The 57671-nt window shown below is 72.9% G+C and carries 40 protein-coding genes (2 of these 40 cut by a window edge); 13 read left to right on the forward strand and 27 right to left on the reverse strand.

Going from position 1 to position 57671, the window contains the following annotated elements:
* On the forward strand, positions 1–322 hold the end of the coding sequence (locus tag AB0927_RS15125; RefSeq protein WP_366668018.1) for a PaaX family transcriptional regulator C-terminal domain-containing protein. The gene continues 497 nt to the left of window position 1, outside the view; 322 of the gene's 819 nt are visible here — the last part of the coding sequence; its start codon lies off the left edge, out of view; its stop codon occupies positions 320–322.
* Positions 323–356: 34 nt separating this feature from the next.
* Here the strand turns inward: AB0927_RS15125 and AB0927_RS15130 are convergent, their stop codons facing one another.
* Entirely contained in the window at positions 357–740 is a 384-nt protein-coding gene (locus AB0927_RS15130; protein WP_366668019.1) for a hypothetical protein, read from the reverse strand.
* Positions 741–873: 133 nt separating this feature from the next.
* Here AB0927_RS15130 and AB0927_RS15135 point away from each other — a divergent pair, with 133 nt between their 5' ends.
* The gene (locus AB0927_RS15135) at positions 874–1443 is read left to right on the forward strand and encodes a GNAT family N-acetyltransferase (protein WP_366668020.1); all 570 of its coding nucleotides are present in this window, start codon (positions 874–876) and stop codon (positions 1441–1443) included.
* Positions 1444–1750: 307 nt separating this feature from the next.
* Here AB0927_RS15135 and AB0927_RS15140 read toward each other — a convergent pair whose 3' ends face one another.
* The 3 genes from AB0927_RS15140 to AB0927_RS15150 form a co-directional block, all read right to left on the reverse strand.
* Positions 1751–1972 carry a hypothetical protein gene (locus tag AB0927_RS15140; RefSeq protein WP_366668021.1) on the reverse strand — a complete coding sequence of 74 codons (222 nt, stop codon included), beginning with the start codon at positions 1970–1972 and terminating at the stop codon, positions 1751–1753.
* Positions 1973–2279: 307 nt separating this feature from the next.
* On the reverse strand, positions 2280–4574 hold the full coding sequence (locus AB0927_RS15145; RefSeq protein WP_366668022.1) for a bifunctional salicylyl-CoA 5-hydroxylase/oxidoreductase: 2295 nt from the start codon (positions 4572–4574) through the stop codon (positions 2280–2282).
* Positions 4575–4580: 6 nt separating this feature from the next.
* Positions 4581–5408 (reverse strand): enoyl-CoA hydratase family protein, encoded by an 828-nt coding sequence (locus AB0927_RS15150; RefSeq protein ID WP_366668023.1) that lies wholly within the window; start codon positions 5406–5408, stop codon positions 4581–4583.
* A gap of 304 nt (positions 5409–5712) precedes the next feature.
* On the opposite strand from AB0927_RS15150, the gene AB0927_RS15155 reads away from it, so the two are divergent.
* The gene (locus AB0927_RS15155) at positions 5713–6165 is read left to right on the forward strand and encodes an ATP-binding protein (RefSeq protein WP_366668024.1); all 453 of its coding nucleotides are present in this window, start codon (positions 5713–5715) and stop codon (positions 6163–6165) included.
* On the opposite strand, the gene AB0927_RS15160 is transcribed toward AB0927_RS15155, so the two are convergent.
* From AB0927_RS15160 to AB0927_RS15170, 3 genes are all read right to left on the reverse strand, one after another.
* The gene (locus tag AB0927_RS15160; protein WP_366668025.1) at positions 6125–7573 is read right to left on the reverse strand and encodes an amino acid permease; all 1449 of its coding nucleotides are present in this window, start codon (positions 7571–7573) and stop codon (positions 6125–6127) included. The two genes, AB0927_RS15155 and AB0927_RS15160, sit on opposite strands and share 41 nt — an antisense overlap.
* 152 nt (positions 7574–7725) lie before the next feature.
* Positions 7726–8733, reverse strand: a complete 1008-nt coding sequence (gene argF / locus AB0927_RS15165; RefSeq protein ID WP_366668026.1) for an ornithine carbamoyltransferase — start codon at positions 8731–8733, stop codon at positions 7726–7728.
* An 87-nt stretch (positions 8734–8820) separates the two neighbouring features.
* On the reverse strand, positions 8821–10044 hold the full coding sequence (locus AB0927_RS15170) for an arginine deiminase (RefSeq protein ID WP_366668027.1): 1224 nt from the start codon (positions 10042–10044) through the stop codon (positions 8821–8823).
* Between the two features lie 270 nt (positions 10045–10314).
* Between AB0927_RS15170 and AB0927_RS15175 the strand changes: the two genes are divergently transcribed.
* Positions 10315–10914, forward strand: a complete 600-nt coding sequence (locus AB0927_RS15175) for a DUF6058 family natural product biosynthesis protein (RefSeq protein WP_366668028.1) — start codon at positions 10315–10317, stop codon at positions 10912–10914.
* A 38-nt stretch (positions 10915–10952) separates the two neighbouring features.
* On the opposite strand, the gene AB0927_RS15180 is transcribed toward AB0927_RS15175, so the two are convergent.
* Together AB0927_RS15180 and AB0927_RS15185 are read right to left on the reverse strand one after the other, a co-directional pair.
* Positions 10953–13493, reverse strand: coding sequence for a polynucleotide kinase-phosphatase (locus AB0927_RS15180; RefSeq protein ID WP_366668029.1), 2541 nt, complete (start codon positions 13491–13493; stop codon positions 10953–10955).
* Positions 13490–14953, reverse strand: a complete 1464-nt coding sequence (locus tag AB0927_RS15185) for a 3' terminal RNA ribose 2'-O-methyltransferase Hen1 (RefSeq protein WP_366668030.1) — start codon at positions 14951–14953, stop codon at positions 13490–13492. The genes AB0927_RS15180 and AB0927_RS15185 overlap by 4 nt, the downstream gene beginning before the upstream one ends.
* Before the next feature lie 103 nt (positions 14954–15056).
* Between AB0927_RS15185 and AB0927_RS15190 the strand changes: the two genes are divergently transcribed.
* Positions 15057–15980: an LLM class F420-dependent oxidoreductase gene (locus tag AB0927_RS15190; protein WP_366668031.1), complete on the forward strand. Its 924-nt coding sequence runs from the start codon at positions 15057–15059 to the stop codon at positions 15978–15980.
* Positions 15981–16064: 84 nt separating this feature from the next.
* On the opposite strand, the gene AB0927_RS15195 is transcribed toward AB0927_RS15190, so the two are convergent.
* From AB0927_RS15195 to AB0927_RS15210, 4 genes are all read right to left on the reverse strand, one after another.
* Complete coding sequence (locus AB0927_RS15195) at positions 16065–16568, reverse strand: DUF6099 family protein (RefSeq protein WP_366668032.1); 504 nt, start codon at positions 16566–16568, stop codon at positions 16065–16067.
* A 188-nt stretch (positions 16569–16756) separates the two neighbouring features.
* On the reverse strand, positions 16757–17104 hold the full coding sequence (locus AB0927_RS15200; protein ID WP_366668033.1) for a nucleotide pyrophosphohydrolase: 348 nt from the start codon (positions 17102–17104) through the stop codon (positions 16757–16759).
* Entirely contained in the window at positions 17101–18288 is a 1188-nt protein-coding gene (locus AB0927_RS15205) for an ATP-binding protein (RefSeq protein WP_366668034.1), read from the reverse strand. Before AB0927_RS15205 ends, AB0927_RS15200 begins: the two co-directional genes overlap by 4 nt.
* 127 nt (positions 18289–18415) lie before the next feature.
* A complete protein-coding gene (locus tag AB0927_RS15210; RefSeq protein ID WP_366668035.1) occupies positions 18416–18793 on the reverse strand; it encodes a cell division protein SepF in 378 nt (125 codons plus the stop codon).
* Positions 18794–19141: 348 nt separating this feature from the next.
* Here AB0927_RS15210 and AB0927_RS15215 point away from each other — a divergent pair, with 348 nt between their 5' ends.
* From AB0927_RS15215 to meaB, 4 genes are all read left to right on the forward strand, one after another.
* Positions 19142–20791 carry a hypothetical protein gene (locus tag AB0927_RS15215; RefSeq protein ID WP_366668036.1) on the forward strand — a complete coding sequence of 550 codons (1650 nt, stop codon included), beginning with the start codon at positions 19142–19144 and terminating at the stop codon, positions 20789–20791.
* 163 nt (positions 20792–20954) lie between these two features.
* Entirely contained in the window at positions 20955–22754 is a 1800-nt protein-coding gene (locus tag AB0927_RS15220; protein ID WP_366668037.1) for a methylmalonyl-CoA mutase family protein, read from the forward strand.
* Entirely contained in the window at positions 22754–24928 is a 2175-nt protein-coding gene (scpA, locus tag AB0927_RS15225; RefSeq protein WP_366668038.1) for a methylmalonyl-CoA mutase, read from the forward strand. Before AB0927_RS15220 ends, scpA begins: the two co-directional genes overlap by 1 nt.
* A gap of 7 nt (positions 24929–24935) precedes the next feature.
* The gene (gene meaB, locus AB0927_RS15230) at positions 24936–25931 is read left to right on the forward strand and encodes a methylmalonyl Co-A mutase-associated GTPase MeaB (protein ID WP_366668039.1); all 996 of its coding nucleotides are present in this window, start codon (positions 24936–24938) and stop codon (positions 25929–25931) included.
* Positions 25932–25935: 4 nt separating this feature from the next.
* Here meaB and AB0927_RS15235 read toward each other — a convergent pair whose 3' ends face one another.
* From AB0927_RS15235 to AB0927_RS15260, 6 genes are all read right to left on the reverse strand, one after another.
* On the reverse strand, positions 25936–26622 hold the full coding sequence (locus AB0927_RS15235) for a GAF and ANTAR domain-containing protein (RefSeq protein ID WP_366668040.1): 687 nt from the start codon (positions 26620–26622) through the stop codon (positions 25936–25938).
* A 102-nt stretch (positions 26623–26724) separates the two neighbouring features.
* On the reverse strand, positions 26725–29166 hold the full coding sequence (locus tag AB0927_RS15240; RefSeq protein ID WP_366668041.1) for an ATP-binding protein: 2442 nt from the start codon (positions 29164–29166) through the stop codon (positions 26725–26727).
* A complete protein-coding gene (locus AB0927_RS15245; protein ID WP_366668042.1) occupies positions 29163–32384 on the reverse strand; it encodes a hypothetical protein in 3222 nt (1073 codons plus the stop codon). The genes AB0927_RS15240 and AB0927_RS15245 overlap by 4 nt, the downstream gene beginning before the upstream one ends.
* Entirely contained in the window at positions 32377–36051 is a 3675-nt protein-coding gene (locus AB0927_RS15250) for an AAA domain-containing protein (RefSeq protein ID WP_366668043.1), read from the reverse strand. The genes AB0927_RS15245 and AB0927_RS15250 overlap by 8 nt, the downstream gene beginning before the upstream one ends.
* Positions 36044–40015 carry a hypothetical protein gene (locus tag AB0927_RS15255; protein ID WP_366668044.1) on the reverse strand — a complete coding sequence of 1324 codons (3972 nt, stop codon included), beginning with the start codon at positions 40013–40015 and terminating at the stop codon, positions 36044–36046. Before AB0927_RS15255 ends, AB0927_RS15250 begins: the two co-directional genes overlap by 8 nt.
* Positions 40016–40019: 4 nt before the next feature.
* Positions 40020–41468 (reverse strand): hypothetical protein, encoded by a 1449-nt coding sequence (locus AB0927_RS15260; RefSeq protein WP_366668045.1) that lies wholly within the window; start codon positions 41466–41468, stop codon positions 40020–40022.
* 392 nt (positions 41469–41860) lie between these two features.
* Between AB0927_RS15260 and AB0927_RS15265 the strand changes: the two genes are divergently transcribed.
* Positions 41861–43201 carry a GAF domain-containing SpoIIE family protein phosphatase gene (locus AB0927_RS15265; protein WP_366668046.1) on the forward strand — a complete coding sequence of 447 codons (1341 nt, stop codon included), beginning with the start codon at positions 41861–41863 and terminating at the stop codon, positions 43199–43201.
* A gap of 265 nt (positions 43202–43466) precedes the next feature.
* Complete coding sequence (locus AB0927_RS15270) at positions 43467–44483, forward strand: MASE1 domain-containing protein (RefSeq protein ID WP_366668047.1); 1017 nt, start codon at positions 43467–43469, stop codon at positions 44481–44483.
* Between the two features lie 59 nt (positions 44484–44542).
* Here the strand turns inward: AB0927_RS15270 and AB0927_RS15275 are convergent, their stop codons facing one another.
* Positions 44543–45484 carry an amidohydrolase family protein gene (locus AB0927_RS15275; RefSeq protein WP_366668048.1) on the reverse strand — a complete coding sequence of 314 codons (942 nt, stop codon included), beginning with the start codon at positions 45482–45484 and terminating at the stop codon, positions 44543–44545.
* Between the two features lie 58 nt (positions 45485–45542).
* Here AB0927_RS15275 and AB0927_RS15280 point away from each other — a divergent pair, with 58 nt between their 5' ends.
* Positions 45543–46055, forward strand: coding sequence for a MarR family transcriptional regulator (locus AB0927_RS15280; protein WP_366668049.1), 513 nt, complete (start codon positions 45543–45545; stop codon positions 46053–46055).
* A gap of 55 nt (positions 46056–46110) precedes the next feature.
* Positions 46111–46881 (forward strand): maleylpyruvate isomerase N-terminal domain-containing protein, encoded by a 771-nt coding sequence (locus tag AB0927_RS15285; RefSeq protein ID WP_366668050.1) that lies wholly within the window; start codon positions 46111–46113, stop codon positions 46879–46881.
* Here AB0927_RS15285 and AB0927_RS15290 read toward each other — a convergent pair.
* From AB0927_RS15290 to AB0927_RS15320, 7 genes are all read right to left on the reverse strand, one after another.
* Positions 46875–47675: a hypothetical protein gene (locus AB0927_RS15290; protein ID WP_366668051.1), complete on the reverse strand. Its 801-nt coding sequence runs from the start codon at positions 47673–47675 to the stop codon at positions 46875–46877. The genes AB0927_RS15285 and AB0927_RS15290 overlap by 7 nt on opposite strands.
* 39 nt (positions 47676–47714) lie before the next feature.
* Complete coding sequence (locus AB0927_RS15295) at positions 47715–48365, reverse strand: HAD family hydrolase (protein WP_366668052.1); 651 nt, start codon at positions 48363–48365, stop codon at positions 47715–47717.
* Positions 48366–48550: 185 nt separating this feature from the next.
* Positions 48551–48742 (reverse strand): hypothetical protein, encoded by a 192-nt coding sequence (locus AB0927_RS15300; protein ID WP_366668053.1) that lies wholly within the window; start codon positions 48740–48742, stop codon positions 48551–48553.
* A 120-nt stretch (positions 48743–48862) separates the two neighbouring features.
* A complete protein-coding gene (locus AB0927_RS15305) occupies positions 48863–49321 on the reverse strand; it encodes a sigma-70 family RNA polymerase sigma factor (protein WP_366668054.1) in 459 nt (152 codons plus the stop codon).
* A gap of 314 nt (positions 49322–49635) precedes the next feature.
* Positions 49636–49785, reverse strand: a complete 150-nt coding sequence (locus AB0927_RS15310) for a hypothetical protein (RefSeq protein ID WP_366668055.1) — start codon at positions 49783–49785, stop codon at positions 49636–49638.
* Positions 49786–50203: 418 nt separating this feature from the next.
* Positions 50204–56242 carry a hypothetical protein gene (locus tag AB0927_RS15315; RefSeq protein ID WP_366668056.1) on the reverse strand — a complete coding sequence of 2013 codons (6039 nt, stop codon included), beginning with the start codon at positions 56240–56242 and terminating at the stop codon, positions 50204–50206.
* Positions 56243–56364: 122 nt separating this feature from the next.
* Positions 56365–57671, reverse strand: partial view of a hypothetical protein gene (locus AB0927_RS15320; protein ID WP_366668057.1) — the 3' portion only. 976 nt of this gene lie beyond the right edge of the window; only the last 1307 of its 2283 coding nucleotides appear in the window; the start codon falls outside the window, past its right edge; the stop codon is at positions 56365–56367.

A 57671-nucleotide genomic window follows, 5' to 3' on the forward strand; every position in this document is an offset into this window, starting at 1 on the left:
CCTGGGCTTCGCACCCACCTCTGAGGCGGTGGCCCGCTGGTGGGACCTCTCGGCGATCGCCAAGGAGCACAGCCGCTTCCTGGACGCCCACGCCCCGCTGCTCCGCGCCTGGGAACGCCGCTCGGACACCCCGCCGGAGGACGCCTACCGCGACTACCTCCTCACCCTGGACTCCTGGCGCCACCTCCCCTACACCGACCCCGGCCTGCCCACCCACCTCCTCCCGGCCGACTGGCCGGGCGTGCGCTCCTCGGAGGTCTTCCGGGCCCTGCACGAGCGCCTGCGGGACGCGGGCGCGGAGTTCGCGCTGACGAGCCCGTGAACTCCCGCGGCCCTGGGCGGCCCCGGCCCGCGCCTCAGATCCGCCCGCCGGTCAGCCGGGTGATCGGACCGTGCGTGCGGCGCGCCGCGCTGCGGCCCGCCAGGTAGGACGTGGCGCCCAACGCCGACAAGCCCGCCCCCACGCCGGCGGCGAGCAGCTTCCGCTGTGCGAGCACCGTCCATGCCGTCCTGGCGACGGCCGCGGCCTGCCCCGAGGCCGCGACGACGGCCCGCCGGCCGGCCTGGACCCGCTCGGCCGCGCCCGCGGCCACCGACGCCACGCCGGCGGACTCCTCGGCCGCCTTGTCCGCCGCCCGCGAGGCGGGAGCGGTCACCTTCGCGGTGACCTGCCGGACCTTGCCGGCCGCGCTCCCCTTGGATACGGACTCCTGATTCGTGCCGCTCTTCGCTTCACTCATGGACTTCGCGTTGCCGCTCGCGCCATCGGCAAACACACCCGGCGCGGAACGGCGCACGCCTTGCCGGGGCCGGACACCGCCGCCGGCGGACCCGGCCTTCGAAACGGCCACGGCACCCGGCAGGATGGATGCCATGCGCTATCGACACGCCGTCGCGGCCGACGCCCCGGCCATGGCCGAACTCGTCGCGGCCAATCACCACGACGCGCTGACGGAGGAGGAGCGTGCGAAGCAGGGCTTCGTGCAGGGGGACCTCGACGCCGGGGCGCTGCGCTCGATGGCCGAGGACGGGAGCCTGCTCGTCGCGGACGACGAGGGGCGCCTGGCCGGCCTGCTCGGCCTGACCTCCCCGGAGAACACACCCAAGCCCCCGCCGGTCCAGGCCCTGCTGGACGCGCGGGACTCGCTGGAGTGGCAGGGACGCCCGCTCCGTGCCACGCCCTTCCTGCTCTACGGGCCCGTGGTGGTCGCCGCCGCCTACCGCGGGAAGGGGGTGGCCCGGGGACTGTTCACCGCGGCGCTCCGGGCGGCCTCGGGACGAGCCGACGTGATGGTCGCCTTCATCGAACTGGCCAACCGGACGTCGTGGAGGGTCCACGTGGACGGTTTCGGCATGGTGCCCCTGGGAGGGTTCACCATCGGTGATCGCGCCTACGGTGTCGTCGGTGCGTCCACCCGGCCCGCGGCGCCGTCCGGCACCTGAGCACACGGCATGGGAGACGGCCCGCGACCGGTTGCCGGAGCCGTCGTCATGCGGGGGACTAGGCCGCCCTGCGGCGCGCCGCGCGGGCGTCCGAGGCGGGCTCCTCGGTGTCCTCCGGCGGCATGCTCTCGTCACCCCCGAAGTCGGGAGCCTGGAACGGGTTGGTCGCCGGAGGCGGCGATACGGCGGCGGAGCAGCGGGGCTGCGCCTCCGGGGCGGAGAACAGCGAGGTCAGGTCGATGGGAGGGCTCTCTTTCGGTACAGGTCCCGGAAGGGGCCTGGTGTGCCGTGACCGGGCACAGCGGTCCTACAGCTTGGTCATCTTGGCGTACGGGCTCAAGATCCGCATCTGCGCCGAGCCGAAGTCCACGAGCGCCGCGACTCCCTCCTCGACGCCGACCACCCGGCCGAGGCCGTACATGTCGTGCGTGACCTGGTCACCCAGGGCGAAGTGCTTGGGGGCCGGCGGGACCGGGGCCTTGAAAGGGCTGGTGGGCAGATGGCGCTTCGGCGCAGCGGGCTTTGTCATAGCTCAGTATGCGCCTTCTTGAATCCCCTTCGCTGTGGCCGTCGGCACAGATCCGGAAGGGCACCACCGCCACACGCCGCTGACCTGCGGTTTCGAGGTGTGGTGCGGCGAAAATGGACCGCGGATCCTCTTCGGAGGCGGCCGTATCCTCCCGGTCCGGGCCCGGACCGTCGGGGACCGGCGGGAGCCGGCCGCCGTGCCGGGCGCCGCGGTGATCCGCGCCAGGGTCGCGGCGGGTTCGGAGACCGTACGGTCCGTCGGCACGCCGTCGCCTCCGCGCGTGGCCCGCGGTTCGGCGACGGGTCCCTCAACTTCCCAGCGACAGACGCGGTTTGGGAGTGTCCGTGCGGCCCGTCCGGGGGCGGCGGCTGCCCGCGCGGTACGGGGCGGGCCAGTGGATGCCGGGGCCCTCGTAGGACTGCTCGGCGGCGGCGTGCAGGGTCCAGTGGGGGTCGTAGAGGTGGGGGCGGGCCAGGGCGCAGAGGTCGGTACGGCCCGCCAGGATCAGGGAGTTGACGTCGTCCCAGGAGGAGATGGCGCCCACGGCGATCACCGGGACGCGGACCTCGTGGCGGATGCGGTCGGCGAAGGGGGTCTGGTAGGAGCGGCCGAAGTCCGGCCGCTCGTCGGAGACGACCTGGCCGGTGGAGACGTCGATCGCGTCGGCGCCGTGGTCGGCGAAGGCGCGGGCGATGTGGACCGCGTCCTCGGCGGTGGTGCCGCCGTCGGCCCAGTCGGTGGCGGAGACGCGGACCGTCATGGGGCGCTCGGCGGGCCACACCGAGCGGATGGCGTCGAAGACCTCCAGCGGGAAGCGCAGGCGCCGCTCCAGTGAGCCGCCGTAGGCGTCCGTGCGGTGGTTGGTGAGGGGAGAGAGGAAGCCGGAGAGGAGGTAGCCGTGGGCGCAGTGGAGTTCGAGGAGGTCGAAGCCGGCGCGGGCGGCGCGCCAGGCGGCCGAGGTGAACTGCTCGCGGATGTCGGTGAGTTGGGCGCGGGAGAGTTCGCGAGGGGTCTGACTGCCCGGCCGGTAGGGGAGCGGGGAGGGAGCCACGATGGGCCAGTTGCCGGTCGGCAGCGGCTCGTCCATGCCCTCCCACATCAGCCTGGTGGAGCCCTTGCGGCCCGAGTGGCCGAGCTGCACCCCGATCGCCGTACCCGGCGCCTGCCGGTGCACGAAGTCGGTGACGCGGCGCCACGCCTCCGCCTGGCGGCCGTTGTAGAGGCCGGCGCAGCCGGGGGTGATGCGGCCCTGCTCGCTCACACACACCATCTCGGTCATGACGAGGGCCGCGCCGCCGAGCGCGCGGGCGCCGAGGTGGACGAGGTGGAAGTCGCCGGGCACGCCGTCGGTGGCCGAGTACATGTCCATCGGGGAGACGACGACGCGGTTGCGCAGGGTCAGGCCGCGCAGGCGGAACGGGGTGAACATCGGGGGCGTGCCGGGCGGGCAGCCGAACTCGCGCTCCACCGACTCGGTGAAGTGGGCGTCGCGCAGCCTGAGGTTGTCGTGGGTGACGCGGCGGCTGCGGGTGAGCAGGTTGAAGGCGAACTGGCGGGGCCGCTGGTCCCGGTACAGATCCAGGTTCTCGAACCATTCCAGGCTCGCCCGCGCGGCCCGCTGGGTCGAGGCGACGACGGGCTTGCGTTCCTCCTCGTACGCGGCCAGCGCCGTCGGGACGTCGGGCTGTTCCGACAGGCACGCGGCCAGCGCCAGCGCGTCCTCCACGGCCAGTTTGGTGCCGGAGCCGATGGAGAAGTGGGCGGTGTGGGCGGCGTCGCCGAGCAGGACGAGGTTGCCGTGCGACCAGCGGTCGTTGACCACCGTACGGAACGTCGTCCAGGCGGAGTCGTTGGAGCGCAGGGGGCGGCCGCGCAGCGCGTCCGCGAAGATCTTGGCGCAGCGTCCGGTCGATTCGCGCGGGTCCGTCTCGTCGAATCCCGCCGCCCGCCAGACCTCCTCGCGCATCTCGACGATGACCGTCGAGGCGTCGGGCGCGTACGGGTATCCGTGCAGCTGCATCACGCCGTGCTCGGTCTCGGCGATCTCGAAGCGGAAGGCGTCGAAGGCGAAGTCGGCGGCGAGCCAGATGTAGCGGCAGCGGTGGCCGGTCACCCGGGGCCGGAAGACGTCGGCGTGGGTCTCGCGGGTGGCGCTGTGGATCCCGTCGGCGGCGATGACGAGGTCGTGGTCGGCGACGAGGCGGTCCACGGGCGGGGCCTCGGTGCGGAAGGCGATCCGTACGCCCAAGTCCTGGCAGCGGGCGTGCAGGATCTCCAGGAGGCGGTGCCTGCCGAGGGCGGCGAAGCCGTGTCCCGAGGAGGTGTGCCGGGTGCCGCGGTGGACGATGTCGATGTCGTCCCAGCGGACGAAGTGCCGCCGCAAGGCCTCGTAGACGACCGGGTCGGCGTGTTCGATGCCGCCCAGGGTCTCGTCGGAGAGGACCACGCCGAAGCCGAAGGTCTCGTCGGGGGCGTTGCGCTCCCAGACGGTCACCTCACGGGTGGGGTCGAGGCGTTTGAGGAGGGCGGCGGCGTAAAGGCCGCCCGGCCCGCCGCCGATGATCGCGATGCGTGCGGGAGCGGGCACGTCCGGTGTCGGCATGCGAGATCACCTTCCCTGCCACTTCGGCGCCCGCTTCTCCGTGAACGACGCGTGGAACTCCGCGTAGTCCTCCCCGTGCATCAGGAGGGCCTGGGTCGCGGCGTCCAGCTCCACGGACGCGGCCAGCGGCATGTCCAGCTCCGCCGTCAGCAGCGCCTTCGTCTGGGCGTGGGCCAGGGCCGGGCCCTGGGCCAGGCGGCGGGCCAGGGCGGCGGCGGCCTGGTCGGCGTGGCCCTCCTCGGTCAGTTCGCTGATCAGGCCGATCCGCTCGGCCTCGGGCGCGCGGACCGGGTCGCCCAGCATCAGCAGGCGGGTGGCGTGGCCGAGGCCCACGACCCGGGGCAGCAGATAGGCGGCGCCCATGTCGCCGCCGGACAGGCCGACCCGGGTGAAGAGGAAGGCGAAACGGGCGCTCGGGTCGGCGACGCGGAAGTCGGCCGCGAGGGCGAGGACGGCGCCGGCGCCCGCCGCGACCCCGTGGACGGCGGCGATCACCGGGAAGGGGCATTCGCGGATCGCCCGTACCACCTGGCCGGTCATCCGGTTGAAGTCGAGCAGTTCGGCGGTGTCCAGGGCGAGGGTGGTGCCGATGATCTCGTCCACGTCACCGCCGGAGCAGAACCCGCGTCCCTCCCCGGCCAGCACCAGGGCGCGCACCGAGCGCTCCCGGGACAGCTCGGCCAGCAGATCGCGCAGGTCGGCGTAGGCGCCGAAGGTGAGGGCGTTGAGCTTGTCGGGTCGGGCGAGGGTGACCGTGGCGACCCCGTCGGCGATCTGGAGGCGCAGGTGCTCCCAGTCGGCGGTGCGGGCGGCGGAGCCGGTGAAGGGACTCATGACGTGCGGCCTCCTTGGGCGGCGGTGCCGTACGTTGCGCAGTCCCCCGAAGTTATCACTTGTTTGTGACTGTCGTCACGATCGCGCGACAGACCGTATCGCCGAAGGCGTCGCGTGGCCGGTTCGTGCCGACTGTCACCGGTCGGCCGCAGGGCCGTAACAGAGGGCGTCGGCGGGCGAGGCGGGGCGCCGGGCGGGGTAGGGCGTCCGGTGCCGGCGCGGGGGCCCCGGGCGAAGCCCGCCGACCGTCCGGGGCGGCCGGGCCCGTACCATTCCTACAGTCGAAAGCAGGACAGCCTGCTCCATGAACGGACTCGCCTTGCACGAACACCCCACCGAATCGGCCTCCTGGCGCATGGCGCTGCCGCACACCGCCGCGGCGGTGCCCGTCGCCCGTGCCCTGGTGCGTTCGGCCCTTTCCGAGGTGGAGGACGCGGCCGACCGCGACACGGCGGAGCTGCTCACGGCCGAGCTGGTGGCCAACGCGGTGGAGCACACCGCCGGCCGGGGCCCGATAGAGCTGGTGGTGGAGCTGCTGCCGACCGGCTGCCAGGTCGAGGTGCACGACCCCGACCCCGCGCCGCCCGGCCAGCTGACCCGGCCGGTGTTCGAGGAGCCCGACCTGTGGCAGGAGGGCGGGCGCGGGCTGCTGCTGATCCGCGCCCTGAGCGCCTCCTGCGGACACCGCCCCACCCCGAGGGGCAAGGCGGTGTGGTTCACACTGCCTGCGGTTCCCGCTCAGCGGCGTCCGCGCTGACCTCGGCGGCCTTGCCGCGGGCCAGCATGGAGTGCCGGCGCCCGTAGGCGAGGTAGACCGCGAGGCCCACCACGAGGAACCCGGCGAACTGCATCCAGGTGTGCCAGCCGGTCTCGTACATCAGGTACAGGCAGAAGGCGATGCCGAGCAGCGGGACCACCGGGTAGAGCGGTACCCGGAAGCTGCGGGTCAGGCGCGGTTCGCGGCGGCGCAGGGTCATCACCGCGACGTTGACCACGGCCATGATCGCGAGCGTGCCGATGGTGCACAGGTTCATCACCGAGTCGAGCGAGGCGAAGGCCGCCGGGAGCGCGAAGACGATGGCGACGATCAGCGTGCCGGCGACCGGCGTGGAGGTCCTCGGGGAGACCTTCTCGAAGACCCGCGGGATCAGGCCGTCCCGGGACATCGACATCAGGATGCGCGTCTGGCCGTACATCACCGCGAGGACCACGGAGGCGATGGCGACGACCGCGCCGAAGGCGATCACGCCGCCGCCGATGGTCGAGCCGGTGACCTTGTTGACGACGTAGGACAGGGCGGCGGGGCGGCCCGCGACCTGGTCGCCGCCGATGGCCCCGATGGCCGCGACCGCGACCGCGCAGTACAGCAGCGTCACGACGCCCATGCACACCATGATCGCCACGGGGATGTCGCGGCGGGGGTTCTTGGCCTCCTCGCCGGCGGTGGTGATCGCGTCGAAGCCGATGTACGAGAAGAACGCTGCGGTGGTGCCCGCGCCGATGCCGCCGAGGCCGGCCGGGGAGAACGGGGTGAGATTGCCGTGCTTGAAGGCGCTGTAGCCGATCGCGCAGAAGACGAGCAGGATCACCAGCTTGACGGCGGCCATGGCGGCGGTCGCGCGGGCGCTCTCGCGCACGCCGCGCACCAGCAGCACGGAGGCCAGGGCGATCACGAGCACCGCGGGGAGGTTGACGATCCCGCCGTCGCCCGGCCCCGCCGACAGCAGGGCGGGCAGCTGCCAGCCGGTGAGGCTGTGCAGCAGTTCGTTGACGTACTGGCTCCAGCCGACGGCGACGGCCGAGATGGAGATGCCGTACTCCAGCAGCAGGCACCAGCCGACCAGGAAGGCGGTGGACTCGCCGAGGCCGGCGTAGGCGAAGGAGTACGAGGAGCCGGAGACCGGGATGGCGCCGCCCAGCTCCGCGAAGGAGAAGGCGGTGAAGACGCAGGTGATCGCAGCGAGGACGAAGGAGATGACGACGGCGGGACCGGCCTTTGCGACGGAGTCGGAGAGGCCGACGAAGATGCCGGTGCCGACGATGGCGCCGACGCCGAAGCAGATGAGCTGGAAGAGCCCCATCGTGCGCTTCAGGCCGTGTCCCTCGCGGTCGGCGCCGGATTCGGCGACGAGCAGGTGGGGGGACTTGATGCGGGGAGCGGGCATTGCGGGTGGTGCTCGTTTCTGGTGGTGCGGGGCGACGGGATGAGGTCGCGGGCGCGAGCGGCGGGACGACGGTCGCGGCGGCGGCCCCGGAATGGGTGGCTCCGGGGTCGCCGGTCAGGATAATCCCTGGTCGGGGGCGCTAACCAAGCCGATCAGGCGAGTGTGGCGACCAGCACGGCCTTGATGGTGTGCAGCCGGTTCTCGGCCTCGTCGAAGACGACGGAGTAGTCCGATTCGAACACCTCGTCGGTGACCTCCAGGGAGGTCAGACCGTAGGCCTCGTGGATCTCCTGTCCGACCTTGGTGCCGAGGTCGTGGAAGGCGGGCAGGCAGTGCAGGAACTTGACGTCCGGGTTGCCGGTGGCGCGCAGCACGTCCATGGTCACGGCGTACGGCGCGAGGGCCTTGATCCGCTCGGCCCAGACGTCCTTGGGCTCGCCCATGGAGACCCAGACGTCGGTGGCGACGAAGTCGGCGCCGCGGACGCCCTCGGCGACGTCCTCGGTCAGGGTGATCACCGCGCCGCCGGCCTCGGCCAGCTCACGGGCGCGGGCCACGATCTTCGGTGCGGGCCAGTACTGCTCGGGCGCGACGATCCGTACGTCCATGCCGAGCAGGGCGCCCGTGATCAGGTAGGAGTTGCCCATGTTGAAGCGGGCGTCGCCGAGGTAGGCGAAGGCGATCTCCGTGAGCGGCTTGGCGCTGTGCTCGGTCATGGTGAGCACGTCGGCCAGCATCTGCGTGGGGTGCCAGTCGTCGGTGAGGCCGTTGTAGACGGGCACGCCGGCCTCGGCGGCCATCTCCTCGACCTTGGCCTGGCTGTCGCCGCGGTACTCGATGCCGTCGAACATCCGGCCGAGGACCCGGGCGGTGTCCCGCACGGACTCCTTGTGCCCGATCTGCGAGCCGATCGGATCGAGGTACGTCGTGTGCGCACCCTGGTCGGCGGCGGCGACCTCGAACGCGCAGCGGGTGCGCGTCGAGGTCTTCTCGAAGATCAGGGCGATGTTGCGGCCCTGGAGGTACCGCACCTCGGCCCCGGCCCGCTTGGCGGCCTTCAGCTCGGCGGCCAGCTCGATCAGGCCGCGGAACTCCTCCTCGGTGAAGTCCAGCTCCTTGAGGAAGTGGCGGCCTGCGAGGGCGGTCGGGACTGTCGCCATGGGGGCGCTCCAGGGGTACGACTATAAGGACTCTGGAATTCTATACGACTGTAAGCAAACTTATGCAGCCGCGGGGGATGCGCCTCCTCACACAGCATCCCGCTCCACCGGGCAGCTCATGCACCGGGGGCCGCCCCTGCCCCGCCCCAGCTCGCTGCCCGGGATCTCGATGACCTCGATGCCCTGCTTGCGCAGGTGGGTGTTGGTGGTGGAGTTCCGTTCGTAGGCGACCACCACGCCGGGTTCGACGGCGAGCACGTTGCAGCCGTCGTCCCACTGCTCACGCTCGGCCGCGTGCACGTCCTGGGTGGCGGTCAGCACCCGGATCTCGCCGAGCCCGAGCGCGGCGGCGATCGCGCGGTGCATGTGCTCCGCCGGATGGTCGGTGACCTTCAGCTCCTTCTCCCCCGCCCCCGGCTCGATGGTGTACGAGCGCAGCATGCCGAGCCCGGCGTACTGGGTGAAGGTGTCGACGTCGACCATCGTCATCACCGTGTCGAGGTGCATGAAGGCGCGCCGCTTGGGCATGTCGAGCGCGACGATCGTGCGGGCGGAGCCCGCCGCGAACAGTTTGTGCGCGAGCATCTCCACGGCCTGCGGGGTGGTGCGCTCGCTCATGCCGACGAGGACCGCACCGTTGCCGATCACCAGGACGTCGCCGCCCTCGATGGTGGAGGGATGGTCGGCCTGCCCCTGGGACCAGACGTGGAAGCGCTCCTCGCGAAACAGCGGGTGGTGCCGGTAGATGGCCTCGAAGTGCACGGTCTCGCGCTGCCGGGCGGGCAGCCGCATGGCGTTGATGGCGACCCCGTCGTAGATCCAGGCGGAGGTGTCGCGGGTGAAGAGGTGGTTGGGGAGCGGGGCGAGGAGGAAGTCGTCCAGGTCCATCACGTGGAAGCGGACGGAGGTCGGTTCCGCGTGCGCCGCCAGGAACTCCCGTTTGGTCATGCCGCCGACCAGCGCCTCGGCCAGCTCCCGCGCGGGCAGGTTCTCGAACGCGGCGCGCAGATGGGCGGTGGCGAGGGGGCCGTACTCCCGCTCGTCGAAGACGCGGTCCAGGACCAGGGCGCGGGCCTCGGGCAGCTCCAGGGTCTCGACCAGCAGATCGCCGAAGAGGTGGACGGCGACGCCCCGGTCGCGCAGTACGTCGGCGAACCCGTCGTGTTCGGCGCGGGCCCGGCGCACCCAGAGGACGTCGTCGAAGAGGAGGGCGTCCTTGTTGCTGGGGGTGAGCCTTTTGAGCTCGAGATCGGGCCGGTGCAGGATGACGCGGCGCAGCCGCCCGGCCTCGGAGTCGACATGGAATCCCATGGAACCATCCTGACCACCGGGGACCGGATTCACCCGCCCGTGGACCATTTCGACGCGCTCTCGTCGCGGTTTCCGTTCGCCCGCTCGGTCCCCCGGCGGCATCCCGGCCGGTTTCCCCCTCCTGACGACAGCCGGCTCCGCCCCTTGTCGTCCGGACGACGAAAAGAGCGGGGAGCGGCCGAGGCCGGCGGGGGACGGTTCGGCGGGCGCCGACCCGTCCGGCGGATAGCGTCCACGGGACCCGCACCGACGACGCCGGAGGCCCGCCCCATGCCGGAGACAGCCCTGAAGCAGCGACTCGCCGAACGATTCCGCGAGGTCAACGGCGACCACCCGATGACCCCGGCCGACGACGCCTACGTCAGCGCGCAGTTCGTCGTCCTGGAGGAACTGTGCACGGCCCTCGGTCGCGACGCGGACGCGGTCCGCCGGCTGATGCTGGAGCGGCGTCTGCCCCTCCCCGGCTATCTGCGCTCCGACGGCGCCGAGATGGTCCCGGCCGACCTGTTCGCCCTCGCCGGGGAGGCGGGCGGCGTGGACCGGCTGGAGACCTGGTTCGTGGCCCACTGGTCCGACCCGGCGACCGGAAAGGAGGAGTGGGACGCCTACCTCAGCGGCCAGTACGTCTGCCTGCGCTCGGTGACCCCGGCCACGATCCGGCGCAAGGGCCGGCTGACCACCGCGATCGGCGAGGCGATGGACGAACCGGACCCCGGCTCACCGCAGTGGCTGCGCCGGCTGCACGACATGATCGACGAACTGGACGCCCTGGAGCCGGAGTTCACGGCGTACGACCGGCTCCGCTTCGACGGACCCGTGTCCAGGGACACCTGCGTCGCCGGACCGCGGGCCCGCTTCCCACGGGCGTGACGGTCCGGGCGGCGCCGCGCGGCGACTCCGTACACGCCCTACAGCCGGGGGTCCACCGGTTCCGACTCCAGGGCCAGCACCCCGAAGACCGCCTCGTGGACCCGCCACAGCGGCTCGCCGTCCGCCAGCCGGTCCAGGGCCTCCAGGCCGAGGGCGTACTCGCGCAGGGCGAGGGAGCGCTTGTGGTTCAGGAAGCGCTTCCGCAGCCGGGCGAGGTTGTCCGGACGGGTGTACTCGGGGCCGTAGATGATGCGGAGGTACTCGCGGCCCCGGCACTTGATGCCGGGCTGGACCAGGCGGCCGTCCGGGCGGTGGGCCAGGGCGGTGAGGGGCTTGACGACCATGCCCTCGCCGCCGCGGCCGGTCATCTCCAGCCACCAGGCGACGCCCGCGGCGACCGACTCGGGGTCGGCCGGGTCGACGTAGAGGCGGCGGGTGGTGGCCAGCAGACCGCTGGGGTCGTTCTCCACCAGCCGGTCCAGCAGGCCCAGTTGCTCGTCGTGCGGGAGCGCGGCGAGGCTGCGTCCCTCGGTGGCGAGGATCTGGAAGGGGGCCAGGCGGACGCCGGACAGGCCGTCGGTGGTCCAGCAGTAGCGGCGGTAGGCGGCCGTGAACGCGGCCGCGTCGGCGGCACGTTCGCGCTGCCGGCCGAGGAGCCCGCCCACGTCGGCGCCCCGCGCCGCCGCCGCCTCCAGCGCGGCCAGCGCGCCCGGGAACACCGCGCCGGACGCGGCGCCGACGGCCGCGTACTGGCTGCGCAGCAGTCCGGATGCCTTCAGCGACCACGGCATCAGCTCGGCGTCCAGCAGCAGCCAGTCCGTGTCCAGTTCGGACCAGAGCCCGGCGTCGGTGACGGCCGCGCGCAGCCGGGTGAGGATCTCCTCCGTCATCTCCTCGTCGTCGAGGAAGGGGCGCCCGGTGCGGGTGTACAGCGCGCCCGTGGGGCCCCGCACGCCGAACCGCTTCGTCGCCGCCGCCGCGTCCCGGCACACCAGGACCACGGCCCGCGAGCCCATGTGCTTCTCCTCGCACACCACCCGCGCGACCCCGTCCGCCGCGTACTGCGCGAACGCCTCCCGCGGGTGCTCCAGGTAGCCGTCCACCTCGGAGGTGGCCGTCGGCGCCATGGTCGGCGGCAGGTACGGCAGCAGGCGCGGGTCGATCGCGAAGCGGCTCATGACCTCCAGGGCCGCCGCCGCGTTCTCCTCGCGGACCGCCACCATGCCGGCGTGCCGGGTCTCCACGGCCCGGCGTCCGGACACGTCCGCGAGGTCCAGCGGACGGCCGTCCTGCCCGCCGGGCGCCTCGGTGCGCAGCGGGCGCGTCGGCTCGTACCAGACGCGCTCGGCCGGTACGTCGACCAGTTCCCGCTCCGGCCAGCGCAGCGCGGTCAGCCTGCCGCCGAAGACGGCGCCGGTGTCCAGACAGATCGTGTTGTTGAGCCAGGAGGCCTGCGGCACCGGGGTGTGGCCGTAGACGACCGCCGCCCGGCCCCGGTAGTCCTCGGCCCACGGGTAGCGCACGGGCAGCCCGAACTCGTCGGTCTCGCCGGTGGTCTCGCCGTACAGGGCGTGCGAGCGCACCCGCCCCGAGGTGCGGCCGTGGTACTTCTCGGGCAGTCCGGCGTGGCAGACGACCAGCTTGCCGCCGTCGAGGACGTAGTGGCTGACCAGTCCGTCGATGAACTTCCGCACCCGCGCCCGGAACTCCTCGCTCTCGCCGTCCATCTGGGCGATGGTCTCGGCGAGGCCGTGGGTGTGCTGGACCTTGCGGCCCTTGAGGTGGCGGCCGTACTTGTTCTCGTGGTTGCCCGGCACGCACAGCGCGTGGCCCGCCTCCACCATCGACATCACGCGGCGCAGCACTCCCGGGGAGTCCGGGCCGCGGTCGACCAGGTCGCCGACGAAGACGGCGGTACGGCCCTCCGGGTGGACGCCGTCGGTGTAGCCCAACTTGCCGAGCAGCGCCTCCAGTTCGGCGGAGCAGCCGTGGATGTCGCCGATGATGTCGAAGGGGCCGGTGAGGTGGGTCAGGTCGTTGAAGCGCTTCTCGGTGACGACGGTGGCGCCTTCGGCCTCCGCCACCCCGCGCAGGACGTGCACCTTGCGGAAGCCCTCGCGCTCCAGGTGCCGCAGCGAGCGGCGCAGTTCGCGGATGTGCCGCTGGATGACCCGGCGCGGCATGTCGGCGCGGTCGCCGCGGGCCGCGTTGCGCTCGGCGCAGACCTCCTCCGGTATGTCGAGGACGATGGCGATGGGCAGCACGTCGTGCCGCCTGGCCAGTTCGATCAGCTGGCGGCGGCTGTCCTGCTGCACGCTGGTGGCGTCCACCACGGTGCGGCGCCCGGCGGCGAGCCGCTTGCCGGCGATGTAGTGCAGGACGTCGAAGGCGTCGCGGGAGGCGCTCTGGTCGTTCTCGTCGTCGGAGACCAGGCCCCGGCAGAAGTCGGAGGAGATCACCTCGGTGGGCTTGAAGTGCCGGCGGGCGAAGGTGGACTTGCCGGAGCCGGAGGCGCCGACGAGGACCACGAGGGAGAGGTCGGTGACGGGGAGGACCCGTCCGTCGCGTGTCTCGGTCATGCCGCCTTCGCCTCCTTCTCGGTCTTGAGGGTGAACAGGGCAAGCTGGGTGGGCGGTCCCACCTCGGGGTCGTCGGGGCCGACGGGCTCGAAGGCGACGTCGTAGCCGTGCCGTTCGGCCACCTGGGCCGCCCAGGCGCGGAACTCCGCACGGGTCCACTCGAAGCGGTGGTCGCCGTGCCGGACGTGCCCCGCGGGCAGGGTGTCCCAGCGGACGTTGTACTCGACGTTCGGGGTGGTCACGACGACCGTGCCGGGGCGGGCGTGCCCGAACACGGCGTACTCCAGGGCGGGCAGCCGCGGCAGGTCGAGGTGTTCGACGACCTCGCTGAGCACGGCGGCGTCGTAGCCCTTGAGCCGCTTGTCGGTGTAGGCGAGCGAGCCCTGCGTCAGCCGGACGCGGGACGCCTGCCGCTCGCCCATGCGGTCGAGCCGCAGCCGCCGGGAGGCGATGGTGAGCGCCCGCACGGACACGTCGACCCCGACGATCTCGGTGAACCGGGCGTCCTTCAGCAGCTCCTGCACCAACTGCCCCTCGCCGCACCCGAGATCGAGCACCCGGGCGGCGCCGCGGGTGCGCAGCGCGGTGACGATCGCCGCCCGGCGCAGCACCGCGAGCGGGGTCGGCTTCTCCTCTTCCTCGGTCTCCTCGCCGACCGCGTTGTCGATCTCCTCGACCTCGCTGTCGTCGCTCTCGGCGAGCCGCACCAGCTCCAGCGCCTCGCGCGCCCGCCGGGTCAGCGACCAGCGGCGGGAGAGGTAGCGGCTGGTGATGAGCTGCTGCTCCGGGTGGCCGGGCAGCCAGCCCTCGCCGGCCCGCAGCAGCTTGTCGACCTCCTCGGCGGTGACCCAGTAGTGCTTGGCGTCGTCGAGGACCGGCAGCAGGACGTAGAGGTGGCGCAGCGCCTCGGCGAGCGTCACCGCCGCGGACTCAAGGACGAGACGGACGTACCGCGAGTCGCCCCACTGCGGGAACTCGGTGTCCAGCGGCACCGGTTCGGCGGCCACCGTCCAGCCCAGCGGCTCGAACAGGCGGCGCACGAGGGCGGCGCCGCCGCGGGCGGGCAGGGACGGGACCTCGACGCGCAGCGGCAGCGGGGCGGCGGCCCGCTCGGGGCGGGCGGCGCACACGCCGCGCATGGCGCTGGAGAAGACGCCGCCGAGGGCGACGGCGAGCAGGGAGGAGGCGGCGTAGGGCCGGTCGTTGACGTACTGCGCGAGCGCCGCGTCGGGGGCGCCGCCGCGGCCCTTGCCCCTGCCGCGCCGCGCCAGCGCCTCGGGATCGGTCTCCAGCAGCAGGGCGGCCGTGCAGCGCGCGTCGTCCGCCTCGGGGTAGAAGACGTGCGCGGTGCCGTAGGACGTGGAGAAGCGCTGCGCCTTGCCCGGGTGCTTGTGCAGCAGGTACCCGAGGTCGGTGGCCGGGTGGGCGGCGTCGCCGCTGAGAGAGATCGTCAGGAACACGTGTCCGAGTCTGGCCGTCCGGGGACACCGCTGACCACCGGTTTTCGAGCCGCTCGGCGACTTTCTGCGCGGTTGCGTCCGCAACGGCAGGCATGATGGACGTATGGATCTTCGAGTCTTCACCGAACCCCAGCAGGGCGCGACCTACGACACGCTTCTGCGTGTCGCCAAGACCGCCGAGGAGCTGGGCTACGACGCCTTCTTCCGCTCGGACCACTACCTTCACATGGGCAGCGTGGACGGCCTGCCGGGCCCCACCGACGCCTGGATCACCCTGGCCGGCATCGCCCGGGAGACCAGCCGGATCCGGCTCGGCACCCTGATGACCGCGGGCACCTTCCGGCTCCCCGGCGTCCTGGCCATCCAGGTGGCGCAGGTCGACCAGATGTCCGGCGGGCGGGTGGAGCTGGGCCTCGGCTCGGGCTGGTACGCGGAGGAGCACAAGGCGTACGGCATCCCCTTCCCGAAGGAGAAGTTCGGGCGCCTCGAAGAGCAACTGGCCATCGTCACGGGCCTGTGGGAGACGCCGGTCGGCGAGCGGTTCAGCTACGACGGCACCTTCTACCAGTTGCAGGACTCCCCGGCGCTGCCCAAGCCGGCGCAGGACAGGATGCCGCTCCTCATCGGCGGCCACGGTGCCAAGCGGACGCCGGCGCTGGCGGCGCGGTACGCCTCCGAGTTCAACATCCCCTTCGCCTCCGTCGAGGACAGCGAGCGCCAGTTCGGCCGGGTGCGGGCCGCGGCCGAGGAGCGCGGGCGCAAGGGTGACGACCTCGTGTACTCCAACGCGCTGGTCGTCTGTGTGGGCAGGGACGACGCCGAGGTCAAGCGGCGGGCGTCCGCCATCGGCCGCGAGGTGGACGAGCTGAAGGCCAACGGTCTCGCGGGCTCCCCGGCGGAGGTCGTGGAGCGGCTGGGACGCTACGCCGCGGTGGGGTCGCAGCGGGTCTATCTCCAGCTGCTGGACCTGGACGACCTGGACCAGCTGGAGCTGATCGCGTCCGAGGTCATGCCGCAGCTCGCCTGAGCCGGCCGACGGCACGCGTCGTGGTCACCGGCACCGCCGACTCCGGGCGGTGCCGCGCGGCGGCGCGGGAGGCCGGTCCGGGGGCTACGCGCATGGCGCGCCCCCGAAGGGGCTTCTCCGGCTGTCGTTCTCCGACAACACCACCTCTTCCCGCGCCGCCAGCTTGCGCAGCATCTCGCGGACGCGGTCGCGGGACTCGTCCGCCGCGTCGATGGCCTCCATGCACTGCCAGTACGTCGTCTCGTCGGCGGCGGCGCTGGCCAGGCCGACCAGGGCCATGCCGACCTCGGCGAGCAGCCCGCCGAGGCAGAGCAGGGTCTCGCGGGCATCGTCCAGCCGGGTGAGCTGGGCGGCGCGCAGACCGCCGGGGTCCAGTTCGGGTGGATCGAGGACCCCGCAGCCCCGGCCCGCCAGTTCGGTCAGCCCGAGGGCCTCGCCGCGCAGCTCCGGCGGTCCGGAGACCGCGAGCCGGCTGCCGATCGCCTGGGCGAGTGCCTGTGCCTGCCACACCTCCGCCATCAACTCACGTGTGTCCGCGCCGCCGGCCAGGGCTCGCCTGCCGGTGAGGATGAGTCGTACCGCGTCCATCCGTCGCCCCCGTCCCTCCACGCACTCGCTCGTACGTTCACTGGCTCTCTTGTCCACTACCCAGAGTGAGGGTCGTTAGTGCGAAAAGCCAGAGGAAGCCCGAAATCGGTGGACAACAATTCGGATTCGGTAGCCGAATTGACTCCGGAGAGTAATAACGGAACCAGGTGGTCCGCCTGTTGCGGGACTCACCCCGCGTCCGTCCCCTCCCCGGGCCGCGGGAAGCGTCGTTCGTTGCGGTCGATCTTCTCGGCCAGCGCGGTGAGCGGGTCGACGCCCAGGACCTCGCAGAACTGGAGGAGGTAGGCGAGCACGTCGGCGACCTCGTCGCGGACCCGGTGCGCGGTGGCGGGGTCGTCCATCACCTGGGCCGACTCCCGCGGGGTCAGCCACTGGAAGATCTCGACCAGTTCGGCGGCCTCCACGCTCAGCGCGGAGGCGAGGTTCTTGGGGGTGTGGTAAGGCCCCCAGTTCCGTGCGGCGGCGAACTCGGCGAGTCTGCGCTGGAGTCGGGGGAGGTCGGGGTGTTCCGTCACGGGTTCAGGTGTACCACTGTGACGCCGTCGGTCCCGGCGCACCAGGAGGCGTCGTTCACCGCCGCGACACAGCGGACGTGTCCGCGCTCGGCCATCGCGACCGCGAGACGCAGCAGGGCGCGGCGCTGGCGCGGGTCGAGGCAGCGGTCGAAGCCGTCGGCGAGGACGGTGAGGGAGCGCAGGGCGTCGGGGACCTCGCCCGGCGGGTCCATGTCCAGCACACCGGGTCCGGTCAGCAGCACCAACGTGAGGGCGAGGTAACGGAGTTCGCCCTCGCCGAGGCGGGCGAGCTCGGTGCGGTGGCCGCCGCCGCGGTCGAAGAGGGCACGCACCGTGCCGTCCGGGAGCGGCTCGGCGAGCAGGTCGGACACCGCTCCCGCGCAGCCCGCGCGCAGCGCCTCGACCAGCCGGCCGTGCCGGGAGGCGCACTCGGCGCGGGTGCGCCACAGCACGTCGGCGAGGTTGTCGCAGGCCGGCATCAGCCGTCCGGTGCCGGTGGGTACGGGGGTGCGCATGCAGTCGGGGCGGGGGTCGCAGGCGAAGACCGAGCGCAGCGCGACGACCATCTGCTCGGCCGCGGCCAGCACCCGGCGCTGCCCGGCCGTCTTGCCGGCCACGCGCAGCGGGAGCAGGGCGGTGCCGAGGTGGTCGTCGGGAAGGGGCGCGCGGGTCACCGGCGCGGTGCCGGCGGTGTACCAGGCGGCCTGTACGGTGCGGCGCCCCGGGTCGCGCAGGGCGGTCGTCAGCAGCACGACGTCGCCCGCGGTCAGCCGCTCGCCCACGATCCGCAGCCGCGGTTCGGCCTGTACGGCGACGTCGAGCCGGACCGGACCCGCGGCGCCGTCGGCCGTGCAGCCGATCCGGAAACCCCGCCGCCCCTCGCCGTCGGGCCGGGCCCGCTCGGGCACACAGGCCACCGGATCCGGGAACGCCTCCAGGAGCGGCGCGCCGCCGCCGAGCCGGGCCAGCGCCTCGTACGCCGCCAGCGCCGTCGTCTTCCCCGACCCGCTGGGCCCCGCGAACAGAGTGACCGCCCCCAGCGGGAACCCGGCCCCGCGGTGCCCGGCGAACGCCGACAGCCTCAGTTCGGTGATCCGGGGCCGCACGTCGAGGAGCCCCGGCGCGGCGGTCCCGCCGGGGGCGTCGACCACCGGCGGATCGGCGGACGCGAAAGACATGGCCATGCCCGGAACGTAGGGCTCCGCCGAGGGGGTGAACCGTTTACCCGGCGGAGATTCCCACGATCGGGGACGTTCGCGGCAACAGCGGGGAACGCCCCTCACCCGACGGGGCGATGGGCGAGCCCCCGGCTCACCCCGTCCCCTCCATCAGCCCGCTGACCTCCGTGCCCGGCGGCGTCAGCAGGAAGACGTTCCGGTCGACCCGGTGCATGCCGCTGCCCAGACCGAAGACCACGCCCGTGCTGAAGTCGAGGACGCGCTTGGCGACATCGCCCTCCGCGCCGGAGAGGTCGAGGAGGACCGGAGTCCCCGTCATGACCGTCTCGGCGACCTCGCGGGCGTCGGAGAAGACGTTGACGCGGAGGACCACGAAGCGGCGCCGGGTCTCGGTCTCGGCGTCCGGGAGGGACCGGTGGCCGACCGCGGAGGGCCAGGCGTCGCGGCCCCGTAGCGGCACGACCTGGGCGAGCCCTTCCCACTGTTCATCGGTGACGTCGTAACGGCTCACCGGCTCCCCCCGACCTGACTCGCGTTCCATGCGTGCACCAGTCAATTCTTACGCCAAGTCACCCGTTCGGCCCAACAACGACACACAACCACACGGAAGCGATCGGTCCGGTGACGTCAACCCCGCCCCACCTTGGGTCAGATGTGCGAATATGCCCGTTTCTTACCGCCCTCATACCGGACTCTTCACCGCGCGTCGCGCACCGGTCACGCACCGCCGCTAGCGTCCGGTCCCGTGCACTTGGCAGAAACGCAAGCGGTGACGCCCGGCCGGGGGACTCAGTCGGCGGGGTCCGCCGTACCGGGACCGCGCGCGGGGGCGTCCGAGGGCCCCGCGCAGTGGCACCGCGTGCTCACGCTCCTGGCCGACGTGAGCCTCTTCATCGGCACCCGTTCGATCTGGACGCAGGCCGCCACGCACCGTCTGGTCCTCGCCGGGGTCATCTCCCTCTGCTACGCGGCGATCCTGGTGACCGGCGTCCTCGCGCTGACGGTCCGCCGGACCCGCTCGCTGGCCCGCCTCGACCTGGTGGTGCTGGCGACCGCGGTCACCCTCGCCCTGTGCGCGTGGGCGCTGAACCACCACGGCGGCGACGAGGCCCTCCTCACCACCCAGGCCGCCAGGGAACTGGCCCACGGCAACAACGTGTACGACCACCCCTGGCCGTGGCTGTTCCAGCAGAAGGGCGTCGCCGTGACCGCGACGACGACCGGCGGATACGACTACACGTACGGCTATCCCCCGCTCGCGGCGCTGCTCACCGTCCCGTTCCTGTGGCTGGGCCACGGCGGCGCCCCGGCGACGGCCGCGGGCACCCTCGCACTGATCGCGGGCGCGATCGCGCTGTGGCGGCTGCTCCCCGCGCAGTGGCGCTCGGCTGCCACCATGGTCTTCCTGGGCTTCGGCCTGCTGCCGAACTACGCCCGCCAGGGCTACCCGGCGATCGTCGCCCTCGCCCTGCTGGTCCCGGTGGTGGTCCGCTGGCCCCGCCTCGGCGCGCGCGGCCGGCTGGGGGCCGCCGGAGTGGCCCGTGCCGCCTGCCTCGGCGCGGCCTGCGCCGCCCAGCAACTCCCCTGGTTCGTCGCGCCGTTCCTGCTCGCCGGGATCCACGCGGTGCGCCGCGGCGAACTGGGCGGGCGCGCGGCCGCGCACGTGGTGCTGCGGATCACCGGCATCGCCGTACTGACCTTCCTGCTGATCAACGCCTATCTGATCGTGACCGAGCCCGGTCCGTGGCTGCGCGGCATCGTGCTGCCGCTGACCCAGGGCGCCATCCTGCACGGCCAGGGTCTCGTCGGCGTCTCGCTGTACTTCACCCACGGCAGCGACCGGCTCGACTGGTACGGGCGCGCGAGCATGCTGCTGGCCGCGGGCCTGTTCGCCCTGTTCGTGCTGTTCGTGCGCCGCCTCGGCCCCGCCGCGACCGTGCTGCCGTGGTGCGCGTTCTTCCTGGCGACGCGCTCGCAGGACGGCTACTACCTGATGATGACCCCGCTGTGGCTCGCGGCGGCGGTCACCGCGCCGCTGCCGGAGTTCGCGCACGCGTGGCAGCCCCGGCCCCGCCTCCCGGCCGGTCCGCGGCGCGGGACCGCCCGGCTCGCGACGGTAGCGGTGCTGCTCGCGCCCGCGCTGGTGAGCGCGGTCCTCGCGGCCACCGGCAGGCCCCCGCTGCGGATGGACGTCGCGGCGGTACGGCCCCTGTCCCCCGGCACGATCTCCGGGGTGACCCTGAGGGTCGCCAACACCGGCGCCGCCCCGCTCACCCCGCACTACATGCTCACCAGCGGCCAGGGCATGTCCCGCTACTGGTTCCTCACCCACGGCCCGGCCACCATCCCCGCGCACACCACGGCGACCGTGGAACTCCGGGCCCCCTCCGGCGCGTTCACGCTCCCGGGGCGGAGGAGCCCCCGGCTGCGGCTGCGCGCCTTCACCGGCGGCCCCCAGACGCTCTCCACCCGGGACGTACGGCGATCCGAGCTGCGCGTCAGGGGCTGAGCGCCCCGCCCGCCCCTGCGGCCCGGCCGTCATCGGGGCCGGGCCGCACCGCCGTACCCGGAAAATCACCCGGGGAAGCGGCGCGGGTCACAGCCGCAAGGGGAGAAAACTCACAAGCGTTTGCTCTGCACTCGGCTGAGCCCACTGGCCTAGCATCCGAGCCATGACGGTCCTGCCTGACGACGGGCTCCCACTGGCCGCCGAGTTCCCTGACGCGACACACGAGCAGTGGCAACGCCTGGTCGAGGGTGTGCTGCGCAAGTCGGGCAAGGAAGTCTCGGGCACGGCAGCTGAGGACGCTCTGTCCACGACGCTGGAGGACGGGCTGCGCACCCGTCCCCTGTACACCCCGCGCGACACCGCACCCGACCCCGGCCTGCCGGGCTTCGCCCCCTACGTGCGGGGCGCGCGCCCCGAGGGCGGGGTCACGGGCGGCTGGGACGTACGCCAGCGGCACACGACGCTCGCCGACGGCGCCGTACTCGCCGATCTGGAGAACGGCGGCACCTCGCTGTGGCTGGCGCTGGGCGAGGGCGGCATCCCGGTCGCCGAGCTGGGCCGGGCCCTGGAGGGCGTCTACCTGGACCTCGCGCCGGTCGTCCTGGACGCCGGACGGGACACCCCGGGGGCCGCCGAGGCGCTGCTGCGGATCGCCGCGGAGCAGGGCGTCGACGCCAAGGCCGTGCGCGGCAACCTGGGCGGCGACCCGCTCGGGTACGAGGCCCGCACCGGCACCGCGCAGGACTTCGCGCCGTACGCCGAGCTGGCCGCGCGCTGCGCCGGGTCCCACCCGGGCCTGCGCGCGCTGACCGTGGACGCGCTGCCGTACCACGAGGCCGGCGGCTCGGCCGCGCAGGAGCTGGGCGCCTCGCTCGCCACCGGCGTGGCCTATCTGCGCGCGCTGACCGAGGCGGGGCTCTCCGTCGAACAGGCCGCCGAACAGCTTGAGTTCCGCTACGCGGCCACCGCCGACCAGTTCCTGACCATCGCCAAGCTGCGCGCGGCGCACCGGCTGTGGGCGCGGGTCGCGGAGGTCAGCGGCGCGCCCGGGGCCCAGACGCAGCACGCGGTGACGTCGCCGGTGATGATGTCCCGCCGCGACCCGTGGGTGAACATGCTGCGCACCACGGTCGCGACGCTCGCCGCCGGGGTGGGCGGCGCCGACTCCGTGACGGTGCTGCCGTTCGACCACGCGCTCGGCCTGCCGGACGCGTTCGCCCGGCGCATCGCCCGCAACACCTCCACCATCCTGATCGAGGAGTCCTACCTCGCGCGCGTCATCGACCCGGCGGGCGGCTCCTGGTACGTGGAGCGGCTGACCGACGAACTCGCCCAGGCCGCCTGGGAGTTCTTCCGGACCATCGAGCGCGACGGCGGCCAGGCGGCCGTGCTGCGCTCCGGACGGCTGCGCACCGACCTCGCGACGACCTGGGCGGAGCGCTCCAAGAAGCTCGCCAAGCGGCGCGAACCCATCACCGGCGTCAGCGAGTTCCCGCTGCTGGACGAGAAGCCGGTGACGCGCGAGGCCGCGCCCGAGCCGCCGTCCGGCGGGCTGCCCCGGGTGCGCCGGGACGAGGCATTCGAGGAGCTGCGGGCCCGCTCCGACGCCCATCTCGCGGCGACCGGCGCCCGCCCGCGGATCTTCCTCGCCACGCTCGGCTCGGCCGCCGAGTACACCGCGCGGGCGTCCTTCGCCGCCAACCTGTTCCAGGCCGGCGGCATCGAGCCGGTGACCGGCGGAACCTTCGAGGACAGCGGCGCCACCGAGGCCGTGCTGTGCTCCAGCGACGCGACGTACGCCGAACAGGCCGCGCGGGCCGCCGAGTCGCTGCGCGCGGCCGGTGCCCGGCAGGTGCTCCTGGCGGGCCGGGGCGAGTACGCCGGCGTCGACTCGTACGTCTTCGCGGGCTGCGACGCCGTCGATGTGCTGTCCGCGACTCTCGACCGCATGGGAGTGTCCTGATGGGAATCCCCGACTTCTCCGGCATCGAGCTGGGGACCCCGGTGGCCGGCGGCAGCGCCGAGGAGTGGCAGGCGGCCGTCAAGCGGGCCACCGGCGGCACCGAGCCGCTGTGGGAGACCCCGGAGGGCATCGGGGTCAAGCCGCTGTACACCGGGCGTGACCTGGAGGGCCTGGACTTCCTGGGCACCTACCCGGGCATGGCGCCGTACCTGCGCGGCCCCTACCCGACGATGTACGTCAACCAGCCCTGGACGATCCGCCAGTACGCGGGCTTCTCCACCGCCGAGGAGTCCAACGCCTTCTACCGGCGCAACCTGGCGGCGGGCCAGAAGGGCCTGTCGGTCGCCTTCGACCTGCCCACGCACCGCGGTTACGACAGCGACCACCCGCGGGTGACGGGCGACGTCGGCATGGCGGGCGTGGCGATCGACTCCATCTACGACATGCGCCAGCTGTTCGACGGGATCCCCCTCGACCGGATGACGGTGTCGATGACGATGAACGGCGCCGTGCTGCCGGTGCTGGCGCTGTACATCGTGGCGGCGGAGGAGCAGGGCGTACCGCCCGAGAAGCTGGCCGGGACCATCCAGAACGACATCCTCAAGGAGTTCATGGTCCGCAACACCTACATCTATCCGCCGAAGCCGTCGATGCGGATCATCTCCGACATCTTCGCGTACACCTCGCAGCGGATGCCGCGCTACAACTCCATCTCGATCTCCGGCTATCACATCCAGGAGGCCGGTGCGACGGCCGACCTGGAGCTGGCCTACACGCTCGCCGACGGCGTGGAGTACATCCGCGCGGGGCGCGAAGCCGGCCTGGACGTGGACGCGTTCGCGCCGCGCCTGTCGTTCTTCTGGGCAATCGGCATGAACTTCTTCATGGAGGTCGCGAAGCTCAGGGCGGCCCGGCTGCTGTGGGCCAAGCTGGTCGCGCAGTTCGAGCCGCAGAACGCCAAGTCCCTTTCGCTGCGCACCCATTCGCAGACGTCGGGCTGGTCGCTGACCGCGCAGGACGTGTTCAACAACGTCACGCGCACCTGTGTGGAGGCGATGGCCGCGACCCAGGGGCACACCCAGTCGCTGCACACCAACGCCCTGGACGAGGCGCTCGCGCTGCCCACCGACTTCTCGGCGCGCATCGCCCGCAACACCCAGTTGCTCATCCAACAGGAGTCGGGCACCACCCGGGTCATCGACCCGTGGGGCGGCAGCGCCTATGTGGAGCGGCTGACGTACGACCTCGCACGCCGGGCCTGGGCGCACATCCAGGAGGTGGAGCAGGCGGGCGGCATGGCGCAGGCCATCGACGCCGGCATCCCCAAGCTGCGCGTGGAGGAGGCGGCGGCCCGCATCCAGGCCCGCATCGACTCCGGGCGCCAGCCGGTGATCGGCGTCAACAAGTACCGCGTCGACAGCGACGAGCAGATCGACGTGCTCAAGGTCGACAACTCCTCGGTGCGCGCCCAGCAGATCGAGAAGCTGCGCCGGCTGCGGGCGGAGCGCGACGAGCAGGCCTGCCGGGACGCCCTGGACGCGCTCACCCGGGCCGCCGAGGGCACCGAGAACCTGCTGGAGCTGGCCGTGCGCGCGGCCCGCGCCAAGGCGACCGTCGGCGAGATCTCCGACGCCCTGGAGAAGGTGTACGGCCGGCACGCCGGCCAGATCCGTACGATCTCCGGCGTGTACCGCAACGAAGCAGGCGAGTCCCCGTCCGTGGACCGCACCCGTGCCCTGGTGGACGCCTTCGAGGAGGCCGAGGGGCGCCGGCCGCGCATCCTGGTCGCCAAGATGGGCCAGGACGGCCACGACCGCGGCCAGAAGGTGATCGCGACCGCGTTCGCCGACCTCGGCTTCGACGTCGACGTCGGCCCGCTGTTCCAGACGCCGGACGAGGTCGCCCGGCAGGCGGTCGAGGCGGACGTGCACGTGGTCGGCGTGTCCTCGCTGGCCGCCGGTCACCTCACGCTCGTCCCGGCGCTGCGCGAGAAGCTGGCGGAGGAGGGCCGCGAGGACATCATGATCGTGGTCGGCGGGGTCATCCCGCCGCAGGACGTGCCCACGCTCCTGGAGATGGGCGCCACGGCCGTGTTCCCGCCCGGGACGGTGATCCCGGACGCGGCGTACGACCTGGTCCAGCGTCTTTCGGCCGACCTCGGCCACGAGCTGTAGGGCCGCGATGGCCCCGATCGACCTCGACACGTACGTGAAGGGTGTCCTCGACGGGAAGCGGGCCCTGGTGGCCCGCGCCATCACGCTCGTCGAGTCCACCCGGCCCCAGCACCGGGTGCTGGCCCAGGAGTTGCTGACCCGGCTGCTGCCGCACAGCGGCCGGGCCCGGCGGATCGGCATCAGCGGGGTGCCGGGGGTCGGCAAGTCGACGTTCATCGACGCGTTCGGCACCATGCTGACCTCGCTGGGCCACCGGGTCGCCGTCCTCGCCGTCGACCCCTCCTCGACCCGCACCGGCGGTTCCATCCTCGGCGACAAGACGCGGATGGAACGGCTGTCGGTCGACCCGGCGGCCTTCGTGCGCCCCTCCCCCAGCGCGGGCACGCTGGGCGGGGTCGCGAAGGCCACCCGGGAGTCGATGGTGGTGATGGAGGCGGCGGGCTACGACGTGATCCTCGTGGAGACCGTCGGCGTCGGGCAGTCGGAGACCGCGGTCGCCGACATGGTCGACACCTTCCTGCTGCTCACCCTGGCCCGCACCGGCGACCAGTTGCAGGGCATCAAGAAGGGCGTCCTGGAGCTGGCCGACGTGATCGCCGTCAACAAGGCGGACGGTCCGCACGAGCGGGACGCGCGGGCCGCGGCCCGGGAACTGGCGGGCGCGCTGCGGCTGATGCACGGCAAGGACGCGTTCTGGACCCCGCCGGTGCTGCACTGCAGCGCGCGCGAGTCCACGGGCCTGGGCACCGTGTGGGAGCGGCTGGAGCAGCACCGGACGCTGCTGGACTCCACCGGGCGGCTCACCGCCAAGCGGCGGGACCAGCAGGTCGACTGGACCTGGGCGATGGTCCGCGACGAACTCCTCGGCCGGCTGCACGCCGACCCGGCGGTGCGACAGGCGGCGCCGGAGCTGGAACGGCGGGTCAGGGAGGGGAAGCTGACGGCGACGCTGGCGGCGGAACGGATCCTGGCGGCGTTCGAGGGGGGCAGCGGCCGGTCCTGAACCCTCAGAGCCCGCCCCGTTCGCAGACCCGCCGCGCCACCTCCCGGAGCTTGACGTTGTTGTCCTGGGAGTAGCGGCGCAGCACGTCGAAGGCCTGGTCCTCGGTGAGGTCGCCGCTGCCCATGAGGATGCCCATGGCCTCGCCGATGACGTGCCGGGTCTCGACGGCCTGTTCCAGCTGGGAGTGGGTGCGGGCGCTGGAGAAGGCGACGGCGGCGTGCGAGGCGAGCAGCCAGCCGGCCGTCTCCCCGGCCTCGGTGAAGACGCCGGGGCTGCGGGAGTAGAGGTTCAGCGCGCCGAGGTCCTCGTCCTCGGTGTAGAGCAGGAAGCCCATCATGCTGCCGAGGCCCAGCTCGCGGGCCTCGCGCACGTAATCGGGCCAGCCCTCGTTGTCCTCGCGGAAGTCGGCGATCCGGAACACCCGGTCCTCGCTCACCCGGCGGGCGACGTCGTAGCAGGGGCCCTGCTGGAGGCGTTCCTGGAGCAGGTCGCTGTCGGTCACCACCTGGTCGGTCGGTGCGAGGGTGCGCACCCCTTTGGCGTGCAGGATGAGGATGCCGGCCGCGTCACATCCGGGGACGAGTTCGGTGGCGGAGCGGGTGATCCGCTCCAGGGTGTCGGTGACCGTGTCCTGCGCCAGCAGATCCCGCGCCAGCCCGGCCATCCGCTCGGCGAACGTGCGCCAGTCCATCGTTCTCCTCTCCGCCCCCGCCACCCGGCCACCTGCCCTGTTTCCACCATCGCATCCCTGTCCCCACCGGGCACACGGGACACACGAGCGCGCCGGACCCGGTCAGTCCTCCTGTTCCGGCAGCACCAACTGGAACGCCGCCCCGGTCAGCGCACGGTTCTCGGAGGCGAGCACCTCGATGTCGGCGGAGACGTCGTCCGTGGCGCAGGACTGGAGGAAGCGGCGTACCCGGTACAGGCCCCGGCCCCGGCCCTCGCCCCGGGTGGTCCAGGTGGGGCCGAAGATCCGCGCGGGCCTGGACCGGGCCTTCTCGGGCAGGCCGGGGCCGCTGTCGCGCAGCACGAGCAGCACCTCGGGGCTCTCGCGCTCCACCAGGATCTGGAGCAGCCCGTCCTGCCCGGCGAGGGCCTCGGCCGCGTTGTCCATCACCTCGTAGAGGACGGCGCGCAGCACGGGCTCGGGCACCGCCACCCGCAGCCCGGGCGGGCAGCGCACATCCAGGCGCGCGTGCGGGTGCGCCTCCTCGAACTCGGGTTGCAGCGAGGCGAGCAGCGCGGCCGGTTCCGCGTCCGGGCCGCCGGTCGCCTCGAAGTCCTCCTCGGCCAGACGGCGTCGGGCCTCCTCCGCCAACTCCTCGTAGGCATCCGGGGTTTCCCGCAGGCGGGCGTACAGCGGCACGGTCGCGTAGCGGTTGAGGTGCCAGGCCTTGGGGCCGTCGCCCCGCTCCTCCCGTTCCACGGCGAGTCTGCCGAGCAGCGCGGTGAGCTGCTGCTCGGCCTCGGCGCGCAGCGCCCGGACGACCCCGCTGAGGGGGATCCGCAGGCCGCCGCCGTCCGGCGCCGCGGTCAGCAGTCCCCGGCGCGCCAGGTCGTCGACGGCGGTCAGGATCCGCTCCCGGACCCAGGGCTCGGCGCCGCACGCCTCGGCCATGTCCGCCGCGTCCTCCCGGCCGAGGTGCCCGCCGACGGCGTCGCTCGCCGCCAGCGCCGCCCACCAGGCCGCCTCGGCGACGGGCGGTCCGCAGCGGGCCGTCAGCTCTTCCCGCAGCGCATGGGTCAGCTCCTCGTCCTGCTGCCAGCCGCCCTCGGCCGCCGCCCAGCGCCGGACGGGGTCCGCGCCGTCGACGGGGTCCTGCGCGTACCGCAGCATCACCAGCAGCAGATGCGGGTCCATGCCGGTGCAGTGCTCCATGGCCTGTACGGCCGCCGGGCCGCAGCCCAGCGAGAGCCGGCTGATCCAGCGCAGGGTGCGCCAGGCCACGTCGGCCTCGCCGCCCAGGATCCGGCCCAGCTCGGGACCGCTGTGCCCGGCCAGCGCCGAGACCGGCCACTGCGGGGCGAGGATGCCGAGCAGGGCCGCGGCCCGGTCCGGTACGTCGGTCAGGACGACCAGGCGCAGCAGGTCCCGCAGGGTCAGGACCGCGGTGGGCCGCCGGTCGGTGTAGCCGGACGGTTCTACCCGGGGGCCGACCGCCACGCAGGGCCGCTCGTCCTCGCCGGTGTCCGGCAGGCCGATGGCACCGGGGCCGCCGACGTACAGGTCGACGCGGCCGGTGGGGTGCAGCCGGGACAAGGCCGAACCGGTGAACAGGCCGTCGAGGAAGGCGAGATGGAAGGAACTGTTCTCGACCGGCGTGGCCGTCATCGGGCCGGGCGGCGCGCCGAGGAAGCGGCACAGCGCGCGGGCGAAGCCTACGGCCGCCTCGGCGGACAGGTCGAGCTCCAGCCTGCCGTACGCCTCCAGCAGCTCCCGTGCGCCGCGGTCGGCCGCCCGCCAGTCGACGAACGCCGGGGGCCGCAGCCGGCCGGGGTTGAGGTGGTAGTCGAGGAACTGGCGCGGGTCCCACTCCGGCTTCCATACCGGCGGCGCGGTCATCCCCTCGGGGATGGGGGCGCCGGGCGGCTCACGGTTCAACAAAGCGGCTGCGGCCACGAGTTCACCGGCGTCGAGCAGGGCCCGGATGCGCGCGACGGCCTGGTCCTCCGCGCCCGCGCGGGCCGGCGGAGGGAGCCGGGCGGCCAGCTCGCGGGCGGCGTCCGCGATGCGCCGTTCGAGGTCGTCCGCCAGCGCGTCCAGGCGTGCCATGACCCGGGGCCGCCCCGAGCGCGCCTGCTCCACCAGTTCCTCGGTCTCGGCGGGGTCGTCCCGCCAGGCCACTCCCGCGCCCTCGGCCCGCCTGCCGAGGGCGTCGAGCCGCTGCCGCACCAGCTCCGCGGCCTTCACCCGCAGGCTCTCCAGGCGCCGGGCCAGCCGCTCCGCGTCGTACGGGCGCAGGTCGCCGCACCCGGCGAGCAGATATTCGGCGGCGTCGAACTCGCCGCGCTCCAGCAGCTCCTCGCAGACGACGCGCACCGGGCGGCCGCCGAGCCGGGCGAGGACCGCGCGGGCCAGCTCGACGGCGTCCTCGGGGCCGTACGACGACTGCCGGCGCGCCAGCAGGGCCAGCACCTCGGGGTAGCGGAACCGGCCGGGCCAGGTTCCGAGCAGGTGCCGGGCGCCGTCCAGGTGGTTCCGTACCTGGCTGTCATGGCTCGGCGCGCTCATGCGTTCTCCTTCCCGGCCTTCGGCAGCGCGGACAGCGCCTCCAGCAGGGCCTTGGCCGGATGGCAGGCTGGTTCGCCCAACTCGTCCGCGTCCTTGACCAGTTGGTGCCACAGCCGGTCCAGGTGCAGGGCGAACCGCCGCTGGGCGGGGGTCAGCCGGGGCGCGGCCGGGCCCTGGCCGCCCTCCGCGGAGCGGGCGACGAGGGCCCTGGCCTCGGCGATGAACTCGGCGAGGCGGCGGGCGTAGGCGAAGTGGTTGCTCCACTCGATCTTGTGCAGGCCGAGGTCCGCGGACATCCGGTCGATCTGGTTGCGGATCTCGTGCTCCCCCTGCGGCAGCCGCTCGACCACCGGGGCCCAGCGCTCGGCCGGCCGGGGGTCGAGGGCCATCTCGCGGACCTCGGTGAGGAGGCCGTCCGGCCGGAACAGGGCGCGGTGGAGCTTCTGGCCGTCCGTGAAGCTGAAGTGGTTCTTGGCCTGTTCGAAGTCGTCCACCTCGGCGGCGAGCCGGGCCCAGCGCTCGTCGGTGCGTGCCGACCGCTCCTGGCCGGCCGCCCATTCGTCCACGTCGTGCAAGGGGAGCGGCGCCGGCGCCTCCTCGAAGCAGGCGCGGGCGGCGCGGGCCAGCTCCAGCCAGGCCGCCGGCAGCCCCTCGGCGGGCGGCCCCTCCGTCAGGTGCCGGCAGGCGATCCGTCCCGTGTCGCCGCCGTGCAGCAGCATCTCGGCGACGGCGCCCGCGAGCGCGACCGTGCGCTGCCCGGGCGGGGCCGTCTCCAGCGCGAGGGTGCTGTAGTAGAGCTGTTCGCCGAACGGTCCGTGCTCCAACGGCAGGGCGACGGCGGCCAGTTCGACGGAGAGTGCGCCCGGGTGGCCGCCGAGCAGCGGGGTGAGCAGGTACGCCTCCATGAACGCCCCGCGCCGCCAGGCGTCCTCCAGGAGCCAGCGGGACCATTTGCCGGACTCGGTGCCGCGGGGATCGGCGGTCTGGTCCCCGGGAGTTCCTTCCCCGGCGCCCATCAGCAGCGCCGCCGCATGCCGTCGCAGCTCCTCCGCGCCCCGCCCGGCCCGCTCTCGCTGGGCCAGCGCCGTCCACGGATCGTCGTCCAGCGGGAGGGCGTCGAACACGCCGGTCGTGGGGTGGTACTCCGGCAGGTCGCCCCCGGAGTCCGCCGCGTGACCGAACCACTCCGGGATGCCCAGCTCCCGCGCGAAGTCCGCGGTGAACGCGGTCCCCAGGATGTGCAGCCCGACCTGCGCCACCGGCCCCTGTCCCGGATGCGCCGCCCCGTGCCCCACCGGGTGATGGCTGCCCGTCACCATCTCGTGGTCGCTGAGCACCGCCCGTGCCCTGGCCTTGCCGACGCGCAGGGTGCCGCCCGCCTTGAGGCTCTTGAGCAGCGCCTCGTACGCGGCGGCGGTGCCCCGGCCGCCGCCCAGCGAGGGATGCTGGAGGTGCACGGTGCCGCCGGCGTCCCGCAGCCGGCGCAGTCGCAGGGCGAGGGTCTCGTCGCACGCCTCGTGCTCGGCGCGGTCGTCGGTGACGGCGAGCCGTTCGCACGCGCCCGCGATGAGGCGGCCGGCCGCCTCGGTGTAGGCGCCGTCCCATACGGCGCGCACCACCGGGTCGGCGCCCCGGTGCACGTCGTTCACCGCCTCCACGAGTTCGCGCAGCACCCGCCCCCAGGCGGCCGCCCAGCCGACCTGGAAGCCCACGGGATCCTCGTCCCACTCCCGCGGCGGCTCCGGGGGTTCCCACTGCCACCATCGCGCGGGCTCGGCCGGGAGCCCGCGGCCGGTGCGGCCGAAGTCGTCGGGGGCGATGGCGATGCTCCGCGCGGTCTCCCAGTAGGGGTAGACCCTGCGCACCCAGCTGAGCAGGTCGGCCACGCACAGCGGGGGCGCGTCGGTGTCCTCGGACGGTTCCACCAGCACCCCGGCGCCGGTCTCGGCCGACAGGAAGCCGCGGGAGCCGACGTAGGCGGCGCGGTTGTCGCAGATGAGCAGGGATGCCGCGCTGGAGCTGCTGCGCTTCTCCAGCAGCACCTTGCCCGGGTAACGGGCCTTCAGGTCGAACAGCGCGGTCTCGGCGCGGGCTTCGAGTTTGGCCGTGGGGTGTTCGCCCCACAGCAGGACGAGGGTGACGCCGCGTCCGAGGGCGCCCTCCAGGGCGGGCAGCAGCGGGTTGAGGCCGTCGTAGGGGAGGGCGGGCGCGGCCAGCACCAGTTGGTGTTCGGCGCGGTCGATCAGGTCGCCGACGACATAGCCGACGCCGGCCCCGGGAGCCACCCGCTGCGCCCCGCAGCGGGCGCGGCGGGCCTCGGAGATCTGCTCCCGCAGCTGCTCCGTCCTGGTCATGAGCGCGTGGTGCCGGCCGGGCAGGTCCGGCAGTTCGGGGGTGGCGTCCAGCCCCTCGGCGAGCTGCTCCAGGTCGCGGATCAGCTCCCTGAGGGTGTCGGGCCGTACCACTTCGGGGACCTGGCGGTTCAGCAGCTTCTTGACGAAGGCGCTCTGAGGCCGGGTGCGCAGCAGATGGGCGATGTGCGCCTGGAAGAGCTGGGCGCCCCTGCGCCCCCATCCGGACGGCGCCTCGACGGGCACCGCGGCGACCTGGCCGCTGCCGGGGTCCTTCTTCACCACGACCTCGACCGTGGTCCAGCGGGCCGCCTCGGGCGGGCTGAGCACGGGGTTGGTGAAGGACACGTTCAGCACCCGGCGGCGCACGCCCCGGTTGCGGCGGTCCTCGGCGACGGCCTGGCGGACGGCGCGCAGCAGTTCCGTCTGCGGCAGGTCCTCCACCGAGACGCCCCGGGCCATCGGCATCTCCAGGGCGCCCAGCGGCACCCGGACGCTCCCGTCCCGGTAGGGCAGGACCGTCTCGGTCACCGGGTCGAACAGGAACTTGCGCGGCTCGACGGTGGTGGCGACCGCCTGCGCGCCGTCACCGTCGCCGAGGACCGCCTCGGCCGCGGGGGTGCCCTCCAGGGTGTGGGAGGTGAAGTCGACGGCGAGGAACCCCCGGCTCCACAGGGCGTGCACCACGTCCAGCATCAGCCGGCGGGGCAGCGAGAAGAGGTCGCCGAGCGAGTCGACGGTGGTGCGGCCGCCGGCCACCGCCGCGAGCACCAGTTCCTCCAGGGTCGAGGCGCCCGCCTCCGAACCGAGTTCCACCCGCAGGGTGATCACCCGGCAGGGCAGGGCCACCAGGGTCGTCTCACTCACCGGGGGCCTCCGCTGCCGTGGCGCCGGCGTCCCGCTGCGCGGGTACGGCCGCCCGCCGTCCGCCGGTGATCTCCTCGGTGACCGCGTCCACGATCACCCCGCTGTCCCGGAACGCCTCGATGACCGTCTCCCAGTCGCCGCCGCCGTACTGCTCGAAGTGCGCCAGGTCCCCTACGACGACGAGCAGTTGGCGCGCCCGGGACAGCATCACGTTGACCACCTCGGGCTGTGCGGTGTGCCCGATGTTCCCGCGGGTGCCCTCGCCGCGCACGGCGCTGCGCACCAGGGAGACGATCACCACCTCGGCCTCGCCGCCCTGGAACGAGTGCACGGTGTGCACCCGCCCCCGGAGCCCCTTGGCCTCCAGGATGCCGGCCTGTTTGCGGTAGGGGGTGATGACGACGAGCGCCCCGGGATCCGTGCGGTGGGCGAGCCCGAGCCGGGCCACGAGGTCGTCGATCAGCTCCGCCTCGCCGTCGTTCCCCCAGTAGGGGGTGTCGCGGCAGCGTTCGTGCCGTGAGGTGTCGAGCCACACCAGCGGCGCGTCCGTCACGTACGGCGGCTCGGTGCGGCCGTGGACCTGGTCGATGAACGGGTCCGAGGTCAGGAAGGTGCCGGTCGGGCCCGCGTCGCGGTAGAAGGCCCGCGCGAAGGGCTTGGCGATGTCGGGATGCATACGGAACTGGGTGTCCAGGACGTCGACCGGCCGCCGCGAGGAGGCCGTGCGCCGCGGGTCGTGGCCCTCGAAGAAGCGCCGGAACATGTGCAGATGGTCCAGGTAGGTGTGCTGGTTGGCGTAGTGCGCCTGGATCCGGTCGTGCTCGTGGGCGGCGAGCCCCTCCAGGAAGTTCTGCATGTCCTGGGCCCGGTGCGGGCCGAGCTGCTGGTAGTCGCCGACCAGCGTCCAGCGCACGCCCCGCACCAGCGGCATGACGACCTCGGTCGGCCAGGCCTTGGCCGCCTCCTCGATGATCACCCAGTCGAACATGTCGCTCGGGTCGTGGACCTCGTCGGACAGCGTGCCCGCGATGGAGCAGGTGGCGAAGACGATGTCGGCGCCGGACTTCACCCGCTCGATCAGCTCCAGGCTGGTGTCGCCCGCGAGGTCGGCCCACCGCTTCATCAGCCGCTTCTCGTCCTCGCCGCGCGCCCCCTCGCAGCCCCGTTCCACCCGGCGGACGATGTGGTCCACGAGGTCCTTGACGATGTTCTCCGCCGTGAGCTTCCGTACGGAGCCCGGGGCGTCCTCCCGCTCCCTGCTGCGGGAGAGTTCGCGCAGTGCGAGCAGGGAGCGGTCCTCGATGCGCGGCCGCAGCTCCTTGAGGATCTTCTCGGCGAGCTGGTCGAGCGCGTCGTTCGACTGGGCGCTCACCAGGACCCGGGCTCCGTGCTCCATCTCCAGGAAGTCCCGCAGGGCCTTGGAGACCACCGTGCTCTTGCCGGTGCCGGGCGGACCCTGGAGGGCGTAGAAGGGGTGGAAGCGCAGCATGTTGGAGACGATGGCCTGGCCCTTGCCGCGCAGCTCGCTCTGGTCCCGGCTCGTACCGCCCCGGCTGCGCAGCTCGATGGCCTCCGGCGCGTCCAGGATGCGGGCCAGGCCCGGCTTGTGCGCGAGGGAGTCCAGTCCCCGGGCCTCGCGGCGCAACTGGATCTCGGTGCCGCGGTCCTCGTCGGGCCGCAGCCACCCGCGCTCGGGCACCTGGCGGCCGCCGAGCGGCTGGATCTGCACCGAGTCCGCGTCGAGGCGCCCCTTCAGCCGGGCCTCCACGGCGGTGCGGCCGAAATAGGGGTCGGCGGGGTGGCCGTCCCGGCCGGTGCGGTCCTCCACCAGGGTGACCCGCGCCCATTCGTTCTCGGTGAGCAGTTGCCGGGCGAAGTCCCCGAGCGGGGGCCTGCGCCGGGGCTGGGCATAGGAGGTGAGCAGCGGATCGCCGTGCAGCCAGCGGCGGTCGCGTTCGTGGTCCTGGGTGAGGACGATCGCGTCGCCCTCCTCGGTGCGCACCCGGACGTAGGGGTACTGGCGGGCGCGCAGGGCGACACCCTGGTACTCCAGCATGAACCGGTACGACCGCAGCAGCTTCTGCGAACCCTGGTGGTCCACGGCGCGCTCGGTGACGACCGCCTTGGTCAGCTCCTCCCAGGAGGGCCGCGGCTCGTCGCCCTTGTCCAGGCTCTGGCCGACCCAGAAGGGCACGAGGTCGACCTTGCCGATGCTGCGCCGGGGCCAGGCGGCCAGCAGGTCGTCCGCGTACCGCTTGTCCAGCAGGTACTTGATGACCAGCGTGTCCGTGTGGATCTTCTTGGCGCGGCCGGTGATCGCCTCGTCGTAGTGGAACGCGCAGAACCACACCGCCTGGTTGCCGATAAGGACCCACTGCGCCTCGGCCTGGGACTGCGGGGAGTCCCCGTGCACGAAGCCCTGGGCGCCGCTGGGGCTGTGCACCAGCTGGGCCTGGCGCAGTTCGTCCTCCAGGAAGGACTGGAGTTCCCGGCAGCCCTCGGGGGTGTCGGGGCGGTGGTCGGTCCAGCCCCGGCTCTCGTGCACCGTCTGCACGGACTTCTCCGGCATGAACGCCAGCAGCCGGGGCTTCTGGTCGCGTTGCTCCGCCGGGGCGAAGCCCAGCGTGATCTCCGTCCAGTGGCGTTGCAGCGCGGCCGCCGCGTCGAAGGAGGAGATGCGGCCGCTGGGGGACGGGTCGAGCATGTCCGTCAGCACGTCCCGCAGCCGGCGCGGCGCCCTCGTCGTCGCGGTCAGTGCCCGGCGCATCGACGTGTGCAGCGCGGCCAGGGTTTCCGGGAGCTGTTCCTCGGACGCCCGCTCCACCGCCGCGCACTCCTCGGGCAGCAGCTCGGTGACGGCGCCGAGGAACAACTCGAAGCCGAGCACGCCGAGCCCGAACACATCGGTACTGCCGTGGTCGAGCCTGCGCACCCGCACCTCGCCGAGGAGCGACGGATGCGTCTCCGGCGCGAGGTAGGCGAGGTGCCGGGCCCGCGGGACGTCGGCGGGCGGGGTGAGGAACAACTTCCGTACGTCCTGCGAACGGTGGTCGTCGGGACCGGCGACGTGGTGCAGCAGGTTCTTCAGCAGGGCGCTGAGTTCGAACCGGGTCAGGGCGAGGGCCGCGCGCTCCGGCCGCTTCGGCTCCATGGCCAGCCTGATCGCGCCCAGGGTCAGATTGCGGTGCACGATCCGGGTGCCGTGCAACTGGCTGAGGGCGTCGACCAGCAGACTGAACTGCTCGAACGCCACGACCGGGTACTTGCCGGCCCACTCCTGTACGTCGCTCCAGTCCTCCTCGGCCAGCGGTCCCCCGACCTTGCGGGTCATGATGAAGGCCACGCGGTTCGTCTTGTCGAACCGGCCGTCCACGATCTCCGGCAACGCGGGATGTCCCAGCATCCGCAACCGCAGCAGGTTCCGGACCTCGTGGTCCCACAGCTCGCCCGCGAGATCGTCCACCCCGTGGAAGAGCGACACCTCACGGGGCGGCTCCTCACCGCGCGGGGTGCGCAGCACGAACCGGGTCAGCCACCCGTCGATGACGTGCTCGACCCCGCCGACCAGTTCCCATCCGCCGCCCTCCGGCGCGTACACCGCCCCCTCGCCGGTGAAGAGGTCCTTGATCTGGAGCTCCACGTCCAGCTCTTCCCATGGCTCATCCATCCTGGTCCCCCGTTTCGTCGTCCTCGGGACTGGAGATCTCGACCGCGCCGGTACCCCGCTCATGGGTCTTTGCCGCCACGCACAGGACGACCACGCCGTCCCTGAGGGCCGCCGCGAGGCGTCCGCCGGACAGGGCCGTCAGCCCCAGCACGGGGGAGCCGAGCCGGATGCGGTGGGCGGGGGTGAAGCGCCAGGCGGCCCGCGGGTCGGTGTGCCAGAGCAGGACGTCGCCGTCGTGGTCGGCGCTCGCCCACATCCCCCGGTACGCCGCGCCGCGCAGCCGGACCAGACCGCTGACGTCGCCACGGTGCGCCTGCGCGACGACCTCGGGCCGATCGGCTCCGGCGCCGTCCCAGCCCGGGCGGCACTCCGCCCGTGCCACCTCCCCGGTCAACGGCCGGCCGCCGCCCGCCTCCAGGACCCGTGCCACCCGCTGCGTGCCCCCCAGTGTCCGCACCTCATGGCACAGCGCCAACGCCTCGGTCCCGTCCGCGGTGACGTGCCGGCGCATTCCGGTGATCCGGCCGAACGGCGCCCCGGCGGCCGCCGCCGGGTCGGCCGCGTGCACCGAGGGGTCCCAGAAGTGGATGGCCGGACCCCGCTCCGCCGCGGCCGCCACCACCGGCCCTCCGTCGGGGCCCGCCAGCACCGCGAGCGCACGGACCCCGGCGCCCGCCCCGCCGCCGACCGGCCTGCGGGGCCGGCCCGCCCCCACGGCCCACAGGCCCCGCCGGTCGCCCCACAGAACCGTCCAGCCGGAGTCCCCCGCCTGCCACCCGGCGAGCACCGTGGAGCCCCCGGCCCTGAACGGCCCCGGGACCTCCGCCCGCTCGACCGACCCGGGCCCTTCGCCGGACGGGACCCACCGCCACAACGAACCGTCGTCACAGGCCACCGCCAGCTCCGCGCCCGCCACCGCGGTGAGCGCCGCGAGCTGACGGCGCAGGCTCATGGTGCGCAGCAGGCGCGGCACGCTCCCGGCCACATCCCACAGCGTGAGGTCCCCCGCCCGCTCGGCCGCCGCCAGCCACCGCTCCCCCCGGGGTCCGGTGACCGCCGCCAGCCCCACCACATCGCCGCCGGGGGCGCCCGGCGCGGGCGACAGCCGCGCGCCGTTCCCTGCCGCGACCGGGCCGGGGTCCAGCAGCGCCACCCAGCCCGTCTCCCCGGCCGCGGCGAACCGTCCGTCGGGCAGCGCGACGAGGTGCCACACCGGCTCGGGCACCTCCACCACCCGCTCACCGGTCCCGGCATCGGGGTGCCAGATCCGCAGCGTACGGTCCTCGTGCGCCGCCACGACCACACCCGCGCCCGCCGCCCCCGGGGCGCCGCTCGCCGCCACCGCCGTGACCGGGCTGTCGCAGCCGCGCGTCAGCAGGACCGGGGCGTGGGTCCGCCAGGGTTCCCACAGCGTCACCGAGCCGTCCCGGGCGCCGCTCACCAGCCACGGCCGGTCGGGGCGCGCGGCGACGGCGGTGACCATCTGGCCCGCGTCGAGCTGGAGATGCGGGGGCGTACGGCGCACCGCGCCCCAGCGGATCTCCCACGCCCCACCGGTCCCGGCCTCGTGCAGTTCGCCGCAGGCGCGCAGCCCGCCGAGCTGGCGCAGTCCGGGCCGGTCGGCGGCGTGCGAGCGCTCGATCAGGTGGGCCGAGGCGACCGTGCCCAGAACCTCGATGGGCAGATCGGTGGGCACCGGCCCGCCCCCGCGCCGCCCCGGCGCCAGCGCGAGCCCGCACAGCGCCGCGATGCGCAGCCGGTCCAGGACGGCCGGGTACTCGGCGAGCCGGCGCCACCCGGAGGTGCCGCAGTCCGCCGCGTACTCGGCGAGCCGGCCCTCCAGGTGCGGGCTCGGCGGCCGCCCCTCGGCGACCTGACCGGCGGCCAGCTCCAGCAGCGCGGTGAGCATGGCCAGCCGCTGCTCCCCGGTGACCTCGGCGGCCAGCCGGTCGGCATACGTGCGATGGGCCAGCCGGTAGACGCTGCGCCGGTCCTCCCCGTCCAGCAGCACATAGGCCGCGGCCTTGCCCAGGAACTCGGTGAGTCCGCGCTCGTCCGCCGCGGGCCCGTCCCCTCCCGCCAGCTCCGCCGCCGCCTGGAGCCAGACCCCGTCCGCGCGGGGCAGCCCCCGGCCGTGGCCGAGGGCGAGCGCGCGCAGGAAGGGCAGGGCCATCGGCAGCTCCGCCGCGATGCGCGCCACGGCGGCCCCGAACAGCCCGGAACGGTCCTCGTCCAGAAGCCCCCGGAGCGCCTGCCGCCCGCCCTGATCCGGTGCCAGCACGCGCGGATCGCGCTCGATCTCCTCCACGAGCAACGCCGCCTGGAGGAACTGCCAGGATCCCTCGCGCACATGCCGCTCGACGGCGGCCCGCACCGTTTCGGCCACCTCGTCCGCCCACGCGGGACCGGTCCCCTCCGGCAGCGCCCTGCGCACCCCGCCGACGGCGTAGGCGCCGGCCGCGGCCGGATCCGGCAGGAGCTCCAGCACCCGTGCCGTCCCGGTGTGCGAGCCGAGCACCGTCGGCAGATCGATCCGGCCGCCGTCGGAATCCCGTGCGTCGCCGGGCGCGCGGCGGGTGCCGATGATCAGCGACACCTGGGGGTGGTCCGTCGCCGCGCGCAGCAACTGGGCCGTCGGCACCGGATCCCGCGCCTCGTCGAGCGCGTCGGCGACCAGGAGGATCCGCTCGGCGGAGTCGGCGGGAACCGGCCCCCGCTCCCCCGGCGGCACCCCGCCCGCCCGCAGCTCCGGCACCCGTTCGAGACGGTCCCGGACCTCCGCCACGGTGCTCCCGGTCAGCCGCAGCACGGCCCCGACCCGGACTCCCGACTCCCTGAGCCGCCGCAACGCCTCGCCGAGGAATGCGGACTTGCCGACGCCCGGCGCCCCGGGGACGATCAGCACCCGCTCCGGTCCGGGCCGCGCGCCCCACCGCACCACCTCGTCCAGCTCCGCTGCCCGCCCGGTGAAATGCGGTACGACGTCCAGGAAACCGGCGCGCTCCCTCTCCTCCGGCGACTCGGCCACCTGGGGCACCGTACTGGGGGTGGCGTCGAACCTCCGCTGCCTGCGCCGCTGTTCGGCAACCGTGGTGACCCCCGGCAGGGGCACCCGGTCCCGCACCAGCAGCTTCAGCTCCTCGCAGGACTCGCCGCCGAACTCGCAGTAGTGTCCCGCCTGCTTGAAATGCCGCCGCAGTTCAGGGAGTTCGAAGACGTCGTGACTGGTGAGCGAGTCAAGATAGGTCTCCAGCGTCTCCCGGAACGTCCCGAGGTACGCCTGCGCCGCGTCCTTGCCCGTCGCGATCAGCAGGATGGAGTAGGGGGCGTCGTCCGCCGCGGCGGAGCGGGCGAACCGTGCGCGCACCTCATGCGCGAAGTCGGACGACTTGCACGCCTCGATCACCACGACCGCCCAATGACCGTCGGCCGCGCGCCGATTGACCCACTCGGCGTAGAGGTGGTGGGCGAACAGGTCGGGCGTGAGCTGCGCGTGGTCCCCGCGCTCCGCCGAGCCGGGCACGAGCAGGACCGGGCCCATGGTGCCCCGGCGCCCGTGGCCCAGCCAGACCAGGGCCGAGGGCCGGTCCTTCTGCCGGCGCAGGCCGGGCTCGCCGTACTCCCCCGACCAGCGCGCGAGTTCGTCGTCGGCCGCGCCGAGGGAGTCCACGGTGCCGGGCCCGGCGGCCGACCGGAGCGCGGGCTGCCCACCGATCCGCCGCAGTACGTCGAGCACGGCGGCGGCCTCCGCCGCGGTGTCCGCCTTCGGATACCCGGCGACATGCCCGACGGGCAGCACATGCGCGTCGAACACCTCCGCCACCGTCCCGTCCCCGGCCGCCCCGCTCTGCCGCGGCACCACGGGCAACGCGTCGGGCGCGGCCCCGCCCCCGACGGTTCCGGCCCCGCTTCCGTCCCCCGCGGCCGTGGGCTCGCGCCCGGCCGACACCAGTTCCACCGTCATGACGTCAGCCGTCGTGCGCCGTGTCGAGGACCGGGACGAGGCGCCGCTTCGGCTCGTCGCCGCCGGTCACCTCCACCTCGTACATCCCCGGCCGGCCGGGCAGGCAGGACGCGGCCAGCAGGCCGGGGCGGCCCGGCACCGGCCTCAGGGCGGGGGTGAGCACCTCGTCCAGGCCGTTGAGCCCGCGCACCCTGCACTCCAGGTCCGCGCCGCGCGCGACGCCGTCGACCTCGATGGCGAACGGCTCGCCCAGGGGCGACCACTCCGGCGCGCACAGCTCGAACGCCGTCTCGTCGCCGAGCATGGCGCCCCGCTCCTCCGGGTGCCGCAGCCCGTGCATCAGGCCGGAGGCCATGTCGAGGACGCTGCGGGCGCGGATGAGGTGGCCGTGCTCGTGGTAGAAGTGCACCGGTCGGACGGTGCCCGGCAGTTGGGCCGCGTACTGGTACACGGTGCCGTCGCCGGTGCGCGGGTCGCGCTGGGGCCGTCCCTCGGCGTCCGGGAGCAGCCGGCCGTCGTTGTAGCGCTTGAAGAGGTACTGGTCGAACAGCGCGGTGCCCTCCTCGACCCGGTAGCTGGTCCAGGTGCGCTGGCCCATGCCGACGACGGTGACGTGCTCGGGCAGCGTGGTCTCCGCCCGGCTGGTACGCCAGTCCACGGCGGCCTTCGCCAGGTCGCGCCGCCCGCCGATGGCCACGATGTCCTCGACGCCCGGCACCCGCATGTCGCCGTCCACCTCGTGGGCCCGGTAGCTGGGCAGGAGGTCGTACAGCCCCGGCATGGTCGGGGCGACCTCGCGCAGGGCCGCCGACGGCACGGGGAGCGGCAGGCCCTTGCCGGCGTTGAGCATCAGCACGGCCTTGACCGAGCCGCTGAAGGGGGTGCCGACGGTCATCACGGCCCGGATGTCGTCCCGCAGGGTGCGGTCGCGGTGCAGCGCCTCGCGGGTGAGCAGGCCACCCATGGAGTGGGCCACGAAGACCAGCCGGGCGGGGCCCGCCTCGGGGTCGTCCTCCAGATACCTCCGGTGCCGGGAATGGGCGCGCCAGGCGTCCAGGTGACGGCGGGCCGCGGCGGCGAGCAGGGCGCCGTTGTGCTCGACGGACAGGCGCCAGTCGTAGGGGAAGGGCAGGAGGGCGGCGGGGTCCACCACGCTGCGCCGCATCTCCGCGACCATGGCGCTGTAGGGGTGGGCGGAGCCGAACCCCGGCAGCATTTCGGCGCTCTCCAGGAGCCCGGTCACCTCGACGCGTCCGGTGTCGCCCTCACGTTCTTCCTCGGTCACCTCAAGCTGCCGCAGACGCTCGGTGTGGGCCCTCACGGTGTAGGCGAGGAGTCTTCCGACACCCCATAACTTGCGGCCGGACTCGGTGTGCCTGAGTTCGCTGCCCATGATGCCCGGCACGATCACCACGGCGTCGTGCAGCCTTCGTCCCGGATTGTCTCTGCGCATGACCTTCGCCTCGAACGCTCTGACGGCCCGCATCCCCTGCGGCCGATGTCATGGACGGAATCCAAGAGGCTAGCACAGCACACCACGCTCTGTGACCGCCTCAACTGACCTGTTTGACCTGGGAGTTACCCCTTCCGCTTGGACCGCGCCCCGCCGCGCCCGAGCATCCCGGACATCGGGCCGGGCCGACCGACCGGCACATGCTCCGAGGTCCGCCCGCGTGTCGCGGCCCCGCACGAGCGGCGGGACGGAGCGCGCTGCCCTATTTTTTGATAGATGACCGAAAGGCCTGTTTCGCCGTGCCGTGCCCTGGGCTCTGATGACTCAGGGTCACTCCAGGAGGGCGCGATGTACCTCTTCGAGACCGGACGACCGGCCACGGGGCACCCCTGATGGCCAGGCCCGAGAACGGGGCGTCGTCGAAACCGCCGGACGGCTCCGACCTGCATGTGCGTCTGCGGTCCGAGCTGGGCCGCATGGACGAGCAGATGCGAGGGCTGCTGGACGCCATGGACCGGCTCCAGGGCCTGCTGGACGCCGTGGTCGCGATCACCCGGGAGAACGAGCTGCCCTCGGTCCTGTACCGCATCGTGACCACCGCCATGGACCTGGTGGGCGCCCGCTACGGGGCGCTCGGCGTGCTCGCTCCCTCCGGCGAGGAGCTGGAGCAGTTCATCACCGCCGGCCTCACCGAGGAGGAACGGGCCGCCCTCGGGGGAACCGACTTCCCCCACGGCCGGGGAGTCCTCGGGCAGCTGATCCACCACCCCGAGCCCCTCCGGGTCGACGACATCGCGGCCCATCCGTCCTCCGTGGGCTTCCCGCCCAACCATCCGTACATGGGCACCCTGCTCGGTGTCGCCATCAGCGTCCGCGGCGAGATCTACGGCGACCTCTACCTCTCCGAGCGGCAGGACGGACAGCCCTTCGACGCCGACGACGAGAGCGTGGTCATCGCCCTGGCCGGCGCCGCCGGCATCGCCATCGAGAACGTCCGTCTGTTCGAACGCGTCCGCGAGGGCGCCGAGCAGTTCCAGCGACTGCTCCTGCCCACCCTGCCCGATCTGCGCCCCTTCACCGCCGCCGCGGTCTACCGGCCCGCCGCCGAACCCAGCCAGCTCGGCGGCGACTGGTACGACGCCATCCCGCTGCCCGGCAACATGGTGGCGGTCGTCATCGGGGACGTGGTCGGCCACGACCTGCGAGCCGCGGCCGCCATGGCCTCCACGCGCAACATGCTGCGCGCCCTGCTGTTCGACCGGAACAGTGCGCCCGGCACCATTCTCTCCCAACTGGATCACACCCTCCAGGCCATCACCGAGAACCCCATCACCACCATCACGCTGGCCCGTATCGAACCGGACGAGGACGAGGAGGGCTGGCGGCTGTCCTGGAGCACCGCCGGCCACGTGCCGCACCTGCTGCTCGCCCCGGGCCGCCCGGCGCAGTACCTGTTCGCCGAGCCCGGCCTGCCGCTCGGGGTCGACCCCGAGCTGCCCCGCCCCGACCATTCCTGTCCCGTGCCACCGGGAGCCACCGTGGTCTTCTTCACCGACGGCCTGGTCGAACACCCGGACCACCCGATCGACCAGAGCCTGGCGGAACTGACCGCCCTCGCCACCGAATACGCCTCCCTCCCCCTGGACGAATTCGTCCAGGCCCTCGCCGACCACCACCCCAGCGACGGCCACGACGACATGGCGGTCCTGGCCCTGCGCACCCCGCCGGCCTGACCCCGCGCCGAACCCGGCACCGGCCCACCGACGCCCGCCCGACACGGCCCCCGCCCCACCGCCCCGCCGATCGGCCCGCTCAGACGCCCGGCCGATCCGGTCGGCCGCCGCTCACCCGGTCGCTCCGCCGATCGGCCGGCCACCGCCCGGCCCGGGCCCCGCCGTCCCGGCCCGCCCGCGGCCCCCGGTCGTCCCCTGCCGTGGAGGATCCCCGGGATCGGGCGGATGATGGTGGCCGGGGCGGTGTCGATGCGGAGGTCGCCCGATGACGGTCGCGCGGCAGGGAAGACTCCGGCGCGGCGGTATGGCCGCCCTGGAGATCTGCGTCGTCACGGCGCTGTACTACGGATCCGCCAAGCTGGGACTGCTCGAGCAACTGGTGCGCAGCCAGGTCACCCCCTTGTGGCCGCCGACCGGTATCGCGGTGGCGAGTCTGCTGCTGCGCGGGCCGCGGATCTGGCCGGGCATCACGCTCGGCGCGCTGCTCGTCAACCTTTCCCTCAGCCCGTCGTACGCCGTCCTGTTCCTGATCCTCGTGGGCAACACCCTCGCACCCCTGTGCTCATACGCGCTCCTGCGCCGCGCGGGGTTCCGTCCCGAACTGGCCCGGCTGCGCGACGCGCTCGCGCTGATCTTTCTCGGTGCCTTCGCCGGGATGCTGGTCAGCGCGACGGCGGGTAGCGGGACGCTGATCCTCAGCGGCGCTCTGGCCGCCGACCGGTTCTGGACGACATGGTGGGTCTGGTGGACCGGCGACGCCATGGGCGTCCTGGTGGTGACACCGGTCCTGCTCGTGCTCTGGCGGGCGCGACTGCCGCGGCAGGTGGCGCCGTCACGCTGGGCGGAGGGGCTGCTGCTCCTCGTGGCCATCGCCTGCGTCGGAGTCATCGACACCAGCAGGACCCCCTTGCTCTTCCTCGGCTTCCCGCTGCTGATCTGGGCCGCCTTCCGCTTCCGGCTGGCCGGGGCCGCGCCCTGCGCCCTGGCCACGTCGACCTTCGCGATCATCGCCGCCAGGCACGGCTCCGGGCCGTTCGCCGGGCACGGCATGCTCACCGACATGATCACTCTCCATGCCTACAACGGCGCCGCCGCGCTGACCGCCCTGCTCGTCGCGGCGGCCGTCAGCGAGCGGGACAGGTCCCAGAAGGAGATCGCCCGGGCCTGCGGCCATCTCGCGGAACTGGTCTGCCGGCTCGCCACCACCGGCAACCAGGCGATGCCGACCACCGCCGACTCCCGACCGGCCCCGGCTCCGCGCGGACCGGTCGGCCCCGACTGACACGGGGAGCACGGCGCGGCACGGCCCGTATCGCCCGCTCCTCGCCTCAAGGCGACCGATCAGGCCGCCCCGAGTCTCGGGAACAGCGCCTCCGCGTTGCCCCGGTCGATCGCGTCGAGCTGCCCCGGCTCATAGCCCTCGTAGCCGTCGAGCATCGCGTCGAACAGGACGCCGTGCTCCTCCGCGGCGAAGGGGAAGTCGCTGCCGTACAGGACGTGTCCCGGAGCCGCGAAGGCGAGCAGGGCGGGGAGGGCGGTCGGGCTGGCGGACAGAGCGGTGTCGAAGTAGAAGCGCCGCAGGTCGGCGAGTATGCCGTCGGGCGTGGTGCCGGGGTTGAACTGGGCGCCGAGGGTGAACCGCCACGCCGCGTAGGGCAGGAAGCCGCCCGCGTGGGAGAGGATCACCTTCATCCGGGTGTGCCGGCTCATCACGCCGCTGAACGTCATGTGCAGCGCCGTGCGAGTGGTGTCGAAAGGGAAGTCGACCAAGGGGCCGGGCAGACCGTCGAGCACGGGCAGCGCCGAACCGCTGGGGTGGATGAAGACCACGGCGCCGCGGGCGTCCAGCTCGGCCCAGAGCGGGGCGAAGTCCTTGTCGCCGAGATAGCGGCCGTGGATGTTGGACATCAGCACCACACCGTCGGCACGCAGTTCGTCCAGCGCGTACACAGCCTCGGCGAGCGCGCCGTCCATGTCCGGCAGCGGAAGGCTCGCGAAGAGTCCGAAGCGGTCGGGCCGGTCCTTGACCAGCTCCGCGCCGTACTCGTTGACACTCCTGGCCACCGCGCGGGCCTCCGCGTCGTCGCCGAAATGGGTGCCCGGTGCGCTGACCGAGAGGACGCCGGTGGCGATCGAGCGGCGGTCCATCATCGCGAGCGCGCCCGCGGCGTCCCACGCGGGTACGGGCCAGCCGGCGACCGTGGCGCCATGCCGCTCCATCACCTCCCGGTAGGCCCCCGGGACGAGGTGCTGATGGACATCGATGCGTCGAGAACCAGCCATCACCTCTTACCTCCCTAGCATTTAGCCTGCTAACGATTGCTTTGCTAAAGTAGCACCCATGAGTGACAGACGCAACACCCTTCGTGACGGCGCCCAGCCCGCGGCGGGCGGCGAGCAGCAGTCGTCGGACGGCGGAGTCGGCGCGGAGGAGATCTCCCAGGCCGCCGACGCTCTCTTCTTCGCGATGCGGCGGGCCCGTTCGACCAGCGCCGAGCACCACGGCGGCCTGTCCCTGGCCCAGGTCGCCCTCCTCGAACCGCTGGCCACCGAGACGGACATGCCGGTGGGCCGGCTGGCGAGCAGCGCGGACGTCAGCGTGCCGACCGCGACCCGGATGCTTCAGCAACTGGAGACGAAGGGGGTAGTCGTACGCCGCCGCTCCCCCGAGGACGAGCGGCGCGTCCTGGTCAGCCTCACCGACGACGGCGCCGAGCGGCTCGCCGTGCTCCAGGACCACCTGCGCGAGCGCCAGGCCCGCGCCTACGAGGCCTTCACCCCGGCCGAGCGCGCCCTGCTGGTCACGCTGCTGCACCGCCTCACGGACCTGGTGGCCGACCCGGGCACCGGCTGAGCCCGCCGGCTCCGGCCGGTTTGACCGACCCCCCACTCCGGTTACCCATGGCCGCATGATCCCCACCGAGGTCGCCGAGACCCTGCCGGAACTCGTCCCCTTCCTCCACGCCGTGCAGGCGCGGCGGCCCGACGACGGCACCTGGTGCGAGGCGTGGACGGTGCGCGACGTGCTGATCCATCAGACCGGGAACGCCGAGGAACTCGCCCGCGTCCTCCAGGCGTTCCTCGCGGGCACGCCCGTGGAGACGCGCGGTTTCGACCGCGAGGCCCCTTACCGCCGCCTGTCCGACACCGACCTCTGGTCGGCCCTCCTGCGGAACTGCGCGCACCTGACGGACATCGCCGCGGCCGCCGCGCAGGACCTCTCACCGGACACCGAGATCACCTGGACCGGCCGGACCGTGACGGCCCCCTTCTTCGCCGAACACATGCGCGAGGAGCTGATCCTGCACCGCTGGGACCTGACCGGCGACGACCGTACCGCGGTACGAGCGCTCAACGAGCCCTGGATGACGGAGCACAGCGTGGTCTCCGTCGGCCGCCCCCTGCTGGCCCGGGGCCGGACCGGCCTGCGGCTCGCCCCGGACGAACGGCTCGAAGCCCGGCTGCGCACCCCCGGCACGGACGACATCGTGCTGACCGCCGACGCCGACACCGCGGTCATCCGCCTGGCCGCCCCCGAGGGCCCCGCCACCATCGAGAGCGACGCGGCCACCCGGCTCCTCCTCCTGTGGGGCCGCCGCCCCGCCGACCCCTCCCGCTGGCACAGCGCGGCGGGCCCGGAGACACTGCGCCGGGTACGGACCCTGCTGGGCGGCTACTGACCAGCGCTTTCCCGGTAGTTCAGGAACCAGTGGGTGCCGAAGTAGCGGGCCAGGGTGTACGGGTGGCGGGGGTCGACGAGGATGCGGCAGACGAACTCCGCGGTCCGGCAGCCGAAGGAGCGGTCCTCGCCGTCGAAGGAGCGGACCACGACCGGCCAGCGGTCGGGATCGTCTCCTTCGATCCTCCAGCAGTACAGGTCCTCGTGCTCCGTGCCCGCCCAGACGAGCAGCCCGTCTTCCCTGAGGCCGGCATACGGCTCCTGGTCCAGGCCCAGGAAGCCGTCGAAGGCGCCCTCGCCGAACGTCTCGACCATGCGCTTGTAGTCGGCCGGCAGCGCGGTGCCGAGGCGCGACTCCACCCCGGCCCAGTCCACGTCCGGCCGCCGGGCGGGGTACGTCCAGCCGGTGATCCGTATGAGCCGCCGCACCCAGTCGACGTCCTCGCCCGGCGCGACCGCCGGCGGTTCGGGCACCTCTCTTGGAGCGGTCACCAGCACCGGCCGGTCGATCCCCTCCGCGTCCCACGCGGTACCCGCGCCGACCCACTGGTCCCCGTACGCCCACGCCCGTATCGTGCCCACCCGGTCCCCGAAGGGGGCGAGGAGAGCCGCGCCCCTGGACTCGTCGACCGCCGGATCGGTGAAGCCGTCGAGGACGAGGGTGCGCGGGTCGCCGAACCTGGCGCCGAGCAGGTCGGTCAGCTCGTACGGGTCCAGGTCGCCGGGCAGGAACAGGTGACCGTCCGGGCCGAGCCGGGCCAGCAGTTCGTCCACGGTCGCTTGCGTGAGCTCCATGACGGACAGTGAAGCGCACCGCACTGACAACGCCGTATGTTACTGCTCGGTAATCAGAGCGGGCAGCTTGCGCATGTCATGGAAGACGACGGTGTCCGGGCCCTCCAGCCGCGCGGCGGGCGTGAGTCCGCCGGCATACCCGAACGCACGCATCCCGGCAGCGCGCGCCGCCCGCACTCCGGGGCCGCTGTCCTCGACCACCACGCACGCGGCGGGCTCGACTCCCATGCTCCGGGCGGCGTGGAGGAACAGATCCGGGGCGGGCTTTCCGCGGGCCACCTCGGTGGCGCTGTAGATGCGGCCCGCGAAACGGTCGTAGAGGCCGGCACGGCCCAGAGTGTGGCGCATCTTGTCATGGGACCCGCTGGAGGCCACGCACGTCGGCAGCGTGATCGCGTCGAGGGCCTCCACCAGCCCGTCCACGGGCGCGAGTTCGGAATCGACGGCCTCGCGGTGCAGCTCTTCGAACCGCTCCGACCAGACCGCGGCGGTCTCCGCGCCCAGCCGATCGGCGACCTGCTCGCGAATCGCGGCGTGCGACCGGCCGATGAACCGGCCGATGACCTCGTCCTCGCTCAACGGCCAGCCCAGTTCCGCACCGAGGGCGACCTGGAGACGGACGGCGATGCGCTCACTGTCGACCAGTACGCCGTCGCAATCGAATATGACGAGCTCAATCGGCTTGATCATCCCGGCAGCATAAACGCTTGCCCGGCGTGCCGCCCCTCTCTTTCGAAGAGGTAGCACGCCGGGCCTGGTGTCCAGCCGGCGTCGAGGCGTTATCTGTGCGAGGCCGGGTCCCTCCCCCGTGCGGATCTGGCCTCACATACCCCGCGTGTTCCTTCGCCCCGACCGCTGTTTTCCGTCACTGCCGTTCAGCAGGTATGAAGCGAGAGCCAGTCGGTCGAGACGCCCCCCGTGTCGTCTCGGTCGTCCTCTTCCAGTCGATCCTCGACGCGATCCAGCAGCGCTTCCCAGCTCACCGCATCAATCTCCTCCGGTGGCTGCCGAGTTGGTGCCCGGCACGCCTCCGCCGCCTGGCGGAGTAGTTCGAATGTCTGGTACATCCCGCGTATTCCCTCCCGAGGTGTGCGTGTGAACCTTTTCGTTTTCCGGGTCGCTAGGACCCAACCTGGGCTCACGGGAGGCGACTTGCGGGCCCCCTCCCGTGAGTCCGAGTAGCGGCACTAGCTCGTCACGTCGCCCAGTACCTCGTCGTAGATCGTTTCCTTGTAGGGCTCCAGGGCCTTGCACACGTCCTTGAACCGGCGGCCCACCGTATGCCGGTCGATCTGGAGGCAACGCGCGATCTCCGCCTGGCTGAGGCCCTCGACGATCGCGAGCCTGCCGACCGGGTACAGCTTGTCGGTCAGCTTCTCGGCGAGGAACCGGTCGATGGCCTTGAGGCGGACCTCCCGCGCGTGGTCGCCCTCGTCCGCCGCGACCGGCACGTCGGGGAACTCGTGCACCGGGGACGAGAGATCACGGTCCCTGCCGCGCACCGCGTCCGCGATGACGTCACGCATCACCTTGCGCGCGAAGGCCCGTCCTCCGTCGCGCCGGTCCAGGGCGAAGTCCGGCCTGGACCACGCGCGCACCAGTTGGAGCACACAGGTCTGCACCAGGTCCTCCAGCATGTACTGCATACGCGCTTGGCGCACCATGCCTTCGAGGAACGGCTTCAGCCGCCGCAGCTCCTCGACCTGTTCCGCCGTAAGCCGCCGGCGGGGCTTTGGCTCCGGTGCGGGACGGGCGCCGGGGACGGGGTCCGGCGGGGTACTCGGTGGGTCGTTCGGCTCCGTCGGCCCTCGAACATCGGGGGCATTGCGCATAGGACAAGTCCTTCCCGTCAGTCAACCAACTCGTCACTGCCCTGCGGTAGTTACCGCTTATCCATCCATGCCGTGGGACGGACTCCGTACGGTGCATTTCCAGGCCACGAGTTCGAACTGCCGAGTACTCAGCCCAGTACCTGAAGAACGAAGACCGCGACGCCGACGCCCACGAGGAGGGCGACACCGAGCGGCGGGTTGAGGAAGGCCACGTAGGTGACCAGCCCCGCGACGACCAGGATCAGCAGGGCACGTTGAAGCTTGTGGATGGGATCCATGCGGGCTGCTCCAGGGGGGAGTTGTGGCGCCGGGCCGGAACCGGTGCGACCGGCCGGCCGCCGGTTCACCAGAGCAGGCCGTCCGGTCAAACCTCCGAGGGCGCGCTGTGCGCGGTGACCATCGTCACCCCGCACAGCGCGCCTATCGCACCCGGGCTTCAGAGAAGGAAAGCCCGCGGCCGGGGCTTCCCCGCACTGGACGCGGAGGAACGGCGACAGCACTTGCTGCCGCCGCATCCCTCATCCTCAGCACCCCGCCTCAGGAACGGTCCCCGACCGCACGGCACCCGGTCCGCAGCGGACAGGCATCGGGAGCGAGGTCCATCGCCTCACGTACCGGAGGCTGCCCTACCGGTCTCGAAGCCCAACCTGAGCCGGAACGGCACGGCCTCCTCCCGCCACCGCTCGACGCCACGGTTCACCCACCGAGCGTCACGCAGTGCCGGAGCAGGGGTTCCAGGCGCAGTTGGTTGTCCTCGCGGTCGAAGACCTGGAGGACGTCAAGGCAGGCGACGATCCATCGGGCCTCGTCCTCGTCCTCGATCCGAACCGCCACGGCGGTCACCGCGCTCTCCAGGTCGAACAGCTCGTCCCGGAACTCCTCGCCCAGAGCCCGGTACCCCGTGGCGAGTAGCGGGTGCGCGTACACGCCGGTCGCGTCGACGAAGGCATGAGCCTTGGACCGGTCGGCGCGCAGGTCGGCCAGCCGCCGCAACACCTCGTCCGGGTCATGCAGTTCGTCGTGCATGCGGTGCGCCTGACCGACCAGCAGCGGCCAGCCGCTGGTCAGCTCGTGGAGCCGGTCCAGGCGGTCTTCCGTGTGGAACATCTCGACGCGCTGGGCCCAGCCGCGCAGGCTGCGGCGATCGTGGCGGCGCAGAACCACCGGGGCGGCCGAGGTGGGTTCGCTACCGGTCAGCAGCGTGCGCCACAGGCCCAGTTGGGTGGGGTCGGTGACGACGACCACCGCACGCGTCACTCCGGGGGTCGCGGGCAACAGAGTCTCGGCCAAGTCGAGCGCCTGTCGCGGCGCCTCGGGACGGGCGTCCGGGTATCGGGCGAAGTCGCTGATGACCACCCGGCGTTCACGGGGGCGCCCTCCCATGAGCTCCTGCTTGTAGACGCTGGGCTTGCCGACGGGCGGCAGCTTCCAGTCGGCGATACGCCCGGTGACCGTGCGCAGGGTGTCACCGACGTCGGTGACACCGGTGGCCGGAGTACCGAGGACGACCCTCGTCTGGTTCGAGCGCTCGCCGAGCAGGTCATCCAGCTGGGTGATGGTGAGCGGAGCGGGCCGGCCGTCGGGCAGCTCGGGGCGGCCCTCCTGCACGATGCTTTCCTGGAGTTCGCAGTCCTGTTCGGCCCGAAGCAGGCGGGCGTCCACCTCATGCGGGGTGCCGATCATACGCAGGGCGTTCGGGCCGCGCAGGTGCCACCCCTGGCCGTCGTGGTTAGGGGCGAGGATGCCGAGGCCCACCATCTCGGAGAGATAGGCGCGGAACCCCTCGGTGTCGAGCTGTTCGAAGCCCGTGCGCCAGAACGTCTCGCATTCCTCGCGCAGTTCGGCGTCGCTGAGCCGTACCTCCAGGCCGTAGTGACGGGCGTGGTAGGCCAGGACGTTGGCGATCACGTCGTAGCGGTGGTCGAGGCTCAGGGTGTCCTTGAAAGCCGCCGAGATGCCGTCCCTGAGCCCGGTGTCCGACTCCACGACCTCGATGTCGGCGACCTCAACCCGGTACGGGGGCCCTTCGGCACCGTGCCGCGCCCGCTTGCGGTGCATCAGCTCGACCAGCCGGTGCCCGAACATCTGTAGCAGGAACGGCTGGTAGGAGCAGTAGCCGAGGACCCGGTTGACGAGGTCCATGTCCTGGAACTCGAAGCCGAGGGCACGCATCGGCTCGACCAGCAGCTCGGCGGCGAACTGGGGTGCGAGCGGGCCGATCACCTTCGGGGTCTGCGCGAGGTGTCCGAACGGCCCGTTGCTCGCGAGCTTGGAGAACCGCTGTACGGAGTGCAGGCCCGCGAAGACCACCTTGGCGTGGTCCTTGGTGTCGGAGCCGAGGCCTTTGAGCTTCTTGGTCTGGTCGAAGCGTGGAGCGTCCGCCTCGAAGAACTGGTCGCACTCGTCGAGCAGGATCAGCAGTCGGCGTCGGGAGTCCCCGTCGAGCCAGGCCCGGATGCCGGCGCGTACCCGCTCCGAGATGTCCTGCCGCGACTTGCGGCCGTGCGACCCGTTCAGGACGTGCACCGCCCTCAGCTCCCGGTCAAGGACGCTCCACAGCGCCTCCGGTCCCAGCGAGCTGCCCTTGCCGATGTTCTCCTGGTCCAGGTTGATGTACACCGCCTGGTGGTAGCCGGGACGCTGTCCTTCGAACCGCTCCCCGGCGTCGCTGAGCAGTGCCGACTTGCCGAGGCCCCGGCCGCCGAAGATGACCTGGGTGCCGTGCGGGTTGAGGATGCTCACGCGCTCCGCGTCGCGTCCGTAGAACATCTCGCCGCCGATCCGGCCACGCTTCTCCCTGATGTACGGGTTGACGCCGGAGAACGGCAGCAGCGTCTGCGTGGCGGTGCTGACCTGGCGGTTGCCCCGGGCCGCGAGGTAGGCGAGGGCGGCGTCGTCCACGACCATCAGCGGCTGCAACTTGTCGGAACCAACAGCGAGTTCGATGCGGGCCTCGCGGCTCAGCGTGCCGAAGCAGACGACCAGGAGGCTCACCCCGCTGGTGTCACGGGACGCCAGACTCATGACGACCTTCGCGGGCGGGCGGCCCCAGACCATCAGCACGCGGAGGCTCCCGCCCTGCTCCGTGATCTGCGAGCCGAAGGCGGGTGCCTTCGCCCTGCCGTTGATCTCCACCTCGGTCGCCTCGAAGAGGCGGTACTCACGCCGGTGCGGCGACCGCTCGTCCAAGGGCCTGGCGCTCTTGGCGTCGTAGCCGAGCAGTTTGAGGAGTGGCGGCAACTGTCGCTTCGCGGACACGTCGAGCCGGTCCTTGCGCTCGGTCGCGCCCAGCTCCCGCCACTCGTCGAGGGCGTCGGCCGCCAGCCCGGCCTCCTCCCTGGAAAGCGTGCTGTAGTCCAGGACGGGGACCTTGGCGTGCTTGCCGCCGGAGCGGACGAGTTCCACCAGCTCGCGGTCGATGCCCTTGGGCAGGCCGTCGGGCACGGCCGGGAAGAACTCCGTCAGATGGGACTCCCCGGGCTCGATCTCCGGTACGTCCTCGCCGATCTCCAGGAAGTAGACGAGGTCGGCTGCGGTGGCCAGCCCTCCGGTGTCCAGATGCCGCAGCACCTGGGAGCGCTCCTCCGTGGTGAGTTCCAGAACATCGAGCCGGGCCCGGATCCGGTCGGCCGCCTGCTGCCGGAAGGCGGGCAGGTCGCTCCGTACAGTGTCGAGTGCCCGCCGTACGTCCATCAGGTCGTGCGCTTCGGCGCCGCAGAGCCGGTCGTGGGCGTCGGCGAGCAGCTCCTGGAGACGCAAGTCCTGGTCGTCCGTGACGGCACCGTCGGCCTGCGCCCGGTGCAGCTCGGCGACGAGCCTGTCGTGGTCCCGGCGCAGCTCCGCGCGCCGGGTGGTCTCCCGCTCCGCGATCTCGGCGGCCGCGGACGGGGCGAACTCCCCGGACCGTACCCCTGGCAGCGCCCCGCGGGCGGCCAGCTCGACGATGGTACGAGCCGCGGTGAAGGCGTCGTGGGCAAGCCGCTCGGCAAGGGCTTCGGTCCAGCTCCGGTCGACCGCGGTGAGCAGCCGATCAAGCGACGGCCGCTCTTCACGGGAGTCGCACACCTTCAACAACTCTGCGTCCAGGACGAGTTCGGGAGCAACCGAGCCGGTGGGACGTGTGGTCGTGGTGTCGCCGGCCAGCAGGGCGTACAGCTCCTCCATCGAGGCGCGTGCCGCCCAGGTGGTCGCGGCGGCGACGGCTCCAGAGCGTCGCGCCAGCTGCTCCAGCTCGCCCAGGACCGCCTCCCTGGCGTCCAACAGGAACTGGCGCAGGGAGGAGATCTCCTTGACCGCCCGGTTGCCGTCGGACCGGTCGACCCGCCGCGTTCCGTCGACCGCCAGGCACCACTCCCTAACTAGGGCGACGACCCGTTCCACGACATGCACCAGGTCCTGCCGCCCGGAGCCCTGGAGCGGTTTGCCGCTGGACGAGCGGTATTTGCGGTCCATGCGATCGATCTCGTTGTTGATCTCGGCCAGTTTCGCCAGGCGTTCGGCTTGCTCGCGCACCTTGGGTACGGCGTCGCGGTGGTCACCGACCACGGTCACGAGCAGCGATCCGAGCATTCCGTCCTCGGGAGCCAGCCATCGCTTGGCGATCTCGGTCGCCCGCGCGAAGCGCAACCGCTGCGGCGCGAGCAGGGCCCGCCCCTGTTCGCGCAGCTCCCGCAGCCGAGTCTCGGTCCCGGAGACGTCGGCGATGACGGTCAGGGGAGAGGCGATCATCAGGGCGCCGCTGAGGGCCCGGTCGGCAACGGCGGTCGCCGCCTCGCCGAGCCGGTCCGGCAGCCGGGGCACCAACGCCTTGAGCTGGGCGCCTGCAAGGTGGTCGCCGGTGATCAAGGCCGTCCGTAACAGGGCGGGCAGGAGCAGGAGTTCGCTGCCGTCCATGTCACCGCCCGTATAACCGCCGTACTGCTGGAGCAGGTCGGCGGTGAGCCGGGCGCCTTGACTGTCACCGGAGGTGAGCAGGGCGGCGGCACCGGCCAGGCGCAGCGCCGCCGCCTGAGACTCGGGGTGGGCGGCGGCGATCGCGACGTGGTGAGCGAGGCCGAAGCGTCGTTCTACGACCAGCTGCGCCAGGGCCTGCTCGGCGGCGGTGCCGTCGGAGTCGTCGTCCGAGGCGGTGGGAGCCTCGGGAGCCGGGGTGCGGTCGGTGGATTCCGGGTCGCGGTCGCCGGATGCCAGACGCCGTTCGTCGGCGGCGGGAAGCGTGGCGGGGGCCGTCGGCCGGGCCAGGGCCCCCTCGTCCCGTGCCGGGCGGCGCGTGGCCACTTCGAGGAGAAGGCCAGTGGTCTGCTCCGCCGGGGTCACGCCCGTCGGCTCGGTCGCGTCGGCTGGCTCGGTCGCGTCGGTCGGCTCGGTCGGCTCCATGGACGCGTCGGGCGGTACGGTCTCCTGCTTGGCGGAGGTCGTGTCGTCGGCCGGCTCGGGGGTGGTCCGCGCTTCGCCGTCGGCGTCGTCCACCGTGGTCCCGGCAAGGCCGCCAGGGGCGTCCTCCGCCGTCGGCAACGTCAGCTCGTGTGCCATGACCGCCGCCATGGCGCAGGTGGGCAGCACCGCCACCACCTGCTCCTGCAGAGCCAGAATCTCGTTCGCGGCGTCCGTCTGCCGCCCCAGTGCGATGAGCCGCGCCAGAGCGGCGAGCGCGATGCTCTCCTGCCGCTGTCCCTGCTCCCACGCCGGAGTGTCCAGTAGGCGGCGGGCCGCGTCTCGTACGGCCTCGACGGCGAGTGCGGCGGGGCTACCCGGCCGGCATGCGACGTCCCGCACGACCCGCAGCGTGTCCCGTGCCTCACGGTCCCGCGCCCGCGCGGCCCGGTGCTCGTGGGCCGCGCGGGTCATGTCCTCCAGTCGGTGGGGCACTCCCTCGATACCCGCCGAACGGAATACCGCGTCGGCGCTCTCGAAGAGGGCGCCCAGTGCGGTCAGTGGGGACAGGTCGTCGTCCTGCGGGGGACGGCCGTCGGCGACCGCGCCGGTCACGTTCGCCGCGGCTTGTCGGGCTCGTGCGAAGGCCGACTCCAGCTGCTGACAGGCCGCTTCGGGATCCTTCGGCTCGTCGCCCCGGAAATCCTCGGACTGGACATCTTCGGGCACTGTGGTGGGCTCGTCGGTCGTGTCCCGCCGTTCTTCCCGTGCCCCGGCGGCGAAGCCGGGGTTCGCCGCGACGACGGACCGCGCTGCCGCTTTGACGGCGGCGAACCGTGCCGTCTCCCTCTCGTCGGCCGCCGCCGCGAACCAGTCCTGGTCGGCCGCCCACGCGAGGACATAGGCGTCGGCGACGGAGGCGTTGCACCGGGCGAACACCGTGGCCCGGACCAGCGTCGCACCCCAGCGGGAAACGGGGTCGGGGACCGTCTCGCCGTCCGTCGCGAAGACGTATCTGGCCACCTGGTTCATCACGGAGTGCGTGAGTTCCCTGACCCCGCAGACGCAGGTGTGCTGCCGTGCCTCACGTCGCAGCCTGGACAGAATGTCCCGGCACAGAGCACCGCCCGCCCGCCGTGGCGCCGCCATGCGGATCCCCAGACTGCCGAGCAAGTCCTGCCGATTCGCCGGAGGCAGGGAGTTGAAGGCGAGCTCCACCATCCCGACCGTCAGGTCGCTCAGGGTGGCGTGGGCTGGGTGTTCCAAGGCGTTGAGCGCATCGGCCAGTCCTTCGAGGTCCTGGTCCGAGATGTTCGGCGGGGACAGCGGCGGCCCCGTGACGACGAGGTAGCGATCGTGCATGTACGCGTACTTCCTTTTCTGCGGCTGTTCGAGGGGATGGCTCGCTCGGCTACCGGGAGCCTAGGAGAACGAAGGTGTTGGGGACGAGGTCGGCGAACACGTGTGAGAAGACGGAGGACGGGTCAGTGACCGCGCGTGTGCTCCGTGACGAAGGTGTATCCCTCGGGCAATTCCCAGCCGTCCGCCTTGCCGAGCCTGCGGCAGTGCTCCCGGAAAGCCAGCCGCTGAGCCTCGCTGGGGAAGCGGCCTGGGAGGAGGCGGCGCAGATGGCCGGGGACGAACTGGAGCCCGCGCAGCCCCGTACCCCCGTCCGGTTCCGTGCTGCCCCATGGGCGGATGGTCCGGGGCCGGGCCGGGCGGTAGGCGATCAGGGAGATCGTCGGCTCCCCGTCACGTGCCGGGTAGTGCGGTTGGCCCCAGGCATCGCGGCTGCCGAGGTCCGGCTCCAGTCGCCGTTCCGCGAGCAGTTGGGCGACCGCCGACTCCAGGGCGGCGGCCTGCGACCGCGCCGGCCGGCGCCCGTAGGCCGCGCTCGGCACGACCGAACGGTCCAGCAGGGCATGGCCGTCGAGAGTGAGCAGTCCGCAACGGCGCACGGTGCGCATGACCAGTTGTCGCGGTCCGAGCCCGGCGGCGGTATCACCACGACGGTCACTGCCCGGAGCATCATCCCTCGTGAGAACACGGGGGTCGAAGCAGTGCCCGATCAAGCGATCGCCGACCAGCTGCGGCTGTTTGAGCTGTGTCGTGGTCACGTGGATCGCCGTGCCGCCCCGTGGCCAGCACAGTTCGAGCATCAGACCGGGAAAGAAGTCGCCGGGCCAGGCGACTCCGGTCAGCCACCCGTCGTTGTCGAGGAGTTCGACGGTGACGTCCTGCGAGGCCTCGCTGGGCGTCAACGTGACTCCGGGGTGGCTGAGTTGGAGCAGAACACGCGAGCGGACCAACCTGCGCGAGACGGTCGGGTGCAGGGGAAGCAAGCCTCCGATGAGGTGGGCCAGCCGCAGGGGGGCCCGCCAGACGATCTCGTCCCCGTCAGCACGCAGGAGTTCGCTGAGGCCGATGGTTGCGTCGTCGGCGAGGGGTCGGTCCACCGGAGTCACTTCTGCTTCCGGAGACGACTCCTCGCCCACCGTGGCCGCCCATCCCCGTCCGACCGGGACCAGCGGGTCACCGGGGGTTTCAGCGTCACCGGGATGATGGGACCGCCATACACCTCCGCCCTCGAAGGCATCGTCCAGCGTGACCCGGGAGCCGTTGCCGAACAGGCCCTGCTCGCTGTCACGTTGGACGACGTCGGCGAGCGCCACGTTCGCCCGGCACACGGCCGCGGCGTATCCGACTCCCTTGAGCAGTTCCGTCGCCCCGGGGACTGCGCGGAGCCGAGGGCCGACCGCTGTGTACACGGTGACCGGAGAAGCCAGTCCGT

The organism is Streptomyces sp. NPDC048106 (genome assembly GCF_040706415.1).
Taxonomy (GTDB): Bacteria; Actinomycetota; Actinomycetes; order Streptomycetales; family Streptomycetaceae; genus Streptomyces.

Excerpts from the sequence above, each read along its gene's own strand:
- AB0927_RS15130 (WP_366668019.1), bottom strand. The coding sequence starts at position 740 with ATGAGTGAAGCGAAGAGCGGCACGAATCAGGAGTCCGTATCCAAGGGG.
- AB0927_RS15135 (WP_366668020.1), top strand. The coding sequence starts at position 874 with ATGCGCTATCGACACGCCGTCGCGGCCGACGCCCCGGCCATGGCCGAA.
- AB0927_RS15140 (WP_366668021.1), bottom strand. The coding sequence starts at position 1,972 with ATGACAAAGCCCGCTGCGCCGAAGCGCCATCTGCCCACCAGCCCTTTC.
- AB0927_RS15145 (WP_366668022.1), bottom strand. The coding sequence starts at position 4,574 with ATGCCGACACCGGACGTGCCCGCTCCCGCACGCATCGCGATCATCGGC.
- AB0927_RS15150 (WP_366668023.1), bottom strand. The coding sequence starts at position 5,408 with ATGAGTCCCTTCACCGGCTCCGCCGCCCGCACCGCCGACTGGGAGCAC.
- AB0927_RS15155 (WP_366668024.1), top strand. The coding sequence starts at position 5,713 with ATGAACGGACTCGCCTTGCACGAACACCCCACCGAATCGGCCTCCTGG.
- AB0927_RS15160 (WP_366668025.1), bottom strand. The coding sequence starts at position 7,573 with ATGCCCGCTCCCCGCATCAAGTCCCCCCACCTGCTCGTCGCCGAATCC.
- argF (WP_366668026.1), bottom strand. The coding sequence starts at position 8,733 with ATGGCGACAGTCCCGACCGCCCTCGCAGGCCGCCACTTCCTCAAGGAG.
- AB0927_RS15170 (WP_366668027.1), bottom strand. The coding sequence starts at position 10,044 with ATGGGATTCCATGTCGACTCCGAGGCCGGGCGGCTGCGCCGCGTCATC.
- AB0927_RS15175 (WP_366668028.1), top strand. The coding sequence starts at position 10,315 with ATGCCGGAGACAGCCCTGAAGCAGCGACTCGCCGAACGATTCCGCGAG.
- AB0927_RS15180 (WP_366668029.1), bottom strand. The coding sequence starts at position 13,493 with ATGACCGAGACACGCGACGGACGGGTCCTCCCCGTCACCGACCTCTCC.
- AB0927_RS15190 (WP_366668031.1), top strand. The coding sequence starts at position 15,057 with ATGGATCTTCGAGTCTTCACCGAACCCCAGCAGGGCGCGACCTACGAC.
- AB0927_RS15195 (WP_366668032.1), bottom strand. The coding sequence starts at position 16,568 with ATGGACGCGGTACGACTCATCCTCACCGGCAGGCGAGCCCTGGCCGGC.
- AB0927_RS15205 (WP_366668034.1), bottom strand. The coding sequence starts at position 18,288 with ATGGCCATGTCTTTCGCGTCCGCCGATCCGCCGGTGGTCGACGCCCCC.
- AB0927_RS15220 (WP_366668037.1), top strand. The coding sequence starts at position 20,955 with ATGACGGTCCTGCCTGACGACGGGCTCCCACTGGCCGCCGAGTTCCCT.
- scpA (WP_366668038.1), top strand. The coding sequence starts at position 22,754 with ATGGGAATCCCCGACTTCTCCGGCATCGAGCTGGGGACCCCGGTGGCC.
- meaB (WP_366668039.1), top strand. The coding sequence starts at position 24,936 with ATGGCCCCGATCGACCTCGACACGTACGTGAAGGGTGTCCTCGACGGG.
- AB0927_RS15235 (WP_366668040.1), bottom strand. The coding sequence starts at position 26,622 with ATGGACTGGCGCACGTTCGCCGAGCGGATGGCCGGGCTGGCGCGGGAT.
- AB0927_RS15240 (WP_366668041.1), bottom strand. The coding sequence starts at position 29,166 with ATGAGCGCGCCGAGCCATGACAGCCAGGTACGGAACCACCTGGACGGC.
- AB0927_RS15250 (WP_366668043.1), bottom strand. The coding sequence starts at position 36,051 with ATGGATGAGCCATGGGAAGAGCTGGACGTGGAGCTCCAGATCAAGGAC.
- AB0927_RS15255 (WP_366668044.1), bottom strand. The coding sequence starts at position 40,015 with ATGACGGTGGAACTGGTGTCGGCCGGGCGCGAGCCCACGGCCGCGGGG.
- AB0927_RS15260 (WP_366668045.1), bottom strand. The coding sequence starts at position 41,468 with ATGCGCAGAGACAATCCGGGACGAAGGCTGCACGACGCCGTGGTGATC.
- AB0927_RS15265 (WP_366668046.1), top strand. The coding sequence starts at position 41,861 with ATGGCCAGGCCCGAGAACGGGGCGTCGTCGAAACCGCCGGACGGCTCC.
- AB0927_RS15270 (WP_366668047.1), top strand. The coding sequence starts at position 43,467 with ATGACGGTCGCGCGGCAGGGAAGACTCCGGCGCGGCGGTATGGCCGCC.
- AB0927_RS15275 (WP_366668048.1), bottom strand. The coding sequence starts at position 45,484 with ATGGCTGGTTCTCGACGCATCGATGTCCATCAGCACCTCGTCCCGGGG.
- AB0927_RS15280 (WP_366668049.1), top strand. The coding sequence starts at position 45,543 with ATGAGTGACAGACGCAACACCCTTCGTGACGGCGCCCAGCCCGCGGCG.
- AB0927_RS15285 (WP_366668050.1), top strand. The coding sequence starts at position 46,111 with ATGATCCCCACCGAGGTCGCCGAGACCCTGCCGGAACTCGTCCCCTTC.
- AB0927_RS15290 (WP_366668051.1), bottom strand. The coding sequence starts at position 47,675 with ATGGAGCTCACGCAAGCGACCGTGGACGAACTGCTGGCCCGGCTCGGC.
- AB0927_RS15295 (WP_366668052.1), bottom strand. The coding sequence starts at position 48,365 with ATGATCAAGCCGATTGAGCTCGTCATATTCGATTGCGACGGCGTACTG.
- AB0927_RS15300 (WP_366668053.1), bottom strand. The coding sequence starts at position 48,742 with ATGTACCAGACATTCGAACTACTCCGCCAGGCGGCGGAGGCGTGCCGG.
- AB0927_RS15305 (WP_366668054.1), bottom strand. The coding sequence starts at position 49,321 with ATGCAGTACATGCTGGAGGACCTGGTGCAGACCTGTGTGCTCCAACTG.
- AB0927_RS15310 (WP_366668055.1), bottom strand. The coding sequence starts at position 49,785 with ATGGATCCCATCCACAAGCTTCAACGTGCCCTGCTGATCCTGGTCGTC.
- AB0927_RS15315 (WP_366668056.1), bottom strand. The coding sequence starts at position 56,242 with ATGCACGATCGCTACCTCGTCGTCACGGGGCCGCCGCTGTCCCCGCCG.